At 49.1% G+C, this 57,671-nt stretch carries 43 protein-coding genes and 5 tRNA genes (2 of these 48 running past the window's edge); 37 read left to right on the plus strand and 11 right to left on the minus strand.

Features of this window, described 5'->3' with window-relative positions:
- The 7 genes in view from C7120_RS05850 to C7120_RS05880 are tightly spaced (at most 58 nt apart) and all read left to right on the plus strand, a layout consistent with a single transcriptional unit that may run on beyond the window.
- On the plus strand, positions 1 to 795 hold the 3' portion of the coding sequence (locus C7120_RS05850; protein ID WP_107620742.1) for a FecR family protein. The gene continues 369 nt to the left of window position 1, outside the view; 795 of the gene's 1,164 nt are visible here — the last part of the coding sequence; its start codon lies off the left edge, out of view; its stop codon occupies positions 793 to 795.
- Between the two features lie 58 nt (positions 796 to 853).
- The gene (locus C7120_RS05855) at positions 854 to 4,201 is read left to right on the plus strand and encodes a SusC/RagA family TonB-linked outer membrane protein (protein ID WP_233247033.1); all 3,348 of its coding nucleotides are present in this window, start codon (positions 854 to 856) and stop codon (positions 4,199 to 4,201) included.
- 2 nt (positions 4,202 to 4,203) lie between these two features.
- Positions 4,204 to 5,667: a RagB/SusD family nutrient uptake outer membrane protein gene (locus C7120_RS05860; RefSeq protein ID WP_107620743.1), complete on the plus strand. Its 1,464-nt coding sequence runs from the start codon at positions 4,204 to 4,206 to the stop codon at positions 5,665 to 5,667.
- 11 nt (positions 5,668 to 5,678) lie between these two features.
- Positions 5,679 to 6,362, plus strand: coding sequence for a DUF4843 domain-containing protein (locus C7120_RS05865; protein ID WP_107620744.1), 684 nt, complete (start codon positions 5,679 to 5,681; stop codon positions 6,360 to 6,362).
- A 24-nt stretch (positions 6,363 to 6,386) separates the two neighbouring features.
- The gene (locus C7120_RS05870; RefSeq protein WP_107620745.1) at positions 6,387 to 7,895 is read left to right on the plus strand and encodes a PKD-like family lipoprotein; all 1,509 of its coding nucleotides are present in this window, start codon (positions 6,387 to 6,389) and stop codon (positions 7,893 to 7,895) included.
- A gap of 4 nt (positions 7,896 to 7,899) precedes the next feature.
- Entirely contained in the window at positions 7,900 to 9,243 is a 1,344-nt protein-coding gene (locus C7120_RS05875) for a TlpA disulfide reductase family protein (protein WP_158267352.1), read from the plus strand.
- Between the two features lie 26 nt (positions 9,244 to 9,269).
- On the plus strand, positions 9,270 to 9,551 hold the full coding sequence (locus tag C7120_RS05880) for a hypothetical protein (RefSeq protein ID WP_107620747.1): 282 nt from the start codon (positions 9,270 to 9,272) through the stop codon (positions 9,549 to 9,551).
- 136 nt (positions 9,552 to 9,687) lie between these two features.
- Here C7120_RS05880 and C7120_RS05885 read toward each other — a convergent pair whose 3' ends face one another.
- Genes C7120_RS05885 through C7120_RS05895 form a run of 3 tightly spaced genes read right to left on the minus strand, consistent with a single transcriptional unit; the run spans position 9,688 to position 10,974 of the window.
- Complete coding sequence (locus C7120_RS05885) at positions 9,688 to 10,080, minus strand: DUF6249 domain-containing protein (protein ID WP_107620748.1); 393 nt, start codon at positions 10,078 to 10,080, stop codon at positions 9,688 to 9,690.
- A gap of 59 nt (positions 10,081 to 10,139) precedes the next feature.
- Positions 10,140 to 10,454, minus strand: coding sequence for a cysteine protease (locus C7120_RS05890; RefSeq protein ID WP_107620749.1), 315 nt, complete (start codon positions 10,452 to 10,454; stop codon positions 10,140 to 10,142).
- Positions 10,441 to 10,974 (minus strand): RNA polymerase sigma factor, encoded by a 534-nt coding sequence (locus C7120_RS05895; RefSeq protein WP_107620750.1) that lies wholly within the window; start codon positions 10,972 to 10,974, stop codon positions 10,441 to 10,443. The genes C7120_RS05890 and C7120_RS05895 overlap by 14 nt, the downstream gene beginning before the upstream one ends.
- Positions 10,975 to 11,389: 415 nt before the next feature.
- On the opposite strand from C7120_RS05895, the gene C7120_RS13890 reads away from it, so the two are divergent.
- The 3 genes from C7120_RS13890 to priA all read left to right on the plus strand — a co-directional run bounded on the left by C7120_RS13890 (position 11,390) and on the right by priA (position 15,850).
- Positions 11,390 to 11,554 (plus strand): hypothetical protein, encoded by a 165-nt coding sequence (locus tag C7120_RS13890; RefSeq protein WP_158267353.1) that lies wholly within the window; start codon positions 11,390 to 11,392, stop codon positions 11,552 to 11,554.
- 350 nt (positions 11,555 to 11,904) lie between these two features.
- Positions 11,905 to 13,311: a S41 family peptidase gene (locus C7120_RS05910; protein WP_107620753.1), complete on the plus strand. Its 1,407-nt coding sequence runs from the start codon at positions 11,905 to 11,907 to the stop codon at positions 13,309 to 13,311.
- Positions 13,312 to 13,576: 265 nt separating this feature from the next.
- Positions 13,577 to 15,850, plus strand: coding sequence for a primosomal protein N' (gene priA / locus C7120_RS05915; protein WP_107620754.1), 2,274 nt, complete (start codon positions 13,577 to 13,579; stop codon positions 15,848 to 15,850).
- 211 nt (positions 15,851 to 16,061) lie between these two features.
- On the opposite strand, the gene C7120_RS05920 is transcribed toward priA, so the two are convergent.
- Entirely contained in the window at positions 16,062 to 17,579 is a 1,518-nt protein-coding gene (locus tag C7120_RS05920; protein ID WP_107620755.1) for an OmpP1/FadL family transporter, read from the minus strand.
- Between the two features lie 142 nt (positions 17,580 to 17,721).
- The gene (locus C7120_RS05925; RefSeq protein ID WP_107620756.1) at positions 17,722 to 19,833 is read right to left on the minus strand and encodes an HD family phosphohydrolase; all 2,112 of its coding nucleotides are present in this window, start codon (positions 19,831 to 19,833) and stop codon (positions 17,722 to 17,724) included.
- Between the two features lie 106 nt (positions 19,834 to 19,939).
- Here C7120_RS05925 and gltX point away from each other — a divergent pair, with 106 nt between their 5' ends.
- Both gltX and C7120_RS05935 read left to right on the plus strand, forming a co-directional pair.
- The gene (gene gltX / locus C7120_RS05930; protein WP_107620757.1) at positions 19,940 to 21,457 is read left to right on the plus strand and encodes a glutamate--tRNA ligase; all 1,518 of its coding nucleotides are present in this window, start codon (positions 19,940 to 19,942) and stop codon (positions 21,455 to 21,457) included.
- Positions 21,458 to 21,505: 48 nt separating this feature from the next.
- The gene (locus tag C7120_RS05935; RefSeq protein ID WP_107620758.1) at positions 21,506 to 22,768 is read left to right on the plus strand and encodes a 3-deoxy-D-manno-octulosonic acid transferase; all 1,263 of its coding nucleotides are present in this window, start codon (positions 21,506 to 21,508) and stop codon (positions 22,766 to 22,768) included.
- A gap of 315 nt (positions 22,769 to 23,083) precedes the next feature.
- Here C7120_RS05935 and C7120_RS05940 read toward each other — a convergent pair whose 3' ends face one another.
- Complete coding sequence (locus tag C7120_RS05940) at positions 23,084 to 23,392, minus strand: hypothetical protein (RefSeq protein ID WP_107620759.1); 309 nt, start codon at positions 23,390 to 23,392, stop codon at positions 23,084 to 23,086.
- Between the two features lie 229 nt (positions 23,393 to 23,621).
- On the opposite strand from C7120_RS05940, the gene C7120_RS05950 reads away from it, so the two are divergent.
- Positions 23,622 to 25,901: a family 20 glycosylhydrolase gene (locus C7120_RS05950; RefSeq protein ID WP_107620761.1), complete on the plus strand. Its 2,280-nt coding sequence runs from the start codon at positions 23,622 to 23,624 to the stop codon at positions 25,899 to 25,901.
- A gap of 21 nt (positions 25,902 to 25,922) precedes the next feature.
- Here C7120_RS05950 and C7120_RS05955 read toward each other — a convergent pair whose 3' ends face one another.
- From C7120_RS05955 to C7120_RS05965, 3 genes are read right to left on the minus strand one after another with little or no spacing between them, the layout of a single operon-like run.
- Entirely contained in the window at positions 25,923 to 26,678 is a 756-nt protein-coding gene (locus C7120_RS05955; RefSeq protein WP_107620762.1) for a copper homeostasis protein CutC, read from the minus strand.
- Positions 26,679 to 26,697: 19 nt separating this feature from the next.
- Positions 26,698 to 27,873, minus strand: a complete 1,176-nt coding sequence (locus C7120_RS05960) for a MalY/PatB family protein (RefSeq protein ID WP_107620763.1) — start codon at positions 27,871 to 27,873, stop codon at positions 26,698 to 26,700.
- Complete coding sequence (locus C7120_RS05965; RefSeq protein ID WP_107620764.1) at positions 27,874 to 28,716, minus strand: DUF3737 family protein; 843 nt, start codon at positions 28,714 to 28,716, stop codon at positions 27,874 to 27,876.
- Between the two features lie 454 nt (positions 28,717 to 29,170).
- Between C7120_RS05965 and C7120_RS05970 the strand changes: the two genes are divergently transcribed.
- Genes C7120_RS05970 through C7120_RS05985 form a run of 4 tightly spaced genes read left to right on the plus strand, consistent with a single transcriptional unit; the run spans position 29,171 to position 33,752 of the window.
- Complete coding sequence (locus C7120_RS05970; protein WP_107620765.1) at positions 29,171 to 29,809, plus strand: hypothetical protein; 639 nt, start codon at positions 29,171 to 29,173, stop codon at positions 29,807 to 29,809.
- A 26-nt stretch (positions 29,810 to 29,835) separates the two neighbouring features.
- Positions 29,836 to 30,393, plus strand: a complete 558-nt coding sequence (locus tag C7120_RS05975) for an RNA polymerase sigma-70 factor (RefSeq protein ID WP_107620766.1) — start codon at positions 29,836 to 29,838, stop codon at positions 30,391 to 30,393.
- Positions 30,378 to 31,319, plus strand: coding sequence for a FecR family protein (locus C7120_RS05980; RefSeq protein ID WP_107620767.1), 942 nt, complete (start codon positions 30,378 to 30,380; stop codon positions 31,317 to 31,319). Before C7120_RS05975 ends, C7120_RS05980 begins: the two co-directional genes overlap by 16 nt.
- 24 nt (positions 31,320 to 31,343) lie before the next feature.
- Positions 31,344 to 33,752, plus strand: coding sequence for a TonB-dependent receptor domain-containing protein (locus C7120_RS05985; RefSeq protein ID WP_199220674.1), 2,409 nt, complete (start codon positions 31,344 to 31,346; stop codon positions 33,750 to 33,752).
- Positions 33,753 to 33,856: 104 nt separating this feature from the next.
- Here the strand turns inward: C7120_RS05985 and C7120_RS05990 are convergent, their stop codons facing one another.
- The gene (locus tag C7120_RS05990; protein WP_107620768.1) at positions 33,857 to 34,849 is read right to left on the minus strand and encodes a malate dehydrogenase; all 993 of its coding nucleotides are present in this window, start codon (positions 34,847 to 34,849) and stop codon (positions 33,857 to 33,859) included.
- Positions 34,850 to 35,054: 205 nt separating this feature from the next.
- On the opposite strand from C7120_RS05990, the gene C7120_RS05995 reads away from it, so the two are divergent.
- Entirely contained in the window at positions 35,055 to 36,845 is a 1,791-nt protein-coding gene (locus C7120_RS05995; protein ID WP_107620769.1) for an aminopeptidase P family protein, read from the plus strand.
- A 501-nt stretch (positions 36,846 to 37,346) separates the two neighbouring features.
- On the opposite strand, the gene C7120_RS06000 is transcribed toward C7120_RS05995, so the two are convergent.
- Complete coding sequence (locus tag C7120_RS06000) at positions 37,347 to 39,869, minus strand: TonB-dependent receptor domain-containing protein (RefSeq protein ID WP_107620770.1); 2,523 nt, start codon at positions 39,867 to 39,869, stop codon at positions 37,347 to 37,349.
- A 265-nt stretch (positions 39,870 to 40,134) separates the two neighbouring features.
- Here C7120_RS06000 and C7120_RS06005 point away from each other — a divergent pair, with 265 nt between their 5' ends.
- From C7120_RS06005 to guaB, 19 genes are all read left to right on the plus strand, one after another.
- Complete coding sequence (locus C7120_RS06005) at positions 40,135 to 40,539, plus strand: hypothetical protein (RefSeq protein WP_107620771.1); 405 nt, start codon at positions 40,135 to 40,137, stop codon at positions 40,537 to 40,539.
- Positions 40,540 to 40,708: 169 nt separating this feature from the next.
- Positions 40,709 to 40,900 (plus strand): 30S ribosomal protein S21, encoded by a 192-nt coding sequence (gene rpsU / locus C7120_RS06010; protein WP_092114175.1) that lies wholly within the window; start codon positions 40,709 to 40,711, stop codon positions 40,898 to 40,900.
- A gap of 84 nt (positions 40,901 to 40,984) precedes the next feature.
- A complete protein-coding gene (locus C7120_RS06015) occupies positions 40,985 to 41,860 on the plus strand; it encodes a tyrosine-type recombinase/integrase (RefSeq protein WP_107620772.1) in 876 nt (291 codons plus the stop codon).
- Between the two features lie 29 nt (positions 41,861 to 41,889).
- Positions 41,890 to 42,189, plus strand: a complete 300-nt coding sequence (gene hpf, locus C7120_RS06020; protein WP_107620773.1) for a ribosome hibernation-promoting factor, HPF/YfiA family — start codon at positions 41,890 to 41,892, stop codon at positions 42,187 to 42,189.
- A gap of 102 nt (positions 42,190 to 42,291) precedes the next feature.
- Positions 42,292 to 42,365, plus strand: a tRNA-Thr gene (locus tag C7120_RS06025).
- A 33-nt stretch (positions 42,366 to 42,398) separates the two neighbouring features.
- A tRNA-Tyr gene (locus C7120_RS06030) sits at positions 42,399 to 42,480 on the plus strand.
- A 16-nt stretch (positions 42,481 to 42,496) separates the two neighbouring features.
- Positions 42,497 to 42,569, plus strand: a tRNA-Gly gene (locus C7120_RS06035).
- Positions 42,570 to 42,579: 10 nt separating this feature from the next.
- Positions 42,580 to 42,651 (plus strand) — tRNA-Thr (locus C7120_RS06040).
- A 94-nt stretch (positions 42,652 to 42,745) separates the two neighbouring features.
- Positions 42,746 to 43,942, plus strand: coding sequence for an elongation factor Tu (gene tuf / locus C7120_RS06045; RefSeq protein WP_107620774.1), 1,197 nt, complete (start codon positions 42,746 to 42,748; stop codon positions 43,940 to 43,942).
- Positions 43,943 to 44,001: 59 nt separating this feature from the next.
- Positions 44,002 to 44,074 (plus strand) — tRNA-Trp (locus C7120_RS06050).
- A gap of 30 nt (positions 44,075 to 44,104) precedes the next feature.
- The gene (secE, locus tag C7120_RS06055; protein WP_199220690.1) at positions 44,105 to 44,296 is read left to right on the plus strand and encodes a preprotein translocase subunit SecE; all 192 of its coding nucleotides are present in this window, start codon (positions 44,105 to 44,107) and stop codon (positions 44,294 to 44,296) included.
- A gap of 13 nt (positions 44,297 to 44,309) precedes the next feature.
- Entirely contained in the window at positions 44,310 to 44,855 is a 546-nt protein-coding gene (gene nusG / locus C7120_RS06060; protein ID WP_107620775.1) for a transcription termination/antitermination protein NusG, read from the plus strand.
- A gap of 99 nt (positions 44,856 to 44,954) precedes the next feature.
- Entirely contained in the window at positions 44,955 to 45,395 is a 441-nt protein-coding gene (gene rplK, locus C7120_RS06065; protein ID WP_107620776.1) for a 50S ribosomal protein L11, read from the plus strand.
- Positions 45,396 to 45,415: 20 nt separating this feature from the next.
- Entirely contained in the window at positions 45,416 to 46,108 is a 693-nt protein-coding gene (gene rplA, locus C7120_RS06070; RefSeq protein WP_107620777.1) for a 50S ribosomal protein L1, read from the plus strand.
- Positions 46,109 to 46,126: 18 nt separating this feature from the next.
- Positions 46,127 to 46,645 carry a 50S ribosomal protein L10 gene (rplJ, locus tag C7120_RS06075; protein WP_107620778.1) on the plus strand — a complete coding sequence of 173 codons (519 nt, stop codon included), beginning with the start codon at positions 46,127 to 46,129 and terminating at the stop codon, positions 46,643 to 46,645.
- A 55-nt stretch (positions 46,646 to 46,700) separates the two neighbouring features.
- Entirely contained in the window at positions 46,701 to 47,090 is a 390-nt protein-coding gene (gene rplL / locus C7120_RS06080) for a 50S ribosomal protein L7/L12 (RefSeq protein WP_107620779.1), read from the plus strand.
- 132 nt (positions 47,091 to 47,222) lie between these two features.
- A complete protein-coding gene (gene rpoB / locus C7120_RS06085; RefSeq protein ID WP_107621410.1) occupies positions 47,223 to 51,035 on the plus strand; it encodes a DNA-directed RNA polymerase subunit beta in 3,813 nt (1,270 codons plus the stop codon).
- 30 nt (positions 51,036 to 51,065) lie between these two features.
- Positions 51,066 to 55,412 carry a DNA-directed RNA polymerase subunit beta' gene (gene rpoC / locus C7120_RS06090; protein ID WP_107620780.1) on the plus strand — a complete coding sequence of 1,449 codons (4,347 nt, stop codon included), beginning with the start codon at positions 51,066 to 51,068 and terminating at the stop codon, positions 55,410 to 55,412.
- A gap of 921 nt (positions 55,413 to 56,333) precedes the next feature.
- On the plus strand, positions 56,334 to 57,671 hold the 5' portion of the coding sequence (gene guaB, locus C7120_RS06095; protein ID WP_107620781.1) for an IMP dehydrogenase. It continues 147 nt past the right edge of the window; only the first 1,338 of its 1,485 coding nucleotides appear in the window; its start codon is at positions 56,334 to 56,336; its stop codon lies off the right edge, out of view.

Raw genomic sequence — 57,671 nt, forward strand, 5'->3', positions numbered from 1 at the left:
TTTATTGCAGAAGATAGCCCGCAAGAAGTACTTTTAGGTAAGAATGGAGGGCTAATGGAGGATATAATACATGCTAATAATGATCATGGTGTGGTGATTGGCAAGGGAATAGCTGATTTCTCTCATGCAGGAATAGCTGCCAGTGGGGTTCGTTTATTATCAACTCCACGCGGTAAAGCCTATAAGCTAATTCTTTCTGATGGTACAGAGGTAATACTTAATGCAGAAAGTAAGTTGGAATTTCCTGTCCGTTTTACCGGTAATAATAGAAAAGTGTATCTTACGGGAGAAGCCTATTTTAAGGTGAGTAAAGATTCTAAGCATCCATTTATAGTAGAAACAGAAAAACTGTCGACGACGGTTTTAGGTACAGAATTCAATTTAAAGGCATATCCTGAATCTGATAGTCATGTAACCTTAATATCTGGTTCTGTGTCAGTCAGAAGTTTTAAAAACAAAGAAGTTGTTTTAAAGCCAGGAGAGGATGTAGCTTTAGGCAGTGGTAATGTTTTTAATATTACTTGTGTGGATACTGAATATTATATGCAGTGGAAAGAAGGATTCTTCTATTTTGACAATCTTCCTTTGATTGACATATTAAAAGAAATTGGTAGATGGTATAATGTAGACATTGAAATCTGTGATAACAGCTTGATAAGTTATCGTTTACATTTTGTTGCTGACCGCAATGCCAGTATAGAGCAAGTGGTGAATAATCTGAATGCTTTCAACTATATAGATGCGGAATTGAAAGGGAATAAAATAACTCTTTGTAAAAAGAAGCAAGAAAAATAATACCCGAAATCAAGACAGAGTCGTTATATCTATAAGTGATACCTTAAAATAATCATTTATGGAATATAACTTCAGAAAACCGCAAATACGCAGTAGGCTTATTTGCAAAATTGTGGCAGTATTGTTCGTGTTTATAGGGGGCAATAGCATTATTTATGCTCAGTCCATGAACAAAAGAATTACAGTAGAATGTTACGCTGAGTCTTTGTCAAATGCCCTTAAAAAGGTAGAAAAAGCATCGGGGTTCAAGGTCTTATTTACTTATGATGAGGTGCAGGCCTATAGGGTGAGTGTCCAGATTAAGAATAAGACAGTAGATAAAGCCCTTTCTATTTTGCTGCAAGGTAAGCCTTTCAAATATGTTGTAAATGGAAAGTTTATTAATGTTACGCAAATATATGATAATTCTCAATACAGAAATGTTATCCCTTCGGGTTCAGAAATGCGTACGCTTACAGGTTCTGTTACGGATGGTAATGGAGAGCCCCTTCTTGGTGCAAATATTCAAGTAAAAGGTACAACCATACGCTCTATTTGCGATGTGCAAGGTCGGTATCATATTCAGATACCTCAGAGCCAGTGTGTGGTTCTTTATTCTTATGTTGGTATGCAAAGCCAGGAATTATTATTTAATGAAGGTGAAAATAATATTGAAAGATCTGTTGTCATGACAGAGAATAATACCATAGGAGAAGTGGTTGTTAATGGTATATTCGAAAGAAAGACAGAAAGTTTCACGGCCTCTACTTCTGTTATAAGAAAAGAAGAACTGATGCGAAATGGTAGCCAGAATTTGTTACAGAACATCCGTAATATAGACCCTTCTTTTAAAATCATAGAAAATATGGAGATGGGCTCTGATCCCAACAAGATGCCCGATATCCAGATGAGAGGTCAACAATCCATGCCCGATGTCAAGAATACATATAAAGGTAATCCCAATCAGCCTCTTTTTATATTAGATGGATTTGAGACAGATCTCACAACGATCTATGATTTAGACATGAATAGGGTTGAGACGGTAGTTCTTTTAAAAGATGCAACCGCTAAAGCTATTTATGGAGCTCGTGCCGCTAATGGTGTTGTAGTAATAGAAACCAGAAAGCCTGTGGCAGGAAAGTTCAGGATTAGTTATAAAGGGGACTTAAACCTTACAATTCCCGATTTGACAGGATATAACTTATGTAATGCCCATGAAAAATACGAAGTAGAAAAAGCTCATCCAACGGTACAAGATCCTTGGTATAGAGAACAGTATTTGAATAGCCTTTTAGCGGAAATTGCAAAGGGAGTAAATACCGATTGGTTATCTCAACCTCTGCATACAGGGGTAGGGCATCGTCATTCTCTTTATTTAGAAGGTGGTGATGAGCGAATTAGATATGGGGTAGACCTTTTGTATAATGATATAAGTGGAGTTATGAGGAAGTCTAGCAGAAAGACTTTTACAGGAGGCTTTACCTTATCATATAGATATAAAAAGTTGTTATTTAAGAATCAGTTTAATGTCTCATTAAATACATCTAATGAATCCCCGTATGGAACCTTTAGCGAGTATGCTAGTTTAAATCCTTATTGGACACCTTTTGATACCGAAGGAAAAATTACAAAAATAGCAGGTGTTATCGGTGGAGGAGGCCTTAAACAATATAAAATAGGAAATCCTATGTGGAACGCTCAGATAGGTATGAAGAATTTTTCAAAGTATACTTCCCTGACTAATAATTTTTATACAGAATGGCAAGCATTGGAAAATTTAAAAGTCGTAGGGCGTTTAGGATTGAGTAAGAAAGAAACTGGTCATGAGGAGTTTTATCCTGCTTCACATACAAAATTCATAAATTATACGGAGGAACAATTCTTCAAGCGTGGTTCCTATACCAAAGATGATGGAGAGTTTATGACTGTGAGAATGGATATTACGGCAAATTATAATTTTGCAATAGCAAATCAACAGTTCTATTTTAATGCGGGTTTTAATTTAGCCCAGGAAGAAGCGGAGAATGTATCGTTTACTGTTGTGGGATTTCCAAATGAAAGGCTCAGCTTTATTGGCTCAGGAAGGGAATTCTTGGCAGATTCCCGTCCTCTTGGATATAAGACACTTAGTCGTGAGCTTGGTTTCTTGTCCGCATTGAACTATTCATACGAAGATAGATATTTGGCAGATTTGAGCTATAGGACAAGTGCTTCCTCTAAATTTGGAAAGGATAATAGGTGGGGAAATTTCTGGTCTGCAGGAATTGGTTGGAATCTACATAAAGAGCACTTCATGAAAGAAGCAAAGTGGTTAAGACAATTTAAACTGCGAGGGTCTACGGGTTATACAGGTGCTCAAAATTTCTCACCGTTCCAATCTTTGGCAACATTTGGATATTATCAGACACAAGCATATGATAATTGGGTGGGCTCTTACTTATATGCGCTTCCCAATGATAATCTTAAATGGCAAAAGACCCATGATTATAATTTTGGGTGCGACATAAACTTATTTGGAAGAATTAATATGCGTTATGATTATTATGTGCAGAATACAAAGGATCAAGTGCTTGCCCTAACCATTCCTCCTTCTATGGGCTTCACAAGTTATATGGAGAATTTAGGAAGTACTCAAAATAAAGGGATGGAATTCAAACTTAATGCACATCTTCTAATGGATGTAGAAAGAGATAGATATTTGAGTGCTTTCTTCACTATTGCCAATAATAGAAATAAGCTGAAGAAATTATCAAATGCACTTAAAAGTTATAATGATGAGGTTGACAAGGATATTGTAGATGGTAAGGTCAATCGTCCACAGCTGCATTTTATAGAGGGGCAGTCAATGAATAGCATTTGGGCTGTAAGATCGTTGGGAATTGATCCTGCAACAGGTCATGAGGTGTTCTTGGATAGAAATGGGAATAAAACTACAAGATGGAGTGCTATAGACCAAGTCGTATGTGGCGATGCCATGCCGAAGTGTACTGGAACTTTTGGATTAAATATAGATATTAAGGGTATTTTTTTAAATGCAGCTTTTTATTATCAGTTAGGGGGCCAAATATATAATCAGACTTTGGTGGACAGGGTAGAAAATGCTAATATTTTTTTTAATGTAGATAAACGAATTTATGATGCGGTATGGAAACAACCAGGAGATCGGGTTTCTTTCTCGTATAACCCATATGTGATGACCAGACCGAGTTCTAGATTTATTCAAAATTTAAATGAGTTGCGCTTATCTTCTCTGAATATTGGGTATGATTTTAAGAACAACTCATTCTTGAAAAAAATAAAATTAGAACAACTGAAAATGAGTTTTTACATGAATGATGTCTTTAGGGCGTCTACAGTGAAGACAGAACGGGGCTTAACCTATCCTTTTGCAAGGAGTTATTCTTTTAGTATTCAAACAACTTTTTAATAATGAAGATTATGTATAATAGCAAGATTCCATGCACGCTAAAAATGATTTTAGGTTTTTCATTCCTATTGCTTATGTTTAGTTCTTGTGAGAACTGGCTTGCTGTAAGCCCTGAATCAGAGGTGAAATATGATGATCTTTATTCTAATAAAAATGGATTTAAAGACCAACTTACTGGAATTTATACCAGTATGTGTAGCGAAGAATTATATGGAGCTCATTTGACTTATGGCATGATGGATGCCCTTGGGCAGCAATATACATGGAAAATACAGGCGGGTAATTATTATTATTTGCATCGTTTTGAATATGACAATCCTCTTAGTGTTTCCATTATACATAGTGTTTGGAGCCAAATGTATAATTCGATAGCCAATATAAATATCTTGTTAAAAGCTATAGACGAGTATGGTGATATTCTTTCTCCTGCAGAAAAAGACATATATAAAGGAGAAGCACTGGCCTTGCGGGCTTATTTACATTTCGATATATTAAGGATGTTCGGTAAGAGTTATAAGGTGGGTGAGAATTCTGTGTCTATTCCTTATGTCAAGTCTATTTCTAAGAAAGTAACATCGCCGTCTACAGTTTCAGAAGTTCTTGAGTTCGCAAAACAAGATCTTGAGACCGCAAAGCGCTTGTTACAGGTTGATCCTATACTAACAGGAGATGTTTCTACGGAATTTCTAGGGAATCGTTCTTACCATCTTAATTACTATGCGGTTTGTGCAGAACTGGCAAGGGTTTGCTTGTATAAGAATGATAGTAAAGAGGCTTTGGAAAATGCGGTTACGGTTATAGAATCTGGTAAATTCCCATGGGTAACACGCGATAAAGTAAGTACATCTACTCGTGAAGAGCGAGATGGGGTCTTTGTTTCTGAAGGGATTTTTATTTTGAATAATATGAGATTAAAAACCCTCACTAATAAATATCTGAGGGAGGGGCAGTCTGACAATCAATTTAATGTGCTAATTAGTAAACCTGAAGTTATAGACGAAATATTTGAGTCTTCTTTATATGGAGGATTTGATTGGAGATATGTTTATTTTTTCGAGAACATAGCTGGAACTTATAAAGCTAACACAAAGCTATGGCAGATGGATATGATGCCGGATACTTATCGAAACAAGCAACCACTTCTGAAGATAAGCGAAATGTATCTTATTGCGGCAGAGTGTGAACCGGAAAAAGAAAAAGCTATCGCATATTTGAACAAGCTAAGACAGAACCGGGGAATTAGCCAAGATTATGATCTAAAGAACGATATATCTGTAGAAATGTTTAAACAGGCTATCGAAAAAGAATATCGTAAGGAGTTTGTTAGCGAGGGACAGTGGTTCTTTTATTGCAAGCGCAATGACAAGGAAGAATTGCCCAATGTGTCAGTGCCTTTCAGTAAATCGTATTATGTGTTGCCGATACCCCAGCAAGAAGAGGAATATGGTAATCACAAAAATCAATAGGAGATAGGAATATGAAAGTGAGATTTATAATAATGATTGTTGGTTACATTGCATTATCAACCATAATATCCGGATGTACAGCTGATTACTTGGAATATAATCAGGCTATAGCGGCACTGAGATTTGAGTATAAAGACGGAAAAGACAGTGTCGTCTACTCTTTTACCCTTCATCCTGATAAAGAGGAGGATATAGTTGAAGTCCCTTACCAATTAATGGGATATGCCATGTCTGCTGATAGGGTTGTCGGGATAGAGATCGATAAGGCGATGACGACAGCTGTAGAGGGACAAGATTTTTCTATAGAGAAAACCATTTTGGCTTCCGAAATGATTTCCGGGAGAATCCCAGTTACGGTAAGGAAGTCTACAGCTTTAGAGCAGAAAAATCTTGTAATAGTTCTTAGGTTATGCAAGAATGAAAGTTTTTCAGAGCCCCCTATTAATGAAGCGATATTCCGGATTGTAATCACCAATCAGTTAACTAAGCCGGACAAATGGCCTTTTAAAGAATATAGTCAAGTAAAACACGAATTCGTCATTAAGGTAACCGGGGTGGGCACCGACTACGATAAATGGAGCGGACAAGAGTTGGTTTACTGGACGGGGGTATTGACAAAAGCTCTCTATGAATATAATAAAAACCATCCAGGTAATCCCCTTAAGGATGAGAATGGACTATTGGTAACATTCTAAACGAACAATTAAAAACGAGCAATTATGAAAAGGTTTATATATATAGCATTTTGCATAGGACTTTTGGGCGTATGTAATTCTTGCTATAAAGACGAGGGTAATTATGAATACCATGCTCTGCCAGATATAAAAATCAAGGTCGAACATCAAATTTATGCGAAGCAATTTGATGAGTTGAAATTACCAGTAGAAATTGATTTCGGCGGAACAGATTCTGGCAATTATGATTTTACATGGAGAATCTGGCCAAATACGGTGTTGGGCACCTCTAACCAGAAAGAAATCTCAAAAGAGAAGAATCTTAATTATAAGGTAACCGAGGCACCAGGGTCTTATATCTTGGCACTTACTTGTCATGATAAAACAACGGGTGTGAATGTATATAAAGAAATAATATTAGCCGTACATGGCGTGATAACGGAGGGATGGATGGTACTTCAGGAAAAAGAAGGGGTGTCAGACTTCTCTATGATTATGTCTCCTTATTTCTCCAAGAGAGTAGAAAATGATCTGGTTATTGATAATATGTATGAGTCTGTAAACGGTGAAAAACTAGAAGGCCGTGGAGTAAAGATAGGAGGCTATTTTGCTTTGGGGAGATACCAGTATGTAACAGTATTGACAGATAAAGGTGGGGTAAGGTTAGACGGTGTAACCATGCAAAAGACTTACGACATCGCAACGCTGATGCTTGACAAGAAGCCCTTAAAGCCTCAAAACTACTATTACTTTAATTATAAATGGTGTTTGGGCAGAGGCTTTGAGGTTATTGTTTCTGATGGCAGGTTTTACGAGAATGCTCTTTTGGGAAATGGATATACAGAGCCTATTGCCAGAGATGGTGAAAGCTATAAGGCTTCTCCTTATGGTGCAAAGTGGATTTGGACTTTTGCGGGTATTTTATACGATGAATTAAAGGGAAGATTCCTTGCAGTTGACCGTTATCAAAACTTAGGGCCGTTACCTGAAGCCATCGGCCGTAAGTTTGATTGGAATAATCTTCATGGCACATTGCGGTATATGGATACAGGATTTAACCATTACGAGTATGCTCTTATACAAGATTGGGACACTAAAAAGTCAAAGTTGTATGTCATGAACTTTGATGTAAAGAAAGACTTCGACATTGCCGTATATGATGCGGCAAACTGCCCTGAAATCGAACAGGCAACTTTCTTTGCAATAGGTGATAGGGGAAATGTCTTCTTCTTTGCAAACTCGAGGGATATCTATCAGTATGATTATGCAGGATCCAATACTTCTAAGAAAGTGTATAGCCTGACTAATTCCGAAGAGAAGATTACCGGGATGAAGATTTTCAAGCCGTGTGTAGATAAGTTTATCCCCAACCATCCATATAATAATAAGATACTTATCTTGTCCGCATATAATGAAACGACCAAAGAGGGTAAAGTTTATATGTATAATATCAATGAGAGTAATGGGGTGATTGACAAGACGACAGAGAAGGTTTTTGGTGGTTTTGGCGAGATTCTTGATATGGAGTATAATTATCCTAAATATGGTTCATGACTTTATGAATGGCAAGAAGATATGGAAAATAATAGGGTGTGGTTTCCTTTTGTTGGAAACCCTCCCTATGTTTTCACAAATATCGGTTAGACTTCCCTCCGAATTCTCGGGACAGGAAATTGACATGAAGTTCCACGGAAAGCATTATAAGGCTCCGGTAAACGAGGCGGGAATATCCTTGTTGAGGTTGCCCGAAACTTTGCATTATGGTTATGCTTTCCTATCAGGACCATTAGGCAACCTTACCGTTTGTATTGACTCCAAGGCTCCCCAGACTATAGTTTGGGAGGGCAGGAACAGCTATCGTTTTCTGGGGAATAATCAAGCGATTAATGAATACCTCAATGATGGTTTTCTATATAGGCATTCTCTTAACTATCTTGATAACGATACAGTCTTTATAGAGCAGTGGTCTCGGCTGTATGAAACCTTTTCTCGCCATTTGGAAGAAGCAAGTTTGCCAGAATTCTTTTCTTCTAAGGAGCGCGTTAGACTCTATTATGTAGCCTGCAATTTATTGCTGGTATACCCTATTCGGCATTCTTTAGCATGCAGGTTAGAGAACTATGTTCCCTCCTTATTATATTATGAGACCTTGCGCAAGGCGATGGTGGAAAATCCTGAAGGTAATATTTTCTGGGAGTACCGGCAAGCTTTTAGAGATTGGATAAGTCAAGAAACGGATTACTTTCATCCTCGTCCTACGAATATAGAAAAACTGGAGGTGTTGATGGACTATGTGCAGCAGCATGTCTCCGATTCATTATTAGCATCTTATCTTGTGGACAATTACCTAACTTGGCATGTGCGCCATTTCGGCATCGATGGTGTTGCTTGTCATCTTCCTTATTATGATCGGAAAGTGAAAGATTTACAGACCCGGCAGGAATTTTATGCTCTTTACAAGCAATACGGACAAATTGCCAAAGGATGTTCGGCTCCGGAATTTTGTTTGCCCGATACGAGTGGCAATTCCGTTTGCCTGAATTCTTTTCGTGGAAAATATGTTTATATTGATGTCTGGGCTACATGGTGTGTGCCATGTTGTAAGGAATTCTCTTATTTGCGACAGTTAGAAGAACAACTCAAAGGGGCCGATATTGTATTTGTCGGTATTTCCATAGACAGCAATCGAAAGTCTTGGAAAGAAAAGATAGCCAAGGAGCATTTGACGGGAATACAGCTTTATTCTGGTAAGGAGGGTAGCTTCTTCCATGATTACAAAATTGGGTTAGTGCCTCGTTTTATATTGATTGACCCGCAAGGAAATATTCTAAATGCCAATATGACCCGCCCTTCAGCACCCTCAACCTTACAAGTCTTGCGGTCGCTAACGACCCCAAAATAACTTTTCAACAATGTATATCCTGCCGGATGGGAATCGGAAAAGCTGGAGACTCTTGTTGCCGAAGGAGTGATGCCTTTGAGAATCATGTAGAATTACTTTCTCAGCGTGAAACGGCTGTCAGTGGATGGGAACCAGCAAAGAGACAGAAGATGGGAGATAAGGTAACGGTCCGCATCACGATGGATACCGAGTGCGACCTCGACTTCGTGCAGGTGTATGATAAACCGTCGGCCTGTTTAGATCCTATCTCTCAATTGATCGGATACGACTATACGCTGCGCTACTATTGTGCGACATGCTGGAGATAGGGGTGAAATAGAGTTCGGAGAACAAGAACTTATCCTCTGGCAATCCTCCTTATGAACGGCTGCACAAAAAAGATCCGCTGGAATCACTTCCAACGGGTCTTGGTTTCAGAGAGAAATTTTATTTTGGGTATAAAGATTACTCTTTTTCCTCGGTCTTGTCCTTGTCCTCCAGTTTTGATTTAATGAGGAAGTAGGCGAGAAGACCGATGCCTACACCCACGGCGAGGGTGATGAAATAGTCAAGGCTTCCTTCACGCAAGTCTAACAGGATGTCGATCCCCCAGCCGAGTCCCAGGCCAAGCAGGGAGCATCCCCACATCAGGGAATCGTATTTGCTGTTCTTGTTTTTAGTGGGTTTTACCAATAGTTTGGCCATTTCAGCATCTACATGGTTCTCGATAATCGACTGCCGGATCATGCGCTCGTTCTTCTTCTTGTGGTATGTAACGAGAAAAGAACCGATAATTGCTACGATTCCACACAAGATGCCCATAGTTGAGATGATGGCTCCAGCTTCAAAATTATTCATAATCTAATATTTTAATTTGGTTAAACTTCTACTTAAAAGACAGGTCGATCGCCGGATTATTACACTGTTTGGGCGGAAAAGTTCTCTATCATCTGATATCCGGCGCCGATAATCGAGAAGGCGAATACCAGCATGGAAAAAACAACAGGTAGGGAAAATCCCGATTGTACGATGCCCTTGTAGGCGCAATAGAGCATGAGTATGACGAACAGAGGCAACCCGAAGCAAAATGCCAAGAGGCGCAGCCACTTGCGGACGCGCTCCCTGCGATATTCCTGCCGTATGTTCAGCATGATGTTTTGGTTGATGTCTTCGAGTTGTTCCTGTCGCTCGAGAGCCTGTGTTATCAGTTTGTTTAATTCATGATCGGTCATGGCTTTGCGCTTTAATGGTTTGCTTCAAGTGTTCACGGATTCGATGCAGGCGTACCAATACATTCGATTGCGAGAGATTGAGCTGGTCGGCGATGTCGCTGGTCTTGATCCCTTTATAGTAATGGAGATGTATCAGCAGGCGGTCTTGCTCGGGCAGGGCATTGATGGCTGTCTCCATCTGCAGCAGTTTTTCCTCATGTTCGTCCGAGTATGGGTTGTCGGGAAAGTCGCGCTCCAGCGCTTGTGTCCGCCGTCGCCGTGCCTTGTCCAGATAGTTCAGTGCAAGGCGCATGGCGATGGTCATGATCCATGGACCTAATGCGCCCTTTCCGTTCCAGCTGGAAAGATGGGTGTAGGCCTTGATGAAAGTCTGCTGTGAGATTTCCTTTGCCAGCTCCTCGCTCTTGACAATACCGAGTGCTTTAGAGAAGACCATTCCGGAATATTTCCGCACAATCTCCTCAAAACTGCTCATGCGATGGTGCACGAGGACCTGCTTTACCATTTCAGAATCTTCCATATATCGTGATCTGTTACTTTTAAGATTATCGACGGGGCGGATTATTACACTATTCAGAAGATTTTTCAGTGCAAAGATATAAATAATTTCGGGAATGAGTTTTGTGGCTTCTGATTTATTGGCGACAGAGGTCCTTTCCCATGAAGGAGCGCCAAGAGCGGAATGGGCGGGAAGAAATAATCCCGGAAAGTATCCGGGATTGAATCGCAAACCATTGTCGTCATCTCGGCGATATGGTTTCCTTTTAAAAACAAGTAATTTCTTACTTAAACCTAACTTAAATGATTATATGCTTAAAATGCAAAAGAGTTTCACAACTCTACATATACTACACTTTAGAGGTGGGAATTACTTACTCTGACAATATGTTTAGTATAATTTAAGAAATCGAGTGCAGAGGTGTCTGGAGCAGCGGATGCCAGTATTACAGAAGGTTTACTTCGTGGCAGCGACCATCGGTCTGGCGCTCGGCCGCCTCTATGATTTTGGAGAGGGATTTCTTTCCCCGATGGGCTTTGGGGGTAGCATATCCGTCTCCATGAGCATGTTCTTTTCGGTTGAAGGAATGAAAATTGCCTGATACGATGTTAATTTCTAAGGATTCTTTCTCTTGTTGCGGGAATATCACTATCTTTGTAACTCAATGGTAAGAAAACGATTTTTAAGTCTGTCGAAGCATGCTTCCGCGTACATTATATATATTTGTTTTCATGCTCTTCACCATCACCGGATGGGCACAAGGCAAGGATGAACACTATCTTTCTGTTGAGGAATGGCGGCAGGGGGAAGCCCATGAGGCCGCCATTCGATTAGGGCAGCTTTCCAATCTTGCAGTATTTATTGAAGGCCTGTCAATGGCATATAGTCTCTTTCCCTTGTCTGATTGCCCCCATAATACCGTAATATAAATTTGCAAAAACCGTATAAGTCATGAAAAAGAAGATTCTGCTGTCGTCCTTTTTGTCGCTCCTGTCCATTTTATGCACAATGAACGCACAGGCTCAAGATGAAAATCCATATTCTATTGATAGCCTTTCGCCCGAGTTGCGGAAGCATTCCGGGAACTTGTTGTCAAAGAGACAGGCCATCTTCGATATAGAATCGCTGGTTTACAATCTCAGCGAGATACATCCGAATCTGTTTTCTGTTTGCGGGCAAGGAGTCTTTCTGCAAATGCGAAACCAGATAGAAGCCAGCTTACCGGATTCATTGTCTACCCTGCAATTATTCGAAGCCATACAGCCACTTGTGGTAAAGATCGGCGACGGGCACACCTCATTACATTTCCCATACAATGATGTCTTCAAGAAAGACACCCCTCGGATACCGCTTTCTTTTGAAGTCGGGCCAGACAATACCGTTACGGTCTCATTCAGTCTGGGCAATAAGATTCCCGAAAGTGCGCGAATCCTGAAGATAAATGATGTTACAACCCGGCAAATGCTGGAGAAAATGTTGTGTTATGAGAGTGGAGAATCTCTGGCTTTCAGGATGCAGAGGGTGCGCAACGACTTCCCCGCGCTCTTCTTCATGCTCTATTCCGCGGATTCATACAGAATAGAATACAGAGATCCCGACGGTGGGAAGTTCCGCCAGATTACGCTTGCTCCCTGTCCCAATCACGAGCTCTTCGCGTTGAAAAGGCAGAGACAGAAGCCGACCGTGGCCGCAGAAGAGAGTTATAGTTTTCGTTTGCTTCCAAAAGACAAGGTGGCAATCATGGACTTTAAAAGATTTAATGACCCTGATGGAATGAAGGCTTTTGCCGACTCTATGTTTACCACATTGCGCGAAAAGAAAATTCACAGCCTGATTATAGACATCACGGAGAATGGTGGGGGAAACTCAGGGGTCGGGGATATTTTACTCCGTTATATCTCTCCCAGGCCTTTCAATCAGTATGGAAGGTATCTCGCAAGGGTTACGCCCACCACTCAAAAGCTGATGCGCAGGAAGCAGGAGCTCGGCTGGTATTATGCGGAGGTTCGGGATAGTGATATGATTATGCCCCTGACAGAGGAAGAGGGACATTTCAAAGGTAAGGTCTATTTGCTGACCAGCAACCGCACCTTCTCTTCCGCGAGCTCGTTTGCATGGGCTTTCAAAATGTTTGATATGGGGAAAATCATCGGAGAGGAAACAGGAGGGATGAATGTGTGCTATGGCGATGTGCTTGCATATAAGCTTCCGGTGTCCGGCCTGAATGCCTCCATTTCCTATAAGCGGTTTTGGCAATATGGCGCCGATGAAGACGATATACACGGCACTTTGCCGGATTACGAAGTGCCAAAGGGAGAGGCACTGGCCAAGGCAATCGCGATTGCGGAGAAGCATTAGGCAGGGTATTCGGCTTCCTGGTCATTGTCCGCGAGTCATACAGAGGATGGAATCCGTTTCTATGGCACACGGCGCGAAGCGCTGATGGAGATGGCGGGTTCCGCCCTCAAAACCATATGAAGCGGAAGCCCGCCTTATGGAATTCTGCCTTTCGCAATTCTCTCTGTCGGGATTTTTTCTCACGAGAAATGCCGTGTTCTCCGTCCGGGGAAAATAAAGCAGGATTTGTTTTGCGTTCTGCTCGGTTTGGTGTACCTTTGCCGATATGAAGTTTGTCGATGTCATTCTGCCCTTGCCGTTGGAAGGGGTGTTCACCTATGCCGTTCCCGATGGGATGGAGGCTCTGGTGAAACCGGGCGTGCGCCTGCTGGTACCCCTCGGGAAGAGCAAGACTTATACCGGCATAGCCAACGCGGTGCACGACCATGAGCCGCGGTTTGAGGTGCGCGATGTGATCGCCGTGCTCGACGAGGGGCAACCAATGCTCCTTTCCCGGCAGTTGAGGCTCTGGCAATGGATAGCCGACTATTACATGGCTCCTATCGGCGAGGTCTATAAGGCGGCGTTCCCCTCGGGGCTGAAGGCCGAGGACGGCTATCGCCCTAAGACCGAGACCTTTGTCGCGCTGTCGCCGAAATACCGGCACGAGGAGGCTTTGCGCATCGCTCTCAGCATGTTTGGGCGCGCCCAGAAGCAGCGGAAGGTGTTTCTCGATTATCTCGCCCTCTCTCACTGGGATATCCTCGAGGGTACTGAACCTCAGGAGGAGGTCCGCGAAATATCGTCCGAGGAGCTCATGAATGTGAGCCATTCCACCTCGGCCAACCTGAAATCGCTCGTTGACCGGGGCCTCCTCACGACCTATGAACGGGAGGTGGGGCGGCTGAACCTGAACACTGAACCCGACTTCGGCAACATCAAGTCCCTCAGCGGGCCGCAGCAGGATGCCTACAACCGCATTCTGATGCAGATGATGAAACATCGTGTGGTCTTGCTGCACGGAGTTACCTCCAGCGGAAAGACCGAAATCTATATCCATCTCATCCATCAGGCGTTGCGGCAACACCAGCAGGTGCTCTACCTGCTGCCCGAAATTGCGCTCACCGTCCAGATCATGGAGCGACTCCAGAAGGTGTTCGGCAACCGGCTTGGCATCTACCATTCCAAGTATAGCGATGCCGAACGGGTGGAAATCTGGCGGAAGCAGCTCTCGCAAAATCCCTATGACATCATCCTTGGAGCCCGCAGCGCGGTGTTCCTGCCGTTCCAGCGGCTCGGGCTCGTCATCATCGACGAGGAACACGAGGCCAGCTTCAAGCAGCAGGAGCCGGCGCCCCGCTACCATGCGCGGTCGACCGCCATCATGCTTGCCGGCATGTATGGGGCCAAGACCTTGCTGGGAACGGCAACCCCGTCGGTGGAGAGTTACTATAACGCAAGCCAGGGGAAGTATGGGCTCGTGGAGCTGAAGACACGCTATAAGGGTATGGAACTGCCTGAAATCAAGGTGGTTGATGTGAAAGACTTCCGCCGTCGTAAAATGATGAAGGGCCCCTTCTCGCCACAGCTTCTCACTGCCGTTCGTGAGGCGCTGGCTCTGGGCCGGCAGGTGATATTGTTCCAGAACCGGCGCGGATTCGCCCCGATGATAGAGTGCAGGGTGTGCGGGTGGGTGCCGAAGTGCTCGAACTGTGATGTCTCGCTCACCCTCCACAAGAATACCAACCTGCTCACCTGCCATTATTGCGGGTTCACCTATCAGGTGCCGGCGGTCTGCCCGAATTGTGAGAGCACCGAAATCCGTGGGCGGGGATATGGCACGGAGAAGATTGAAGACCAGATCAGAGAACTCTTTCCCGAGGCCCGGGTGGCCCGCATGGACCTTGACACCACCCGTACGCGTACTGCCTACGAGCGCATCATCGACGATTTCTCGAGAGGCAAGTCGGATATCCTCGTGGGAACGCAAATGGTCAGCAAGGGGCTTGACTTCGACCGCGTGAGCGTGGTGGGCATTCTCGATGCCGACTCCATGCTCAACTATCCCGATTTCCGTGCCTACGAACAGGCCTTCATGATGATGGCGCAGGTGAGTGGGAGGGCCGGCCGAAAGGGCCGGCGCGGTCTCGTGCTGTTGCAGACGAAAAATGCCAGCCTGCCCGTGATATCGCAGGTGGTGAGGAACGACTACGGGGGCTTCTATGCCGACCTGCTGGAAGAACGCCGTCTTTTCCGCTATCCGCCTTTCTGTCGCCTCGTCTATGTCTACCTGAAACATGCCAAGGCTGAGGTGGCCGACACGGCGGGCATTGAGCTGGGCAGCCGTCTGCGTCAGTGGTTTGGGGAACGGGTGCTCGGGCCGGACAGGCCCGCCGTGGCGCGCGTCAAGTCCCTGCACATCCGTAAGTTGATCATCAAGCTCGAAAACGGCATCAGCCTGGAACGGGCACGCGAGTATCTGCGGCTCGCCCAGCGGCAGATGATGCAGGACAAGCATTATGCCACACTCCAGATATATTATGATGTAGACCCCCTTTGAGCGCAGGCTTCTTAGGGAAAGGAGACTGCCGACTTTCTTTTCAGCCGCTTTCCGCCCGACAAAATCGGCGAGATTGAACGACGAAATCGCCGATTTTGTCCTACGATTTCGCCGATTTTGTCAATCAGGAGGTAACAGACGAAAAAGGTTGGAGGCATCACCGATGCTTCCAACCTTTGTTTTCAATGGGTTTCTCAATATGTGGTCTTGCTCAGAAATTCACTTCCACGCCGAGGCCGAGTACTTTGTTGGTGCGGGTGAAGGAGTTCTGTATCCCCGCCGTAGACGATGCCGTGTGATAGTCGCCGTAGTTGGTCTGGAAATAGGCTGCGTTGACGGCCACCTTGTCGGATACCTGATATTTGGCGCCGAGGCCGAACGACCAGGAGTTGACGACGAACGAGAGATCGCTCATGTAGTTGTCGGTGAGGCCGTATCGGGTAATCTGGAATCCACCGCTCACGGTGAACTTCTCCACGGGGTCCCACTCCGCGCCACCGAGATACTCGTTGCTGCCGCCGGCGAGGAGTTTCTGCTTGTCGCCGTATTTCTTCGAATCGGTATCGTAGAAGTGGTGATAGCCGGCATTGACGCGCACATTGGGTAGCACGCTCCACTGTGCTCCGAGGGCCAGCAGGGCAGGGCTGTCTTCACGGACGGAGGTTCCGTCGCGGAACTGGTTTACTGCCTCGATGGCCATCACCTCGTTGACGGTAGACTTATTTTTCATCGACATGCGTGTGCGGAACTCATATTTAGCGGCAAAGTTGAGATTTCCGGTCCGGTAGTCTACGCCGATGATGGGCGCGATGCCGAAGCCTGTCTGGTCGGATTGGAGGTTTACGCCCTCTCGATAGACCTCAAGCTGGGTGAGCGAGGCCCGTGCCTGGGTGAGCTGTTCCTGGGTGGCGAGGAGGGTTTTATACTGCGTGCGGTATTGTTCGGGAGCGTTGTCGCCCAGGGCGTCGATGATCGGCTTCAATTGATTCAGCCCTGCTTGCACCTGGGCGAGGTTGCCGGCCAGATAGGTATTGGTCTGGTCAAGATAGGTACCGAACGGTATGAGGCCATTGGCAGTGTTGACGCGTATGTCGGAAATCTTCGCCTTGTAGGTGGCTATGCCGTACAGGGCGCGCAGACCGCCGTAGACGGAAAGATGCTCGTTTACCTTGTATGCGGCGCCGAGGGTGAACCCGAAGTAGAACTGCTTGCCCTGCATATAGCTGTTCTGGTCGTATCCCGTCGCTCCTAAAGGCTTCAGGGAGTTGGCTATCTGGCCGACAGCCCCTTCGAAGGAACCGAGCCCCTGCTTGAACTCGCACTTGCCTCCGCCACCCGTAACGGCGGCATTGAACTGAAACGACCACTTGCCTTTATTGTAGGCTCCTTGAAAAGAAGGCAGGAAGGGAGCCTCTGCGCGTCCCTTGTAGGTCTTGCTCGTGGCGGCATCGTTGTGCACTCCTAAGGCGAAGAGGGGATTCGTAGTGGTTATGGTGCGTGTCTGCCATACTGACTGCCAGTTGAAGGCAATGTGGAAGCCTTCATTCATAAAGGCCACTCCGGCAGGATTTGAGTAGACGCCGTCGATGCCGATGGCACCGTCGCGGGCAGGGTTTCGAAGAAAAGCAATACTTTGATTGGTATTTGTCAGGATGCCGCCAGCTCTCATGGTGGGCGTGCCTGCCGTCAAGAAAACAATCGCTAAGCAGGCCAATTTTAATTGAATCATTCTAAAAAAGTTATAAAAATTTGTCCGCAAAGTTACGAATTGTGTTCTATAATACGCCTTTTCGTTTTGCTATTTTTATAAATGTTAACTATAAACGACCTCGTTTATGCACAAATTTAGCAATCTGTGCATAAATAAAGGGTTATTTCCGGCTCTTTTCCTGATAGTAATGTTCTTTCCGGGGAGTCTCTTTTCCGGCTTCGTTTTTTTTCTTCAGTTCGGGATATTGGATGCGCGTGTGATAGATAGACATGAGTCGCTCGATGAGCACTTTCTTGCTTTGGTCGATATCAAGGAAAGTGATGGGACACTCCTTGTAGTATCCGTCGGTTACTTGACCGTCTATGAGCTTGTTGACAAGGTTGCTGATGCTCTCCTCGGTGTAGTCGGGCAGCGAGCGAGAGGCCGCTTCCACGGTGTCGGCCATCATGAGGATGGCCTGTTCGCGGGTAAATGGATTAGGGCCGGGATACATGAAAGGCGTCTTGTCTATGATCTCGTTGGGATGCTCGTTCTGCTCTTTCACATAGAAATACTTGGCAAGTCCGCGCCCGTGATGCGTGAGAATGAAGTTCTTGATGACCGTGGGGAGATTGTTCTTCTCGGCTATCTTCACGCCTTCCATGACATGTCCGATGATGATGCGGGCGCTTTCGAGCGAGGTGAGCGCTTCGTGCGGGTTCACGCCTGCTTGGTTTTCGGTAAAGAAGACGGGGTTGGCCATCTTCCCGATGTCATGATATAATGCACCCGTACGCACGAGAAGACTGTTTGCCCCAATCTTGTTGGCAATCTCGGCAGCCAGGTTTCCCACGGTGATGGAATGCTGGAAGGTGCCCGGGGCGACCTCGCTCAGGTCTCTGAGCACACCTTTGTTGGTGTTAGAAAGCTCAAAGAGCGTAACATTGGAGGTGAATCCGAACAGTTTCTCGATAAGGTACATCAGTGGGTAGGCCAGCAAAAGCAACACCCCATTCACGACGAAATGATAGTACATGCTATGGTCGAGCTTGGTTATGTCATTGCTCTGCATCAACTGGAGGGCAAAGTAGATAGAGCAGCTTGCCAGCGTTACGAAGAGTGCCGTCTTGATAACCTGAGCCCTTTGAGAAAGTTCGCGGAGGGAATAGATGGCCACGAGGCCTGCTACGATTTGCACGATGATGAACTCGTATTGGTATTTGACGGCGGCCGCACAGATGAGTATCATCGTAACATGCGTGATGAATGCCGTCCGGGAGTCCATGAAGACTCGGGCGAAGATGGGCACCATCGCAAACGGCAGGATGTAGACGCTGAAGAAATTGTGCGACATCATGATCGAGACGATGATGGGAAATATCGTTATCATCGCATAAAGCATGGTGATACTGCGAGGTTTGTTGAAGTAATCTCTGCGGAAAAGCCAAAGATAGAACGAGAAAAGCAGCACCATGATGGCCACATAGAGGAGCTGTCCGATAACGGTGGAGGTGATTTCTGTGGTTGCGGCATTCCGTCTTTGCAACTCCCTTTCGAAGGAAGAGAGCACCCGATAGGTGTGTTCGTCTACGATTTCGCCTCGGTCGATGATTTTCTGTCCGCTGAGCACCATGCCGCTTGCGGGCGAGATGCCGCTGAGCAAGTCGTTAAGCTCCGTCTCACTGCGCTCTTTGTCATACAGCAGGTTGGGCTCGATGTATTCGTTGAGGTTGAATTTCTGTAGTACCGCTTTTAGGGGCGACAGTCGCTCGTCGTCGAAAAGCATGTTGTAGGCAGTCAGTGTGGAGTAGGCAAACTTGATTTGCAGGCTCTGCGCCTCCTTCCCATTGACCACCCGAATCATGTTGGAGGAATCTTTCGCGAGTGCTCCATATTCCGGAGCGCTCATGATTCCGGCCTGATAGAGGCGATGCAAACGAGTGATGACCAGCGAGACATATTCCTTGGGGAGTCCCGGAAACCCCTCCTTGAAGTCTTGGCGGAGCTTGTTCAGCTGCTCGGTCTCCACTTTAAGGTCATAGTTGTAATACGGTTGGAAGGCCTTCAGCAGGGAGTCTTGCTGAGCTTTGATGGTCTCGTCGGTCTTATAGATGGGGAAATCGAACTTCGCAATGAATGATCCGTACATCCAAGGCTTATTGATATCGTAGCGGAAGCTTGGTCCCTCGTTGCGTGGAAGAAACCATACGATGAGTAGGATGGTCAGTACGACCAGCGCTATTCGCGTGAGTAGATTGCGCCAGTAATGATTATCGGATGCCTTGAATTTCATATTTAGGATATATTGTTTCCTCTGCGAAAATACGAAAAAAATACGCAATACTCGAAAAAAAATAGTAATTTTGCACAAAAAATACAACTTACCTTCATATTTCAGAATGTCAGAAAGAAAAGTTCGGGTGCGTTTTGCGCCAAGTCCCACAGGGCCTCTGCACATCGGAGGCGTGCGTACTGCCCTTTTTAATTACCTCTTTGCCAAGCAGCACGGGGGCGATTTTGTGTTCAGAATAGAAGATACCGACTCCCATCGCTTCGTTCCGGGAGCCGAGGAATATATCATCGAAGCCTTCCGCTGGCTGGGAATCAAATTCGACGAGGGTGTCAGTTTCGGAGGCCATCACGGCCCTTACCGCCAGAGCGAGCGGCGGGAAATCTACAAGGAATATGTCAGCCGGCTTCTTGACGAGGGCAAGGCCTACTATGCCTTCGACACTCCGGAGGAGCTGGAGGCCAAGCGCGGCGAGGTTCAGAACTTTCAGTATGACGCCCGCACCCGCATGCAGATGCGCAATTCGCTGACGCTGCAACCTGCGGAGTGGGAGAGCCTGATTGCCGACGGCCAGCAATATACCGTCCGTTTCAAGGTGGAACCCGGACAGGAGATTGTCGTGGACGACCTGATTCGCGGCGAAGTGCATGTGAAAAGCGACATCCTGGACGACAAGGTGCTCTACAAGAGTGCCGACGAACTGCCCACTTATCACCTTGCGAACATAGTGGACGACCACCTCATGGAAATCACCCATGTGATTCGCGGCGAGGAGTGGCTGCCTTCCGCGCCCCTGCATGTGTTGCTCTACAGGGCCTTTGGATGGGAGGATACCATGCCCCGGTTTGCCCATCTGCCCCTGCTGCTCAAGCCGGAGGGCAAGGGCAAGCTCTCCAAGCGCGACGGCGACCGTCTCGGATTCCCCGTATTCCCCTTGGAATGGCACGACCCCAAGAGCGGAGAAGTCTCCTCCGGGTATCGGGAGAGCGGATATTTCCCCGAGGCCGTGGTCAATTTTCTTGCCCTTCTGGGCTGGAACCCGGGCACCGAGCAGGAGCTGTTCTCCCTCGACGAGCTGGTCGGGGCCTTCGACATCACCAAGTGTTCCAAGAGCGGCGCGAAGTTCGACTATCAGAAAGGAATATGGTTCAACCATGAGTATATCCTCCGCAAGACGGACGACGAGATAGCCGGCCTCTTTGCCCCCATCGTGGCCAACAACGGGATTGACGAGAGCATGGAGCGCATTACGGCAGTGGTGCACCTGATGAAAGACCGTGTGAGCTTCGTCAGGGAGCTCTGGCCGTTGTGCTCTTTCTTCTTCATCGCCCCGACGGAGTATGACGAAAAGACCGTCAGGAAACGCTGGAAGGAGTATTCCGCCCGGCAGATGGCTGAGCTCATGGCCGTCCTTGAGGGCATCGGCGACTTCAGCATAGAGGGTCAGGAACCCGTTGTCCTGAAGTGGGTGGAGGACAAGGGCTACAAGCTGGGAGATGTGATGAACGCCTTTCGGCTTGCCCTCGTGGGTGAGGGCAAGGGTCCCGGCATGTTCGACATATCGGCTTTCCTCGGCAAGCAGGAAACCCTCCGTCGCCTGAGGAAGGCCATCGAAGTATTGAAATAACCCCATTAACCATCCTTCCTCATCGGAAGATAGCGTCAGGTTGTAGATATGTATAATATATTAATGTATTTGATGCAGTTCGGTTTTGTCGTGGCGAGCCTTTTTTCCGAGAAGGTGAGGAAGATGTGGCGAGGCCAGCGCGAGGCCGTGGGAGTGCTCCGCGAGAAGGTGGATCCTGATGCCAAGTACATCTGGTTTCATGCCGCGTCGCTCGGGGAGTTCGAGCAAGGGCGTCCTTTGATGGAGCAGATTCGTAAGGAACATTCGCAGTATAAGATCCTCCTCACCTTCTTCTCGCCCTCGGGCTACGAGGTGCGCAAGGACTATCAGGGAGCGGACATCATCTGTTACCTGCCCGTCGACACCATTGGCAATGCCCGCGGGTTCCTGCGCACGGTGCGCCCCGTGATGGCATTCTTCATCAAATACGAGTTCTGGTACAACTATCTGCACATCATGAAGTATCGCGGCATACCCACCTATAGTGTGAGCAGCATCTTCCGCCGCGACCAGATTTTCTTCAAGTGGTATGGCGCGGCCTACGGGCGTGTGCTCCGTTGCTTCTCGCATTTCTATGTGCAGAACCGCATCAGCAGGTCTCTGCTCCACACCATCGGCATCGACTGCGTTTCCGTCGTCGGCGACACCCGTTTCGACCGGGTGCTCCAGATAAAGTCGGCGGCCAGGCAGTTGCCTCTCGTAGAGGCCTTCGTCGGAGGCTCCGCCTCGTCTCTCCCAGCGGGGGAAGGGGCTGTAGAGGCTCCCGCCCGCGTCTTCGTGGCCGGCTCGTCATGGCCTCCCGACGAGGAGATTTTCATCGACTACCTGAATGCCCACAAGGAGTGGAAGCTCATCATTGCGCCCCATGTGATCGGGGAAGACCACCTGAGGCAGATTCTCGACCGCCTCGACCGCAAGACCGTGCGCTATACGCAGGCCACGGAGGAGAGCGCGAGGGAGGCCGACTGTCTCGTCATCGACTGCTTCGGACTGCTCTCCAGCATCTATCACTACGGCAGCGTGGCGTATGTGGGAGGCGGATTCGGCGCCGGCATACACAATGTGCTCGAGGCGGCGGTATGGGACATGCCCGTCATCTTCGGTCCCAACAACAAGAAGTTTCAGGAGGCACAAGGTCTGCTTGCGGCCGGTGGCGGCTTCGAGATTCAGGATTCCGCGAGCTTCGGGGAACTGATGGGCCGCCTGACGACGGATGCCGGTTTCCTGAGCGAGAGCGGCGAGGCGGCCGGAAAGTTCGTGGAGCGTATGACGGGAGCCACCCGCAAGATTCTCTCGGATGTGCCGCTTTAATCCTGCCGATAAGATACTCGGGAGTCGGAGACGGCTCCCTTTTTTGTTCCCTATCGCTTTGGAAATGCCAAGGGATGGACAGCTGTCTGCTAAAAGGTCGCTGCCTTGTTGACAATCTCGGCGATTTTGTCCGACGAAATCGCCGAAATTGTCCGACGAAATCGCCGATTTTGTCAGGCTCCTGACGGCTGTCCGGAATCAGAGGAGAGACTTTCCAGTCGGTCTTCTGTGGCCATTCCGAAAAAAGCGGACCGCCACTCCTGCCGTCTCATGATGTCTTTGGGAGGCGAGCCGGCCGTTCACCCGCTTCCTTGACTACTGCTTGAGCCGGGTCTCCAGCCGCTCGATTTCCGGCGCCAGGATAGGGTGTCCGGCCTTTATCAGCGCATAGACATCGGCAAGAGACTTGACGCTTCCTCCCGTGCGCTTGCCGATTCGTCGGATGAAGGCATCGTCGAAAATGGCCGGCTCTATGTGCGGGATGGTGAACTTGCTGACGGAATGGAGGAAGACGATGCCGTCCATCCGGTCTTTCAGGGTCTCCGTCTCCCTGAAGGGGCTGCCGTTGGTGGTGCTCAGCATCTGCCCTGTGTATGCGAAATGGAAGAAGTCGCTGACCTTCATGTCGGCGAACGGACTGCCGTCAGCGACAGGCAGCAGAAGAGGGATAACAGTATTTTTCTCATCTCTGACATGGATCTGTGGATTAAGAATAAGGCAAAGTTACGAAAAAAGCAGTATATACTGGCCCGTAAGTGCTTGTTTCTGGAAGTGTTTTTTTACCTTTTAACGGTTTTGCATATAGGAATTGAAGTTTTTTCATTAACTTTGTGCAAATCAAAAAACCGAGATTATGAAGTATACTAAGCTTATTGTTTCGCTGTGCCTCTTGCTCCTCGTTCTGACGGCAACGGCCCAGAGGCCTGCGTTGATACCCCAACCCGTCAAGGTGGAGTGGGGAACGGGAGAGTTCGTATTGACGAAAAATGCGACCATCAGCTGCGAGAGTGCGCAGCTTCGTCCTGCAGCAACCTACCTGGGCGAGATGCTCGGCAAGGCTACGGGATATAAGATGGGGCAGAAAAAAACGAAGGGAACCATCCGGCTGGCACTCTCCGCCGCAGGCAAGGAGGGCTCTTACACCCTGCGTGTGCATAAGGACGGAGTGCGAATAGAGAGTAATACCTATCGGGGAGTCATCAACGGCATCGCCACGCTCCGCCAGCTGTTTGCCCAGGAGATAGAGTCTTCGGCGATCGTTGCGGACAAGCGGTGGGTCTTGCCCTATGTGTCCATTGCCGACGAGCCGCGCTTCGACTGGCGGGGCATGGAGCTCGACTGTTCCCGCCACTTCTTTACCAAAGAGGAGGTGATGTCCCTGCTCGATGTGCTGGCACTCTATAAGATCGACAAATTCCACTGGCATCTCACCGACGACCAAGGTTGGCGCATCGAGATAAAGAAGTATCCGCTGCTCACGGACAACGGGGCGTGGCGCACCTTCAACAATCAGGACTCCGTCTGCATGGCTCGCGCCAAAGCCGAGGACAACCCGGAGTTGGAGATTCAGCCGTCGAAAATCCGGAGAAACGCTGCCGGACAGGAGCAGTATGGCGGCTATTACACCCAGCAAGACATACGCGAGGTGGTGGCTTATGCCGCCGTGCGGGGCATCGAGGTCATTCCCGAGATCGACATGCCGGGGCATAGTCTGGCGGCCATAGCCAATTATGCCGGGCTCTCCTGCTTCAGGCAGACGGGCTGGGGCAAACTCTTCACCACGCCGATGTGCCCGGGCAAGGACACGATGCTCGAGTTCTGCAAGGATGTATGGCGGGAGGTCTTCGCGCTGTTTCCGTCGAAGTATGTGCATATCGGCGGCGACGAGGTGGACATGAAGAACTGGAAGGCGTGTCCAGACTGCCAGAAACGCATGAAGGAAAACGGCCTGACGGCCGAACCGCAGTTGCAGGCGTGGTTTAATCACTATATGGAACGGTTCTTCAATGCCAACGGCAAGGAGATGCTGGCATGGGATGAAGTCATCGAAGGGGGCCTTACGCCCCATACCACCATTATGTGGTGGCGCAGCTGGAAACCACAGGCTCCCAAGCAGGCGACCTCGCATGGCAACCGCTTCATCTGTACGCCCAATAACGAATTCTATATTGACTACCAGGAAGACGAGAACTCCATCCCGAAGATTTATGCCTTCAATCCCTTGGCCGGAGGACTTACCGACGCGGAGAAAGCCCTTGTCCTCGGAGTCCAGGGCAATCTCTGGACGGAGTGGGTGCCCTCCTTCGACCGCATGTGGTATCAGGCTTTCCCGCGGATGATAGCCATCGCGGAGCTGGGATGGAGCGATCCGTCGGTGATGAACCTGCAAGATTTCCAGCGTCGACTTGTCGCGCATTACGCCCGACTGCGTCTTTTAGGGGTAAAGTATCGTATTCCGGACCTCACGGGGTTCTATCATACCAATGTGTTTACCGACAAGGGCGAGGTGAGCCTGCAGTGTCAGGATCCGTCGGCTGTTGTCCGTTATACCACCGACGGCAGCATTCCGCAAGCCGACTCGAAGCTCTATGCCGGACCGTTTGCGGTTACCGAGACCACCGACTTTACCTTCCGCACCTTCACTCAAGAAGGGCGCAAGGGCGATTTGGTAAGGGCCAGCTGGATTCGCGAGGATTTCGCGCCGGCCGTGAGTCTGCCGTCCGTGAAGCCGGGACTAAGAGTTGCATGGTATGACTACGGCGGCGCCAACTGCGCAGGGATAGACAAGGTAAAGCTCAACGGGCGTTATGAGGTGGCGGAAGTGGCCATTCCCGAGGGGGTAAGCGGCAATATCGGTCTGATTATAACAGGTTATGTCGAGGTTCCGGCCGATGGCATCTATACCTTTGCCCTGCTTTCTGACGACGGGAGCTATCTGAAGATCGACGGCAAGATGGTCGTAGACAACGACGGGGAGCATTCTCCGTGTGAGATGACAGGGCAGCATGCCGTGAGGCAAGGGCTGCATCCGCTCTATGTGCGCTATTTCGACCACAACGGCGGGCGGCTGCGCTTGAGAGTCCTGGATAAGGAAGGAAAAGAGCTGAAGGTTCGCTACTTCATGGAAAAATAGCTTATGATAATAGCCGCGGGCTCAATCGAGCAACGCGGCTATTGTTTTTCTGACCCGTGCGGCCGTGGTGTAGTCGAGCGATTCCTCGTCGGCGCCCTTGGCGCCCATATACACTTCCGGGTTGGAATACTGCATCAGGCTCTTCCGCCTCTCGCGGGCGGAGAAGTGAAACTCATGCACGCCGGTCTGTACCTGCAGCTTCTTGATGTTTTTCTCGTTGACCCCGCAGCCCGCGAGAATCGTGATTCGTCCGGCAGCTTGCTCGTTGAGGCGCTGCAGGAGGTCGGTTCCTTCGGCGGCGGTAGGTCTTTGTCCGGAGGTGAGAACTCTGTTGAAGCCGAGTTCTATGAGCTGTTCCAAGGCCTTTTCAGGGTCGTTGCAACGGTCGAAGGCACGATGGAAGGTGGCGTTCAGCCCCTTTGCGTGCTCCAATAAGTGGCGATTGGCCTCTATATCGATGCTTCCGTCAGCTTTCAGACACCCGAAAACGACGCCGTCGGCCCCAAGTTCGCGGGCAATGTCGATGTCTTCCTCCATGCGCTGAAGCTCCAGCCCGGAGTAGAGGAAGTCTCCTCCGCGTGGGCGGATGATGACATGCAGGAGCGTGTTTTTCAGCACTTTGCGGGCAATCTTGATCTCGCCATACGATGGGGTGGTGCCTCCCTCAGGGATGCCGGCACACAGTTCCACGCGGTCGGCACCGCCTTCCTGTGCGGCGACGCAGCTCTCCACGCCGTTGGCGCATATCTCGAAACGAAAGTCTTTACGGTTGAGCATGGTGATAATTCCTTGTTTTTTATTCCTTCGTGTTGTTTGAAAGCACGGCGGCGATGCGCTCCAGGCCCTCCAGCATGCGGCTTCTGGGGCATGCGATGTTGATTCTGATATAGCCTTCGCCCGCCTTTTTGCCATACATCGTGCCGCTGTTGACGAGCACCTTGCCCTCCTTGAGCAGCCTTTCCGTCAGCTCGTCGGACCGGAGGCCGATGCTCTTGGTGTCTACCCAGACCAGATAAGTGCCCTCAAGGCGCATGACCTCGAGCTGTGGCAGACGGTCTTCGAAGAACTTCCTAAGGGTGAGGTAGTTCTGATAAAGATATTGGTTGAGTTCCTCGAGCCACTCCTCGCCCCCGTTATAGGCCGCTTCGAGTGCGATGGGGCCAAAGGGATTGACATCGCAGACCTCATTGATGTTGAGGGCGCGGTTGATTCTTCGTCGGGTTTCAGCATCGTTGCAGACGATGTTGGCCATCTGAAGTCCGGCTGTGTTGAAGCTCTTCGAGGGAGAAGAGAGCGCGATGGAGTTGTTCTGGCAGTCGTCGGAGACGGCGGCAAAAGGCGTATATCGACAGCCCGGCATGACCAACTCGCAGTGTATCTCATCGCTGACGACGCGCACGCCATGCCTCCTGCAAATGTCGTTCATGTGCCGCAGCTCGGCTTTCGACCACACCCGACAGGCCGGATTGTGAGGGTTGCAGAGCAGGAAAAGCGTGGTTTTCTCGTCGGCGCACTTCCGCTCGAAGTCTTCGAAGTCGATCTCGTAAGTGTCGCCCGTGCGCCGCAGCTCGCTTTCTGCCACCTGACAGCCGTTGTTGAGGATGCTCGAGAAAAAGCAGTTGTATACCGGCGTCTGCACGAGCACTTTCTCGCCGGGCATGCAGAGCGCCTTGATGACGCTGCTCATGGCGGGTACGACCCCAGAGGTGTACAGTATCCAGTCGCGCTGGATGTCCCATCCGTGTCGGCGGGAGAACCAGCGGATGACGGCCTCATAGTAGCTTTCCGGCACCAGGGTGTAGCCGAAGATGCCATGGGCAACGCGTTTCTCGAGGGCTTCGGTGATGCAGGGTGCCACCTCGAAGTCCATGTCGGCCACCCACATAGGCAGCACACCGTCTTCCTTCGGCATATCCCATTTATAGGAGTTGCTGCCTCGACGGATGGTTTCTTTGTCGAAATTGTATTTCATCTATCTTGTTTCAATCACACAGTCATGTCCTTTTGCAAAACGGGTATAGGTAACCTTGCCCACTTCGTCTGCCACGATGTGGCCGTCGATGGGGTTCTTGATCTCGGTGATGGCTCCCTTGATTTCCGCATGGATGTTGCGGCTGTCCTCAAAGGTGCGGTCGCAGGCGGCGTCGAAGGTACAGTCTTCAAGCGTGATGCCGTCCAGATAGCACAAAGGCTGTTCGCCGCTGATGTGGCAGCGCACGAGCTTTACATTCTTGGAATGCCATGCCAGGTATTCGCCGTTGAGGTTGGAATCGTAGACGGCAACATGCTCACACTCCCAGAAAGAGTCTTTCGTGAGGATGTCGGCATGGTGGATTTCCACATTCCTGCAATACTGGAATACATATTTCGCGTCGCTTTTGAGCCCGTCGACATAGATGTTGCTCGAGAACATGAAGGGATATGTGCCCTCGTGAAGCTGCACATTCTTCAGCTTCAGGCCGTCTATTTTCCAGAAAGTCTCGTCGGCATCGTTGATCTTTACATTCTCCAGCTCGAGGTTCTGCATCTCACGGAAGAACTTCGGGCCGTCTATCACGCAGTCTTTCATCCGCATGTTGTCGGAATACCAGATGGCGCTGCGGCTCTCGGGGGCGAAATAGCAGTTGGTGATGAGCGACCCGTCTACATGCCACCAGGGATATTTCCCGTAGAACTTAGAGTTGTCGCACTCCAGATTTCGGCAGCATTTGATGCCCGACTCGCCGTCGGTGATCACGATATTTTCTAATTTTGTATCCTGAATACCGAACAGGGGACGCTCTCCTCCGTAGCTTTTATCCTTGATGATTTCCATTTTCTTTTTATCTTTTCCTTTTTGTTTATCCTGCAAAGATACGCATAAACTGCGGAATAGGATGGAGAAACGCGTTTAAAAAAGGTGAAAAAGGGAAGATTTGCCCGAACTGGCGCGGTTGAAGGAGACTATGGCTCGGAGGACGGGAGGCACGGTCTTGCAATGTTGATGGACGCCTGCCGGCTGACAAAATCGGCGAGATTGAAGGACAAAATCGCCGAATTTGTAGGACGAATTCGCCGATTTTGTCAGCCGGGAAGCCCTCTTTTACTTTTCAGGAATCGGCTGCTTGGCCGACAGGGGGTAAGCGGGCGAAGGCAGTCTTGCCTTTTCCGTTTTTAGTAAAAACCCGTTTTCTGGATAGGGGTTTTTGCTTTGATGAGAGTTATTAAAGCGAAACATTCCGAAAAAAAGGAGTTTCTGAAGGAATAACTCAAATTTAAAATAAAAAGCAATGAAAATTAAGATTTTTGCACTATCTTTGTGCTTGTTGGCAAGTTTAGGTCAAGCGTCTGCCCAGTCAGATTGCAAGTATGGTTCGGCGAACCGCAATGAGTTCAGGCTCGGGTATAGCGACGGTCTCACGCTCGGTACCGCAAGTTTCTGGGGCATGGGCCTGGGTGATGCCTTGACGGGAACGCAGCGTACGGACGAGCGGTCAAGCGGCGTGTTCGGACTGGGTTATAGATATCATATCAACCGCTTCCGCCTGGGTCTGGACTTAGGGTTCGCTTCCGTATCCAGCAAGGTGAGCTATGCCGCCGGCAAGGGCGCGGAGGCGACAAAGGATGTGAAGGAAACACAGCAGAACTTCCTCGTGATGCCCGTAGCCGAAATGGTATACTACAAGAGAGGCATTATAGAGCTCTATGGCTCGGCTGCTGCCGGTGTAGACTTCACTCGTATCAAGGAGAAAGGGCTGACGGAAGTAGGCAAGACCAAGGCTCAGGCCAAGACTCAGACATCTACGGACTTTGCCTTTCAGGTAAATCCCATCGCCCTCCGTGTCGGCAACGATCGTATCGGTGGCTTCGTAGAGGCCGGCTTGGGCTATAAGGGATTCCTGACAGCAGGCGTAAGCCTGAAGTTCTAAGGCGGGAAGGAATATGGAAAACTCTCATGGAGACAGACAGGAAGGAACATTTTAAAGCGCAATTCGAGAAATATTATCCGGTGCTATGTCGTATAGCACACGGATATGTTTCCGACCCTGATGACTGTGAGGACATCGTGCAGGACTTGTTCGTAAGCGTGTGGAATCACGCAAAAGACGAACTCCCCGACGAAGAACTGGGTGCTTATCTGAAGACTGCGGTCAGGAACAACTGCATCAGTTTCCTGCGTCAGCGCCAGCGGATGGGGGTTGTTTCCATCGACGATAAGTGCATCGCCGTGTCCGGAAAGTCATCGGATGAGGAGCCCGTAACCGACTATGAGTCGCTGCTCGAACATGTGCTTGCGGCCATGCCGCCGAAGTGCCGTGATGTTTTCATGATGAGCAAACTGCAGAAAATGAGATATAAGGAGATTGCCGAGACGCTCGGCATTTCGGAGAAAACGGTGGAGAATCATATCGGCAAGGCTTTCAAGATTATCCGGAACTATTCTGCCAAGCATCCGTTCACCATCATATTGTTGCCACAATTAATTAAAACCGGCTTATGGATACTGCAATAAACATAGATGAAATACTGGCACGCCACTTCTCGGACGAGCCTTTGACGCTCGAAGAACAGAAGGAACTCGATGCCTATAGGGCAGATAATGGTGAGGAGTATCAGCGTTTGAACCAGCTGGTGGGCAAGTTGTCTTCCGACGGCAGGGAGCTGAAGGTAGACATTGCGGCAGCATGGCGCAAGGTGGAGGCCCGCTTGGGAGATACCCGGCGCAAGCCCCTCGTGCGCAGTCTGTATCCTGTGCTTGCCATAGCGGCATCGCTGCTGTTGCTGTTAGGTGTCTTCACCTATCGCGATCTCTTCTCCGGCCACGGGCAGCTCTATGCCAATGATACTTCCGTGAAGCAGGAACTGACCTTGCCCGATGGGTCTACGGTGATGCTCTCACCTGCCGCCTCGGTGGAATATACCGAGAAGGGGGAGAAGGCGGAGCGGCATGTAACGCTGAAGGGGAAGGCCTTCTTCGATGTGAGCCATAACGGGCGGCCGTTCTCCGTGCATGCGGGCCGTCTGCGGGTTGATGTCCTGGGTACCTCTTTTACCATTGACGCGAAGGCCTCGGGCAAAGAGCAGGTAACGGTAAGCACGGGTCGCGTGCAGGTCTCGCTCGGCCGCCAGGCCGTGATACTCACAGAGGGAGAGCAGGTTTCCGTGAACGATGATAGCCTGGGCTATAAGGTTCGGCTGACCCCGGAGAAAGCCATCCACACCTTTGTCTTTGAGAATACGCCCATTCGGGAGGCTGTCAGTCGGATAGAAAGAGAGATGGATGTCCATATCGAAGTGGATGCCGCTCTTATCGGCGACAATGCGATTACCACGAAAATGGCTATACGGGAGCCCATGGATGCGGTCAGGGAACTTGCCCTGCTCTGCAACTGTCGCTACGATTCCATCTCCCCGCTTCACTATAAGATATATAAGTAAGGTATGGTTTAAGGAGTACGAAATTTGTATAAGATACTGTTGACAATTCTATTGGCATTTGCCGTCTTGGGCGCAAATGGCCAGAGTTCGGTGGCAGAGGAGGCTATACAGGTGGATGCCTCCCCTGCCACCGTGCGTATGTGGTTCGACAGAATAGAGCGCGAGGGAAAGGTCGTGCTCTCCTATAATGCTTCGCTGATCGAGATGGATAGGCCCGTGGCCTGCAAGATGTCGGGATCCGTCAAGATAAGCGAGCTGCTCAATAGGGTCTTGAAAGACTATGAGTACCGACTGATGCCCATGCCGGGGCGGAAAATCCTGATTCAGATCCTCGGAATCAAGCTCCTTGATCTGATGGGCATTGTACGCGAGAAAGGCACGGGGGAAAGACTCTTCGGCGCAACGGTCATCGTTACCGATCATGGAGGCAAGAAGGCCTTTTCCGTAACAGACCGCAACGGGATGTTTAATGTGGGCGTCAGGCGGGGCAGTTGCAAGGTAGCTGTGAGCTATGTGGGCTATGCTCCTTCTGAATTCATCACGGATGTGGAAGACAACGGCCGCCTGATGAATATATCGCTGGCGTCCATTCCATTTGAAATAAAGACCGTTCAGGTGAATCGTCGTAAGAGTATGGAGGAAATGGAAGAAGGTACACCGTCTAATATGGTGTCGTTCAGCAATGCAGACCTTTTCTCCCAGATACGCATCTTGCCGGGCGTGTCGGCAACTTCTGCCAACATGAATATCTCTGTCTCTGGCGGGGCTACCGATGAAAACCTGTTCTTGCTTGAGGGATTCCCGATCTATGACCCCGGGCATCTCAACTCAATGTTGACCCTCTTTAATGGAGATGCGCTGAAAAGCGTGTCGTTTTATAACGGTTTCATCCCTACGCAGTATGACGGAAGACTGTCTTCCGTAACGGATGTACAGCTGCGCGACGGCAACAAACAGGATTTTGTCAATACGCTTTCGCTGGATATGCCTTCGGCATCAGCGGTGTTTGAGGGACCTATCATCAAGAATCGGCTCTCCTATCTGGTAAGTGGCAGGCATAGTTGGCTTGACTTTTTTGATGGTCTTGTTTCCGAGGAAGACCGCATGAATCACTCTTTCCACGACTTCAACCTTAAGTTTTCCTACGATTTAGACTCCGTAACCTCGCTCCGGATGTCGGTCTATAATTCCTCGGACGACTATCATGTGCCCGAAAATGGCCGCAAACAGTCAATTCTCCATTGGGGAAACCAGCTCTATGCCTTACACTTTAATACCCAGATAAGCCCTAAGATTGCCAACTCCACCTCGTTGGCTTATTCGCTTCATACCATCCGGGCCTATGCGGACGAATATCTTGCCGACAGCGTGGGGAATATCCGGAATGGCATCAGGAGCCTTTATGTCAATACATTGTTTACCTATCGGCCGGGAAACTTATATACGATGCATTGGGGAATGAAGGGTATCTTAGAGAAGTATGAGCTTACGGCCTTTGGCCTGGGGCTTGCCAACAGGTGGCAACTCACGAAGCAATTTTCCTTCTTCTATGACAACCACATCCGCATAACGCCGCATTTCCTGGCATTCGTCGGCATCCACTATGTACACTATATTCCCCGGAACTATCGGCATATCAATAGTATTCAGCCACGAATATCGTTGAAATGGGCCTTGGGAAACAACGACTTGCTGTATGTGAATATGTCGCGCATGGAGCAATTCTTCCATCATATCCGGGTAACCGAGGTTACTACGCCCTTTGATTTTATCATGCCGAGCATAGAAGGGTTCAAGCCCAGGACGGCTACTCACTTCGAAATGGGATGGAAACACTATACGCCGAAAGGCATTCTCGAACTCTCCGCATACTATAAGCGCCGCGTCAATGTGCTGGCCTTGCGTCCTTCCGTCTACATAGAGGACAGCAACTGGTCGAAATATATCATGTCGGGCACAGGCGATAGCCATGGGGTAAGCCTGTATTATTACGATGCCTGGCAGCGGTTCAACTGGCAGTTCTCTTACACGCTGTCCAAGAGCCGTGAGTGGTTTGGTGAACTGAAGGAGCGAGGCAAGATGCCGTCGGCCTATGATATACCCCATATCCTGAACGGGGCATTGTCTTATAGCATAGGGAAATCCTCGCTCGTTACCTTGGGCGGAAACCTTCGCTCAGGATTGATTCTCTATGATTCTTCCGATGGCGACAACCCTTCTTTGGAAACATTCCGTACAGCCCGTGATCCGTTTCGCTATCGCATAGATGCCAGCTATTCTTTCCGTAAGGAGTTCCGGCGTTCGAAACTGCTGCTGCGGTTCGGTCTTTACAATATTGTAGGAAATCCGTCAGAGGAAGATGTGGCGTCGTTGTTCTCCGTGCAGTTTAAGAACCATTGCATGCCCTATGGTACGTTAACCTTCAAGTTTTAGCGTTTTCTGAGCTTTGCTGCCCGTGTCGGCGTGAGCCATGTCCTTGCGAAAAGGGCAGAACCCTCGTGGATTCTGCCCCTTGTGATATCGGTCGATAGCTCCGGTTATAGGTTCGGATTGTCGTTCTTCCACTTTTCCACGGCGGGAACGATGCCGAGGTCTACGATTTCGTTGCGCATCTTGCAGAGATGCTCGTATGACTTCTGGAGCTCCGCGAGCTCTTCGGGAGTGCCCTGGGGCTCCACGAAGTGAACGCCCGTAGCGTCGATGGTGGTAGGCATGGCCATCATCACATTCTTGAATCCGAGCTTGTCGTCGTTTACATAGCAGCCGGCCGGCAAGGTAAACTTCTCTCCGCCCATGGCGGCCTCAATCATCTTGACGGCATTGTAGGCCGGGCTCTGGAACGAACTGCGGCCGCGAAGCTTGATGATGTTGGAGCCTCCCTGTACGGTGTGGTGCTTGATTTCCTCCCAGCGCTCCTCTGAAAGGCCCATCTCTGCCAAGGGCTTACCGTCTATCTTCACCTGTGAAGCGAATACGGCCATCTGTTCGCCGTGCCCGCCGAAGGTGTGCGCGCCGGTAACCTTATCCTGCCGGATGCCGAATTCGAGGGCGAGAGCCTGCTGTAGGCGGGTAGAGTCGAGGGCTGCGAGCGATGTCAGCTGGCTGGGTTTCAGGCCGGAATGGATGAGGGCGGTGAGCGCCGTAACATCAGCCGGATTGAAGATGACCACCACATGGCATACCTCGGGGCAGTATTTCTTGATGTTCTCGCCGAATTCAGCCGCGATCTTGCAGTTGCCCTTGAGGAGATCTTCGCGGGTCATGCCTTCCTTTCGGGGAGCTCCTCCCGACGAAATGATATACTTCGCGCCCTTGAAAGCCACCTCGGGATCCACCGTGTAGGTTACATTGGCACCCGGGAAGGCGCACTGCTGGATTTCGTCGAACACGCCGTGAACGCCTGGCTCATAGATGTCATACAGGCATACATTGGGAGTCAGGCCGAGCATCAAGGCGCTCTGGACCATGTTGGAACCGATCATACCGCCGGCTCCGACGATAAGGAGTTTGTCGTTTGTTAGATAATTCATGACTGTTGCTATTTAAAAAAATGATTTTCCGCAATTCAGGCCCGCCGCGAAAGCCATGCCGTGAGCTGTCGCTGCCGACGGGTATCCGAGTTTTTCACCCACAAAATTAACAAAAAAAGTTTGATGTCAAACATTTATTCGGCATTAAATTTGTGATAAATTCTTAAAATCCTTATCTTTGTAAAGTCCATTTAGCAAAACAATCATGAAAGAAGAGATTTATCGCCGGCTCGAGGCCTTGCGCGAGGTGATGAGAGTGGAGAAGCTCGATGCCTTCATCTTTCCCGGCACCGATGCTCACCAGAGTGAATATGTGGCCGACCACTGGAAGGGCCGCGAGTGGATTTCGGGCTTCAACGGCAGTGCCGGGACAGCGGTGGTAACGATGCGAAGTGCCGCCCTGTGGACCGACTCCCGCTATTTCCTCGCGGCCGAGGAGCAGTTGGCGGGCACGGAGTTCCGGCTGATGAGGCTGAAGATGGAGGGCACGCCTTCGATAGCGGAATGGCTGGGAGAGCAACTCGCCGATGTCAACGGAGCCATCGTGGGCTTGGACGGGAGCGTGAATTCCTACGCGGCGGTGCAGAGGCTGACCGCAGACCTTCGTGCCCGGGGCGGCATCAACCTCCGCGTGAACTTCGATCCGCTGGCACGGATATGGCCCGACCGACCGCCGATACCCCGCGACGAGGTGGAGCCGCAGCCGCTGGAGTATGCCGGCGAGACCACGGGGAGCAAGCTCGCACGCATTCGCCGGGAACTTCGCGAGGCCCATTGCGACGGCATGCTGCTGTCGGCGCTCGACGACATAGCCTGGACGCTCAACCTCCGGGGCACGGATGTGCACTGCGTGCCGGTGTTCGTGGCCTGGCTGCTCATTGCCTCCGACAAGGCCACCCTCTATATTAATAAGGAGAAAGTGCCGGCGGAGGTGGCTCGCCATCTTGCCTCGGAGGGTGTCGCCCTCGACGAATACGAGCATGTAGGGCAGGGACTGGAAGACTATTTCGAGTACAACATCCTGATGGATCCCGACGAGACGAGCGCCCTGCTGCCGCGGTTCGTGCCCGCGCGGACGCGAATCGTGTTCTCGGAATCTCCCGTCCCGCGCCTGAAGGCGGTGAAGAACGCTGCCGAGATAGCGGGGTTCCGCCGGGCCATGACCCGCGACGGAGTGGCCATGGTGAAGTTTCTGCGCTGGCTCAGGCCCGTCGTGGCCGTCGGCGGAGAGACCGAGCGGAGCGTCGACGGCAAGCTCACGGAGCTGCGGAGCGGCCAGCCCCTCTTCCGGGGAGCCAGCTTCGACACGATTGCGGCTTATCAGGAGCATGGCGCCATCGTGCACTACGAGGCCACGGCGACATCCGACAAGCCGCTGAAGGCCGAGGGACTGCTCCTCTTGGACAGCGGCGCGCAGTATCAGGACGGCACCACCGATATTACCCGTACCATTGCCCTCGGTCCCGTGAGCGATGAACAGCGGCATGTCTACACGCTCGTGCTGAAAGGATTCCTCCGTTTACAGGCTCTCCACTTTCCCGACGGGGCTTGCGGCACGCAGCTCGACGCCGTGGCGCGGGCGCCGATGTGGAGGGAGGGCTATAATTTCCTGCACGGCACGGGGCACGGCGTGGGCTCCTATCTGAGTGTCCACGAGGGGCCTCACCAGATACGCATGGAGTATGTGGCGGCACCCCTGCGGGCAGGCATGACCGTTACCGACGAGCCGGGCATCTATCTGGCCGACCGTTTCGGGGTGCGCATCGAGAACACCCTACTGACGAGGGAGGCCGTGAAGGGCGAGTTCGGCACCTTCCTTGAGTTTGAACCGCTGACGCTTTGTCCCATCGACCTGGCACCCGTCGACCTCTCGATGCTCACCGAAGAGGAAAGAGAATGGCTGAACGAGTATCACAGACTAGTCTTCGACCGCCTCTCCCCGTATCTTGACGAGGAGGAAAAGGCATGGCTGGCAGGAGCCACCAAAGCACTTTGAGAGGACAGGCATCCTCGGCGAACACTTCTTTTTGTAAAAATAAAATCCAAGAATCACACTCTTGGAAAAAGCCCGAATCAGATTGGGAAATAGCCCTGAAAGATACTTATGAATACCTTTTTCAGGGCAAACAGCAACCTTCGGCAGGGTAAAAGACGGCTTTCTGCACGCCTGAGGACGGCTGAAAGGAGTGTCGGAAGCTGTTGGAAGCGGAGTAAAAAGCGGTTAAAAGCAAAGTAAAAGACGGCTAAAAGCTTTTCGAAAAGTGCTCGCGAAATGGGTTTTGTGCGATAAGAGGCTGTAAATCAGATAATTGTGAATCTTTTAAAAATAAGCCTGTTTTTCAACCCGAAGTCGTGTCCGGACGCAAAACAGGCCTTATTTTAGAGTACTTTGTAAAATAAATTCCTTTTGTAAATATATGGGAGAACGAGACCGGGGTTCATTACCGCTATACTGCACGGCAATGGCTTGCCGCGCCCATCCCGATTCGCGAGACTGCTACTGTTCCTCTCGCTTCAGGTCGTCGTTATTAATTCCGCGGGTTACCCTGCGCGTCTTCGACAGTCCGAGGTTGCCGAGGCGATAGCTCACGCTGATGCCAAAGACCTGTCGGCTGTATCGCTGATGGTTCACATTGCGGAAGTTTGTCCCCTCGGTAACAATGTCTCGCCTAACCCACTTGCGGAAAGGGTCGGTCGTGCCGATGCCTATAGTCAGCCTTTTCTCTTTCAGGAATCCCCGGGAAAGCGAGAAGCTGTGGCTCCAGAAGCTGTTGGAGCTGCCTTGGAGCGTGATGTTGCGCGTGTTGGCTCCAATCCTTGCGGAGAACGAGATATCGGCCGGCAACCGTCCGGAGAGGTTGAGATACTCACTTGCCATCCATCCATTGTTGCGCAGCCGGTGTGCGGGGTCTTCAATATCGAGGTAGGCCACGCTGCCGTTGAGCGTGCAGCTTAGTTTCGGCAGGATGTTCCAGCGCAGGTAATAGTTGAATGCCGTGCGCTGCGTGTGTCCTATGTTCTGGAAGGTGGAATACATGGCACCGGGCGAGGCGAAGTGCTTCCGGTCATCGAAATACTCCCCGCCGCTGCCCACGGTGTGGCTCACGCGCTCAATGCCGTCGTTGAGGAAGGTGTAGGACAGCGACAGGTTGAGGTTGAGCTTGCGGGTGAACTTGCCGAAGGTGGCGGTCAGTGATTGGCTCCGCTCGGCCTCCAGGTTGCTGTTTCCCTGGCTGATGTTCTGCGGATTGATGTCGTTGAAGTAGGGGTTGAGGTAATAGATGCTCGGCCGGGAGAGGCGCATGCCGTACTCCAGCCTTAACGTTTCGGTCTTTCCGAGCGTGAAACTGAGCTTCAGCGAGGGTACGAGGTTGGCGTAATGGCCGTCGTAGTTGGCCTCGGAGCCGATGGCTCCCGCCAGGTATTCTATGCTCTGATAGGTGTATTCATAGCGCAGCCCGGGCATGACGGAGAACACCTTGCCTCGGAAAACATAGCTTAGGTAGGCGCCGAAGATGTCGTTGCGATTCTTATAGTGGCTGCTGCGTGAGGCATTGAGCACATAGTTGCCAGTCATAGCCTTGGCATCGAACACATCGTTGGTGCTCTCGTTGTTGCGTAGGATATACTTCATGCCTGCTTCAAAGGTCTGTCGGCTGCCGACGGGCGTGGTGAAGTCGTATTGGAGGGTGTGCTCTGTGTTGCGATTATGGCTGTTGGTGCGGTTGTCGTAGAGCCGCATCTCCTCTGTGATATCCTGCGGGGTGTTGTTCACGAGGTCGCTGTAGAGCGTGGTGGCCCTGTCGTGCGACGGCGAGGTGTAGAGCTGATAGGACAGCGTATGCACGCGCTGCTTGTTCCTGCGGCTCGTGCGCTGATAGTCAAGGCCCAGGGTGCCGTTGACGACAGAGTTCTTGGGGGTGGAGTTTCTTGTGTATGAATAGGCCGCCATCGAGCGGTCGGCGTTGAGCATCTCGGTCGTTCCCCATGAGGGCATGTGCCGCTGGACGGCCATTCCGGACAAGGAAAGAGTAACGAGGCGGAGCGTGTCGATCTCGTAACTGGCGTTGATGTTGGCGAACTCCGTGCGGTCTTTCAGTTTCTGAGCGTTGGTGCTGTTGAGCCATTTCTGCTGCTCCGACCCGTAGTTCTCACGCAGGGTGTTGTCTTCTCCTGTGGGGTTCGTGATGCGGTTATACGATAGCGAGCCGTCGAGGGCGAACCTTCCTATCTTGGTGGTAGAGTATGCGTGGGCATTGTATCCCAGCGTATTGAGCGCCGCGCCGATAGTGGTGAGATGCCCCTCGTACTTTGGCTGCATCACGATGTTGATGATTCCGCCGATGCCCTCGGCGTCGTATTTCGCCCCGGGAGTGGTTATCACCTCAATGTTCTTTACGAGATGGGCCGGAAGACTGCGCAAAACCTCTCTTGGATTGCGGGTGACGGACGACCTCCGGCCGTTCTGCAGGATGAGAAACTTCGTCGTTCCGCTCATCTTGATGTTGCCGTCGGCGTCGACATCCACGAGCGGCACCTTGCGCAAAATCTCGGAAATGTTGGAAATCCTGGCGTCGGGGTCGGCGGTAACATCATACGAGAGCTTGTCTACATCCATCTTCACGAGAGGCTTCTGGGCCACGATGTTCACGCCGCTAAGCGTCTTCACATCATCGAAGAGCTCTATGGTATCCACCTTCTTCTCGCTCTCGCCACCCTCAAGGCTGAATGTCAGCGGGTCGGCTTTCTTCCCCAGGTACGACGCCATGAGTGTATAGCTGCCCTTCACGGCGGGGATGCTCACCGAGAAACTCCCGTCCTTGCCGGTTATACACTTAGCGATTGCCTTGCCGATATCCGAGCCGGCCATGATGCTGACGGTTACAAACTCTTCCCCCTCGCCGCTTTCTCCGCTCACCACGATTCCTGTAATCTTGCATGCGGGAGGTGTTGTCTGGGCCTCCGCGAAACCGAATGGCAACAATATGATAAGAATCAAAGTCGCAAAAAATTGTTTCATGGCCTCTTGAATATTTATGAGGGGGCGTGAGCGAGAGCGTCGTCCCACGCCCCCCGACGGTCTTATATTGATAATCTCTACCCTGAGTGCATCGACGGCAGCGGCAAATCAACTTGCGTGTGTGGTATAACCTGCCACCAACCCTTACTCCGCAAATATACGATAAATTATTAATACTGCAAGCCGAAATGACTTTTTTTGTTATTTTTTTCGTATATTTGCCCAAAAAATAGAAGTTAATCTTTTACCATAAAGAGGGCGGAAGTTGAGGACTGACTATTACATCAACCCGTTGCCTGAGGCCGTTCCACAAGTCAGTGGCGGCACGGGCACGGCCGGGGACGCCGACTTAAGGCATACCTGGACGGAGTACTGCGGCAACTTCGTCTACGAGAACGACACCCTGCGGCAGACGCTCATAGAGGGAGGATATATCTCGTATGCGTATCCACAAGCGTCAAATCCGGCAAACCAAGCGACGGATATCTCCCAACTCACGCCGACCTATCACTTCTATGTGCGGGATCATCTGGGCAACAACCGGTTGGTAGTGAACGAGAACGGAACGATTGAGCAGGTGAGCCACTACTATCCCTTCGGCGGGCTGATGGGCGAGAGCCGGGATATTGCACCCAAGGTACGACGGAAAGAAGTTTTACCATCAGAATAGTCTCCTTATACTTGTCGGTTGACTCTTTGTATATTTTTCTTCATTTTAAATTAAAAAATGAATGGAAAAGTTGGAAGTTTCAGAAATAAGATGTAACTTTGCATCCGCAATTATGGCACCCTGTGCCGAAAAGCATAAGTTTAACAGGTAAAATATTAAAAAGCAAAACATGATTATTGTACCAGTAAAGGATGGTGAGAACATCGAAAGAGCTCTCAAGAAGTTCAAGAGAAAATTCGAAAAGACAGGTGTTGTTAAGGAGCTGCGTGCTCGTCAGCAGTATGACAAGCCTTCTGTTTTGAAGCGTCTCAAGATGGAACACGCCATCTATGTACAGAAGCTGCGTCAGGAGGAGGAATAAAAACTTCCCCGAAAATTTGGTAGTTTGAATTAAATTCCGTATATTCGTTGCCGAAAGTACATCGTAAAGTAAGCAGCGCCGGATATGATAGAAGAATTTTTGAACTACTTGCAGTTTGAGAAGAATCGCTCGCAGCTGACAGTAAAAAGTTACGCCGATGATCTGGGAAGCTTTGAGGCGTACTTCAGGAATTTGAATAATCAGCTCTCTTGGGAGTCGGTAGACTCAGATATTATCCGTGATTGGATGGAGAGTATGATGGATAAAGGAAACAATGCTACTTCAATCAATAGGAGATTGAGTGCTTTGCGTTCCCTTTTCCGTTTTGCCCTTGCTCATAAGATGATAGAGGCGGATCCGTCGCGGATGGTGAAAGGCCCGAAAAGAGGAAGACCCTTACCGCAGTTTCTCAAGGAAGCGGAAATCGATCGACTGGTCGATCAGGAGTGGGGAGATACATATAAAGATGTTCGCGCGAGAACCCTTGTATTGACTTTCTATTCTATAGGGATTCGTCTTGCGGAGCTAATTGGATTGGACGACGATGCGATAGACTTTGCTAATCACCAGGTTAAAGTGATCGGAAAACGCAATAAAGAGCGCATCATTCCTTTTGGGATGGAACTTGAGAAAGCCTTGCTTGAATATATCAAGCTTCGTAACTGTGCGGTAGAACGACATTCCGGGGCCCTATTCCTTACGGAGAAGGGTGAGCGAATGAATCGTAATCAAGTGAGATACGAGGTGAGAAAGAATCTTTCACGGGTGTGCACCCTTAAGGAGCGTACGCCGCATGTGCTCCGCCATACTTTTGCGACTGCTATGCTGAACCACGATGCCGAGCTTGAGAGTGTGAAGAAGCTGCTTGGGCATGAAAGTCTGTCGACTACGGAGATTTATACTCACACGACATTCGAGCAGCTCAAGAAAGTTTATAAGAATGCCCATCCGCGGGCTTAACCTTAGTTTTTAAAGAATAGGAGGTAACTATGGAAATTAAGATGAAGTCGATCCATTTCGACGCTACCGAGAGTTTACAGGCGTTTATTGAGAAGAAAGTCGCCAAGTTGGAAAAATCTTATGAAGATGTACAGAAAGCGGAGGTGCAGCTAAAGGTGGTAAAACCTGCTACGGTATTGAACAAACAGGCCAGTATCGAGGTTACTGTTCCAGGCTCGAAACTTTATGTGGAAAAGATTTGCGATACATTTGAGGAGAGTGTGGATCAGTGCGTGGATTCAATGAAGGTCCAGCTTACCAAATTCAAGGAAAAAATGCGTAACCGCTAAAAAAAACCGAAAAAAGTTTTGGAAATTAGAAAATAAGTCGTATCTTTGCAGCCGTTTTACAACATGTCCGAAATACAAGTCGCTCAGCGGCTGCAAAGAACTGCCTCTTTAGCTCAGTTGGCCAGAGCACGTGATTTGTAATCTCGGGGTCGTTGGTTCGAATCCGACAAGAGGCTCAGGATATTCGGAAGCGATGAGTTGTTAAACAAGGGTGGTTACCAGAGTGGCCAAATGGGGCAGACTGTAAATCTGCTGGCGATGCCTTCGGTGGTTCGAATCCATCACCACCCACTTCAGTAGGAGTTTTGCGGAAATAGCTCAGTTGATAGAGCACTAGCCTTCCAAGCTGGGGGTCGCGGGTTTGAGTCCCGTTTTCCGCTCTAACGGCATGCTGTAATAGCTCAGTGGTAGAGCACTTCCTTGGTAAGGAAGAGGTCCTGAGTTCAACTCTCAGTTACAGCTCTACTTCTTGTTCTATTTTATAGACTAGAAGAAAAACAAGATGAATTTGCAAGAGTTCGATTATTCGTTTATATAAATAATAAAATTAAAAGCTATGGCTAAAGAAGAATTCGTACGTACGAAACCGCATGTAAACATCGGTACAATTGGTCATGTTGACCATGGTAAGACTACTCTTACAGCTGCCATCTCAAAGACTCTTCACGATAGAGGACTTGGTAGTGAGGATGTGAAGTCTTTTGATCAGATTGATAACGCTCCCGAGGAGAAAGAGCGTGGTATTACCATCAACTCTTCCCATATTGAGTATGAAACCGCAAACCGCCACTATGCGCATGTAGATTGCCCAGGACACGCTGACTATGTGAAGAACATGGTAACGGGTGCTGCCCAGATGGACGGTGCTATCTTGGTAGTTGCTGCAACTGACGGTCCTATGCCACAGACCCGTGAGCATGTATTGCTCGCTCGTCAGGTAAATGTGCCTCGTCTGGTAGTATTCCTGAACAAGTGTGATATGGTTGACGATGAGGAGATGCTTGAGCTTGTTGAAATGGAAGTCCGTGAGATTCTTGAGCAGTATGGCTATGAAGAGGACACCCCAATCGTTCGTGGTTCTGCTCTCGGTGCTCTGAATGGAGTTGAGAAATGGAGCGACAAGGTAATGGAATTGATGGATACGGTTGACACCTGGATTCAGGAGCCGACTCGTGAGATTGATAAGCCTTTCTTGATGCCTGTTGAAGATGTGTTCTCAATTACAGGTCGTGGTACCGTTGCTACAGGTCGTATTGAGACTGGTATCTGTAAGATCGGTGATGAGGTTCAGCTGCTCGGTCTTGGTGAGGACAAGAAGTCGGTTATTACCGGTGTTGAGATGTTCCGTAAGACTCTTCCCACCGGTGAGGCTGGCGATAATGTAGGTCTGCTCCTTCGTGGTGTTGATAAGGATGAGATCAAGCGTGGTATGGTAGTTGTACACCCGGGAGCTATTACTCCTCATGATCACTTCAAGGCATCTATCTATGTATTGAAGAAAGAAGAGGGTGGTCGTCATACTCCGTTCGGAAATAAGTATCGTCCACAGTTCTACCTCCGCACAATGGACTGCACCGGTGAAATCAAATTGCCGGAAGGCGTTGAGATGGTTATGCCTGGTGATAATGTTGAGATTGAGGTAGAATTGATCTACAAGGTTGCTTTGAACGAGGGTCTGCGTTTTGCTATCCGAGAGGGTGGTCGTACCGTTGGCTCTGGCCAGATTACAGCAATCCTTGATGATGTCAAGTAATTGAAATCAATCAATAACTCTATAAAAACTTCTGTCGCTGCGGTGGTGGAAGTTTATTTACGGGTTTAGCTCAGTTGGTAGAGCACTGGTCTCCAAAACCAGGTGTCGAGAGTTCGAATCTTTCAACCCGTGCAAAAAACAAAGGACGGTATGTTTAAGAAGATATTCAAGACAATAGTAGACAATATCAAGGCGAGTTACAATGAACTTGTTCACAAAACTACATGGCCAACCTACAAGCAACTGACTCACAGCGCAGTAGTTGTATTGTCCGCTTCCCTTGTCATTGCATTGATAGTGTTTGCTATGGACAGTGTGTTTAGGACTTTGATGACTGCGATCTATCCAAATTAATAATAAGGAAAAGATGGCTGATACAGGAAAGAACTGGTATGTACTTCGCTCTGTTAGTGGAAAAGAGGCTAAGTTGAAGGAATACATCGAGGCTGAGATGAAACACAACACGCTACTCAGCTCCAATGTTTTTCAGGTGTTGATACCTACAGAGAAACAGGCTTCTTTGCGTAATGGGAAACGAGTGGAGAAAGAGAAAATGCGTCTCCCGGGGTATGTCTTTATCGAGGCTCATCTTATAGGCGATGTTGCACATACACTTCGTTTTATGCCTAACTGCTTGGGCTTTCTTGGAGGCCTTGACAATCCATCACCAGTACCTCAGGCGGATATCAACCGAATGCTCGGTGCTGCTGAAGAAGCAGAACTGACGAATGAATATACTACTCCATTTGAAGTTAATGCGACCGTTAAGGTTACTGACGGACCTTTCAGTGGTTTCAGTGGTGTTATCGAAGAGGTTAACACCGAGAAGCGTAAATTGAAAGTGATGGTGAAAATTTTTGGTCGAAAGACTCCTTTGGAGTTAGGCTTTATGCAAGTAGAAAAAGAAGGATAGCGCGCAAATTGTTACGGTGTGTCTATTCTTATATATAGTCGCGGGAGGCTTCCACTCTTACGGCTTATAGCAAATCAAATTAATTATTAACAAAGAAAAATGGCTAAAGAAGTTGCTGGATTAATCAAATTACAGATTAAAGGTGGCGCTGCGAATCCTTCTCCTCCAGTAGGACCTGCACTTGGTTCTAAGGGTATTAACATTATGGGATTCTGCAAAGAATTCAACGCCCGCACCCAGGATAAGGCAGGGAAAGTTCTTCCTGTTGTTATCACTTACTATACCGACAAGTCTTTCAGCTTCATTATCAAGACTCCTCCGGCAGCAGTTCAGTTGCTTGAGGCAGCCAAGGTAAAGACGGGTTCCGGTCAGCCTAACCGAAAGAAGATTGCTTCAGTTACCTGGGAACAGGTAAGGGCAATCGCTGAGGACAAGATGCCTGACTTGAATTGCTTCACGGTTGAAAGTGCTATGCACCTTATTGCTGGTACAGCAAGGAGCATGGGTATTACTGTAAAAGGGGACTTCCCTGGTAAATAATTTATAACTTCAATTTGGAAATGAGTAAACTGACAAAAAATCAAAAATCAGTAGCTGATAAGGTTGAAGCAGGGAAGGCATACACTTTGGAGGAAGCTTCAAAGTTGGTTAAAGATATTACCACGACCAAGTTTGATGCTTCTGTTGATATTGATGTACGCTTAGGAGTCGATCCTCGTAAGGCTAATCAGATGGTTCGTGGTGTAGTTTCACTGCCCAATGGAACCGGTAAGGCCACACGAGTTCTGGCTCTCTGTACTCCTGATCAGGAAGCTGCTGCTAAAGAGGCAGGTGCTGATTATGTTGGTCTTGACGAGTATGTCGAAAAGATCAAAGGCGGATGGACAGATATTGATGTTATCATCACTATGCCGTCTTGTATGGGAAAGATAGGTCCATTGGGTCGAGTACTCGGTCCTCGCGGTCTTATGCCAAACCCTAAGAGCGGTACTGTAACCATGGATGTTGCTAAGGCAGTAAAGGAAGTTAAGCAGGGTAAAATCGACTTCAAGGTTGATAAGGCTGGTATTATACATACATCAATCGGAAAAATCAATATGACATCCGAGCAGATCTTTGGTAATGCCAAGGAGTTTATCTCTACAGTCATCAAGCTGAAGCCTGCTGCTGCAAAAGGTACATATATCAAGAGTATCTTTATTTCTAGCACAATGAGTAAGGGTATTAAGGTTGATCCAAAATCAGTTGAATAACTCTAAAAGTTTTGTAAAATGAAAAAGGAAGTAAAAGATACTATTATTGCTGAGCTTGGGCAGAAGCTGAAGGAATTCCCACATTTTTATCTGGTAGATGTTACCGGTTTAAATGCAGAGGATACTAGCGCGCTCCGTCGCAATTGCTTCAAGAAGGAAATTAAGATGGTCGTTGTAAAGAATAATCTTCTTCACAAGGCTTTTGAGGCTTCTGATATTGATTTTGAACCTTTGTATACTGCATTGAAAGGTACTACTGCTGTGATGTTCACACAGACAGCGAATGTTCCTGCAAAGTTGCTGAAAGATTATAAGAAAGTAGGTATTCCTGCCCTTAAGGCTGCTTATGCCGAGGAAAGTATCTTTGTAGGTGCTGATAAACTCGATGAACTTGCAGCTCTCAAGAGCAAGAACGAACTTATCGCAGATGTTGTGGCATTGCTGCAATCTCCGGCAAAGAATGTTGTTTCTGCTCTTCAGTCAGGCGCAAACACTATCCACGGTGTGCTCAAGACTTTAGGCGAGCGTCCTGAATAACAAACATCAATTAAAGTCAATAACTTAGTAAAAATAAAATTAAATTTAGAATAAAATGGCAGATATTAAAGCTATTGCTGAGGAGTTGGTAAACCTCACAGTTAAGGAAGTTAATGAGTTGGCAACAGTCCTGAAGGACGAGTATGGTATTGAGCCTGCTGCTGCAGCTGTTGCTGTAGCTGCTGGTCCTGCTGCTGGCGGCGCAGCTGAGGCAGCAGAGGAGAAATCTTCTTTCGATGTGGTCCTCACCGAGGTTGGTGCTACAAAGCTCCAGGTTGTGAAGGCTGTAAGAGAGGCTTGCGGTCTTGGCTTGAAAGAAGCTAAGGATCTCGTAGACGGCGTGGAGCATGCTCCTGTAGCAGTTAAGGAAGGTCTCTCTAAGGAAGAGGCTGAGAACTTGAAAAAGGCTATCGAGGAAGCTGGTGCTAAAGTAGAGCTCAAGTAATACGACTCTAATTACTCTAAAATACGGTTAGGATATGCCCAGTCGGTGTGTCCTAACCTTTTTGTGTCTTTTTAAGGACCAAAGCTTTTGCAAGCCGGAGAGGCTAATCAAACTGAATATTATAACTATTATATGGCTACAAAAATTGTTGATAACAGAGTAAATTTTGCCAGCGTGCATAATCCGTATCCATATCCGGATTTTCTCGATGTGCAGTTGAAGTCTTTCAAGGACTTCCTACAGTTGGATACTCCGCCAGAGGAACGCAAGAACGACGGGCTATATAGGGTGTTCGCGGAGAACTTTCCTATTACCGATACTCGTAATAATTTCGTCCTTGAGTTCTTGGATTACTATGTTGATCCTCCGCGCTATACCATTGACGAGTGTCTTGAGCGTGGTCTGACATATAGTGTACCTTTGAAGGCCAGGATGAAGCTTTACTGCACGGACCCGGATCATGAGGCTTTTGCACCTGTAACTCAGGATGTGTTCTTGGGAACCATTCCGTATATGACGGCAAATGGCACCTTTATTATTAATGGAGCAGAGCGTGTAGTCGTTGCTCAGTTGCACCGTTCTCCGGGCGTGTTTTTCAGCAGTACATTGCATGCGAATGGCACTCCGCTTTATAGCGCTCGTATCATTCCGTTCAAGGGCTCATGGATAGAGTTCTCTATTGACATCAACAATGTGATGTATGCCTATATAGATCGCAAGAAGAAGTTGCCTATCACGACCCTTCTCCGCGCTATCGGCTATGAAAGCGACAAGGATATTCTTCAGATATTTGACCTTTGTGAAGAGGTGAAAGTAAACAAGAAGAACATGAAAGCCGCTATCGGTCGCAAGCTTGCTGCCCGTGTGCTGAAGAGCTGGAACGAAGACTTTGTTGATGAGGATACGGGTGAGGTTGTTTCTATTGAGCGTAACGAAGTAATTCTCGATCGTGAGACAGAAATTACAGCCGAGAGTGTAGAAGAAATTCTTGATAGTGGGGCTTCGACAATCCTGCTTCATAAGGATCAGGAGGCAGCTCAGAAGTATTCTCTCATTTTCAATACTCTGCAGAAAGATCCTTCTAACTCCGAGAAAGAGGCCGTGCTCTATATCTATCGTCAGTTGCGTAATGCGGACCCTGCTGATGATGCCAGTGCTCGTGAAGTTTTTACCAATCTGTTCTTCTCTGATAAGCGTTATGATCTTGGTGAGGTCGGTCGTTATCGAATCAACAAGAAACTGGGTCTTAATATAGATTCAGATATTCGTGTCTTGACCAAAGAAGATATTATAGAGATTATCAAATATCTGATTAATCTGATCAACTCCAATGCCGCACTTGATGATATCGATCACCTGAGTAATCGCCGTGTTCGCACGGTCGGCGAGCAGTTGGCAAATCAGTTCTCTATAGGTTTGGCTCGTGTTAGTCGCACTATCCGTGAGCGTATGAATGTACGCGACAACGAGGTGTTTACCCCGACAGATTTGATTAATGCCAAGACAATCTCCAGCGTAATCAATTCTTTCTTCGGAACGAATCCCCTTAGCCAGTTCATGGACCAGACCAATCCATTGGCGGAAGTTACGCATAAGCGCCGCCTTTCAGCCCTTGGCCCTGGCGGCCTTACCCGTGAGCGTGCAGGATTTGAGGTTCGTGATGTACACTATACTCACTATGGACGCCTTTGTCCGATTGAGTCGCCTGAAGGACCAAACATCGGGCTGATTTCTTCGCTCTGTTTATATGCGAAAATTAATGATCTTGGCTTCATCGTAACCCCTTACCGCAAGATCGTGAATTCTGTTGTGGATATGGACAACGATCATGTTGCCTATCTTACTGCCGAGGAAGAAGAAGACCGGATTATTGGTCAGGGCAATGCTCCTCTCAATGCAGATGGAAGTTTCGTTCGTAAGATGGTTAAATGCCGTCAGGATGCTGACTATCCGGTAGTGCCGCCTTCTCAGGTAGACTATATGGATGTATCTCCACAGCAGATTGCTTCCCTGTCTGCAGGTCTGATTCCTTTCTTGGAACATGATGACGGGCATCGTGCCTTGATGGGATGTAATATGATGCGCCAAGCAGTCCCCCTGCTTCATAACGACGCACCCATCGTAGGTACAGGTTTGGAGAAAAAGGCCTGCGAGGATTCACGCACGATGATAACTGCTGAAGGTGATGGTGTCATAGAATATGTTGACGCAACGACGATTCGCATTCTCTATGACCGTACAGAGGAGGAGGAGTTTGTAAGTTTCGAGCCTGCCTTGAAAGAATATAGAATTCCCAAGTTCCGTCGGACAAACCAGAACATGACCATCGACCTTCGTCCTATTTGCGACAAGGGCCAGCGTGTTAAGAAAGGTGATATCCTGACAGAAGGGTATGCTACTGAAAATGGAGAACTTGCATTGGGCCGTAACCTTCTCGTCGCTTATATTCCTTGGAAAGGTTATAACTACGAGGACGCCGTCGTGATTTCGGAGCGTATGGTTCGCGAGGATGTATTAACCTCCGTCCATGTTGATGAATATTCTTTAGATGTTCGTGAGACCAAGCGTGGTTATGAGGAATTTACATCCGATATTCCCAATGTATCGGAGGAGGCGACGAAGGATCTTGATGCTAATGGTATCATCCGTGTCGGTGCTCGTGTGGAGCCAGGTGATATCCTGATTGGTAAGATATCTCCTAAGGGAGAGAGCGATCCATCTCCGGAAGAGAAACTGCTCCGTGCTATTTTTGGCGATAAGGCTGGTGATGTAAAGGATTCCTCGTTGAAGGCTAATCCGTCGCTGACGGGTGTCATCATAGATAAAAAGTTGTTTTCCCGCTCTATCAAGACTCGTGAGTCAAAGAAGCAAGACAAGGTTCTCTTGGCTAAGATTGACGAGGAATATGAGGCAAAGATAGACGATTTGAAGGATATTCTTGTAGATAAGTTGCTCGAGCTCACCAAGGGCTTGAAATCACAGGGCATCAAAGATTATACCGGTGCGGAGATTATTACGAAAGGTAGCAATTTTACGGTTGCGGTCTTGAAGAATATTGAATACGACGGTATTGAGAGCAATAACTGGACGAATGACGAGCATAAGAACAAGCTTATCTCTAAGCTTATTATGAATTATATGCGTAAGTATAAGCAGATGGATGCCGAGTTGAAGCGCCGTAAGTTTGCCATTACGATTGGCGACGAGCTTCCTTCTGGAGTGATCCAGATGGCAAAAGTCTATGTTGCTAAGAAGCGTAAGATTCAGGTAGGCGATAAGCTTGCTGGTCGTCATGGTAATAAGGGTATTGTTTCTAAAGTAGTCCGTATGGAGGACATGCCGTTCCTTGAGGACGGGCGCCCGGTAGATTTGGTACTCAACCCGATGGGCGTGCCTTCTCGTATGAACCTTGGCCAGATATTCGAGGCTATCCTCGGTGCTGCAGGTAAGAAACTCGGTGTTAAGTTCGCAACTCCAATTTTTGATGGAGCCAAGCTTGACGACCTGCAGAAATGGACTGACAAGGCAGGTCTCCCACGCTTATGCTCTACTCATATATATGATGGTGAGACTGGTGAGATGTTTGACCAGCCCGCAACAATTGGCATAACCTACTTCTTGAAACTTGGCCATATGGTTGAGGACAAGATGCATGCTCGCTCAATTGGTCCTTATAGTTTAATTACTCAGCAGCCTCTTGGAGGTAAGGCTCAGTTTGGAGGCCAGCGTTTCGGAGAGATGGAGGTTTGGGCACTCGAAGGTTTCGGTGCCGCTCATGTGCTTCAGGAGATTTTGACAATCAAGAGTGATGATGTTGTCGGTCGTTCGAAGGCTTATGAGGCCATAGTTAAGGGCGATCCTCTTCCAACCCCGGGTATCCCAGAATCGCTCAATGTGCTTCTCCACGAGCTTCGTGGACTGGGATTAAGTGTGAAACTTGATTAAACGAGAACCCTTTTAACAAATATAAGAAACATGGCTTTCAAAAAAGATACAAAGGTAAAGAATAATTTTACGAAGATTACCATCGGACTGGCTTCTCCTGAAGAAATCCTGGAAAATTCGTATGGTGAGGTTACCAAGCCTGAAACCATCAATTATCGTACATATAAGCCGGAGCGCGACGGCCTTTTCTGCGAGCGCATTTTTGGTCCGACCAAGGATTATGAGTGTGCCTGTGGTAAGTACAAGCGCATCCGCTATAAGGGTATTGTTTGCGACCGTTGCGGTGTTGAGGTTACCGAGAAGAAAGTGCGTCGTGAGCGTTCGGGTCATATCGAGCTCGTCGTTCCGGTTGCTCATATCTGGTATTTCCGTTCATTGCCGAATAAGATAGGCTACCTGTTGGGAATTCCCACAAAGAAGCTTGATTCTGTTATCTACTATGAGAAGTATATTGTTATCAAGCCTGGCAAACTCGAGGGAACTTCCGATGCAGAAGGGGTAGAGCTCAATGGCTCTCACAAATACGACCTCCTTTCCGAGGAAGAGTATCTTGATATCGTCGATAACCGTCTCGAACCTAATAACGATCTTTTGGATGATGCTGATCCTAACAAGTTTATTGCGAAGATGGGTGCCGAAGCAATCCAGAATCTTCTCGCAGAACTTAGTACAGAGGATGAAAATGGTCAGACAGGGCTCGATAAGATATCTTATGAATTGCGCGACCGTGCCAACAACGACTCTTCTGCGCAGCGTAAGACCGACGCCTTGAAACGCTTGCAGGTCGTTGAGGCTTTCCGTGGATCAAAGAATATCAATAGGCCAGAGTGGATGATTATGAAGATTATTCCGGTAACTCCACCAGAGCTTCGTCCTCTGATTCCGCTGGATGGTGGCCGTTTCGCCACATCCGATTTGAATGATCTCTATCGTCGTGTGATTATCCGTAACAATCGTCTGAAGCGATTGGTGGAAATCAAGGCTCCTGAGGTTATTCTCCGCAATGAGAAACGCATGTTGCAGGAGGCTGTCGACTCTTTGTTCGATAACTCCCGCAAGGCAAGCGCCGTCAAGAGCGAAAGTAATCGTCCTTTGAAGTCTCTTTCTGATTCTCTGAAAGGTAAGCAAGGGCGCTTCCGTCAGAACTTGCTCGGTAAGCGTGTTGACTATTCAGCTCGTTCCGTAATTGTTGTCGGTCCAGAGTTAAAGATGGGCGAGTGTGGTCTTCCTAAGTTGATGGCTGCAGAGCTCTACAAACCTTTCATTATCCGTAAGCTCATCGAACGGGGTATCGTGAAGACCGTGAAGAGTGCTAAGAAAATCGTAGATCGCCGCGAGCCGGTAATCTGGGATATCTTGGAGAATGTGATGAAAGGGCATCCCGTTCTCTTGAACCGTGCTCCTACGCTTCACAGGCTTGGAATTCAATCTTTCCAGCCAAAGATGATAGAGGGCAAGGCTATCCAGCTTCATCCGTTGGCCTGTACGGCGTTCAATGCCGACTTCGACGGCGACCAGATGGCTGTCCATCTTCCTTTGAGTAACGAGGCAGTCCTTGAAGCTCAGGTGTTGATGCTTCAGAGCCATAACATTCTCAATCCTGCAAATGGCGCTCCTATTACCGTTCCTTCTCAAGATATGGTATTGGGATTGTATTACATCACTAAGATACGCCCGGGAGCAAAGGGCGAAGGACTGACATTCTATGGTCCGGAGGAAGCTTTTGTCGCAAACAACGAAGGCCGTTGCGACCTGCATGCGCAGGTAAAGGTCATGGTCGATGATGTTGTTGATGGCAAGCCTGTCCGTCATTTGGTGGAGACTTCGGTAGGTAGGGTGATTGTCAATCAGATTATACCTGTAGAGATTGGTTACTTCAACGATGTAATTTCCAAGAAGACATTGCGTGGCATCATTGCCAATGCCATTAAGGCTGTAGGTATGGCTCGCGCTTGTGAATTTCTGGATGGCATCAAGAACTTGGGTTATCGTATGTCTTATGTGGCCGGCCTTTCTTTCAACCTTGACGACATCATTATTCCGAAGGAGAAAGTTTCCATTGTAGAGAAGGGGAACAAGGAAGTAGAGGAAATCACCAACAACTATAATATGGGTTTCATCACCGATACCGAGCGTTACAATCAGGTCATCGACGCGTGGACTCATGTCAACAACGAGCTTGGTGATGTCTTGATGAAGGAAATGACCGAGGCCGACCAAGGGTTCAATGCCGTCTTCATGATGTTGGATTCCGGTGCTCGTGGTTCTAAGGATCAGATTAAGCAGCTCTCTGGTATGCGAGGGTTGATGGCCAAGCCGCAGAAGGCTGGTGCTGACAGCCGTGGTACGATAGAGAATCCTATCCTTTCTAACTTTAAGGAAGGCATGTCTGTGCTGGAATATTTTATTTCCTCTCACGGTGCCCGTAAAGGTCTTGCCGATACGGCCATGAAGACTGCCGACGCCGGTTATCTGACCCGCCGTCTTGTGGATGTCAGCCACGATGTGATTATCACGGAAGACGACTGCGGTACATTGCGGGGTCTTGAATGCCGTGCGTTGAAGAATGGCGATGAAGTCATCGCTACTCTCGGTGAGCGCATCTTGGGTCGTGTGTCAGTTCATGATATCTTGGATCCTACGACAGGCGAGCTCATTTGTTCTGCCGGCGAGCAGATCACGGAGGATGCCGTTGCGAAGATAGAGGCTACTCCTATCGAAATGGTTGAAATCCGTTCCGTGCTCACTTGCGAGAGCAAGAAGGGCGTTTGTGCTAAGTGCTATGGTCGTAACCTTGCCACTGCCCGTATGGTACAGAAGGGCGAGGCTGTGGGTGTCATTGCGGCACAGGCCATTGGCGAGCCAGGTACGCAGCTTACACTGCGCACTTTCCATGCCGGCGGTGTGGCAGGTGGAGCGGCAGCGAATGCCTCTATCAAGGCAAAGAATGATTCTAAGATTGAGTTCGACGAGCTTCGTACCGTTGACTTTAAAGATGAGGAAGGCAAGGATTGCAAGATGGTGGTAAGCCGACTGGCTGAAATCCGTTTCGTGGATTCCAATACTAATATCGCGTTGAGTACGCTGAATGTGCCTTATGGTAGTTCACTCTATTTTGTCCATGGAGATACCGTTAAGAAAGGCGACCTTATCGCCAAGTGGGATCCGTTCAATGCCGTGATCGTAAGTGAATATGCTGGTACGCTGAAGTTCCACGATGTTGTCGAAGGTTCGACCTATAAGGCAGAGACCGATGAAACCACGGGCTTGACGGAGCGTATCGTCGTGGAGCCCAAGGAGCGCAACCTTGTTCCTTCATGCGATGTCATCGATAAGAACGGTAATATTGTTGCAACTTATAACTTCCCGATAGGAGGACACATTGCCGTTGAGGATGGCGAGACCATCGTAACCGGTAAGACGCTTGTCAAGATACCTCGTAATGTGGCAAGCGCAGGTGATATTACCGGTGGCCTTCCACGCGTGCAGGAACTTCTCGAGGCTCGTAATCCGTCTAATCCGGCTGTCGTATCTGAAATCGACGGTGAGGTGAGCATGGGTAAGATTAAGCGTGGTAGCCGTGAGATCGTCGTTACTTCCAAAACAGGCGACCAGAAGAAGTATCTTGTCAGCTTGAATCGTCAGATTCTCGTGCAGGAGCATGATGCCGTCCGTGCGGGCACTCCGCTTTCCGACGGCGTCGTAACCCCCGACGATATTCTTGCAATCCAGGGTCCTACTGCCGTGCAGGAGTACATTGTAAATGAGGTGCAGGATGTGTATCGGCTTCAGGGTGTGAAGATCAACGATAAGCATTTCGAGATTATCGTTCGTCAGATGATGCGTAAGGTACAGATTAACGATCCGGGCGACACCACTTTCCTTGAGCAAGAACTTGTTGATAAACTTGATTTTGCCGACGAGAACGATCGTATCTGGGGAAAGAAAGTGGTAGTGGATGCCGGCGACTCTGATATTATGCGGAAAGGACAGATCGTAACGGTGCGTAAGTTGCGTGATGAGAACTCAAGTCTGAAGCGCCGCGACCTTCGTCTTGTCCAGGTGCGTGAGGCCGTTCAGGCTACTGCCACACAGGTGCTTCAGGGCATTACCCGTGCAGCTCTTGGTACGAAGAGCTTCATGAGTGCCGCGTCATTCCAGGAGACAACCAAGGTTTTGAACGAGGCTGCCATTCGTGGTAAGGTAGATACGCTGGAAGGAATGAAGGAAAATGTCATCTGCGGGCACTTGATTCCGGCTGGCACAGGGCAGCGTTCTTTCGACAAGCTCATCGTTGGTAGCCGTGAGGACTACGAGCGTATGGAGGCCAATCGCAAGAACATACTCGACTTTGCTGATAATGTTGTGGCTGAATAATGTTCCGCTCTCTTTATAACAGGGGCTGCAGGCATTCATTTGCTTGCGGCCTCTTGTTTTTTAAAAATACTCTTGATAGAGCCATGCGATGCTTCATAGACGATTGTTTTTCCCTCGTTATAATAACTTTATCTATGGTCTGTCGTAATGCTGTTGATGAGACACGACCTTGTTTCTCTTAAACTTGAAGTCCTTGAATGATTTAATTAAACAGGTGTAAGGAGTGAAACTGTCTGTCTTGTTTGTATTGTAAAGCTTATTTTAAAACTTACTTTGTGTTAATGCTCTCTGATTCATTGAGATAAAATGTCAGAAAATCATCCACATCACAAGAGGCCAGGGCCAGAAGCCCCCACATCATTTAAATTGCCTTTTTCTTCATTGTTCCCCTTTTGCCGTTCGTGTAAATATGCGGCAAATATACCTTCCGGTTCTCTTATGAGCAAGCGAAAGTTGAGATTTTTATGCGCTTGCGGCCTTGGGAGAGCCACAATCGGGGATTCGGCTTATCAGGTCGAAGGGTATTGTCAGCCGTTGATAAGGCGGTTACACGCTGCTTGTAATCCCGTTACACACTGCTTGTAATCCTGTTACACGCTGCTTGTAACATTCCCGGAGGTGAATAGCCCGTTTGTCAGGGATGGCCGCCTTTCCGCCGATCTGATGCCGGGAAGTTTCCCATGTCTACCCGGCTTGCCTCTTTCCCGTCCCTGGGGCTTTGGAGAAAGACGGGATGAAGGTCGGCGGCAGACCTATCACGCCCCTTGCTTTCTTGACTTTCAGACGGCGGGAGGGCAGTGTATCGGTTATGTCGGAATCGTGCGTTAAATACCATTAAATGCGCGAGAAATTCATGGAAAGCGGTTCAAATGTGGATTTTTATTGTTAAATTTGCACGCAATAAATTTCTAAAATCACATTATGTCATCATTTGTTGCAGATAAGATTGTAATGGACGGGCTCACCTTCGACGATGTCCTGTTGATACCGGCTTATTCGGAGGTGCTGCCCAAAGGGGTAGAGTTGAGAACCAATTTCTCCCGACACATCGTGCTGAATGTGCCTTTCGTAACTGCCGCCATGGACACCGTCACCGAGTCGAGCATGGCCATCGCCATCGCGCGGGAAGGTGGTATCGGCGTGATCCACAAGAATATGCCCATCGAGGAGCAGGCCCGTCAGGTGGCCATCGTGAAGCGTGCCGAGAACGGAATGATCTACGATCCCGTTACCATCCGTCAGGGACGCGCCGTGAGGGATGCTCTGCAGATGATGCGCGACTATCATATCGGTGGCATTCCCGTGGTTGACGCAGAGAATCACTTGGTGGGAATCGTTACCAACCGCGACCTTCGCTTCGAGCGCAGGCTCGACAAGACCATCGACGAAGTGATGACCCGCGAGAATCTTGTTACCACTCATCAGCAGACCGACCTTGCCGCGGCGGCGCAGATACTGCAGGAAAACAAGATAGAGAAACTGCCCGTCGTGGATGGCAACAACCATCTGGTGGGCCTGATTACCTATAAGGATATTACCAAGGCCAAGGACAAGCCCATGGCCTGCAAGGACGAGAAAGGCCGGTTGCGTGTGGCTGCCGGCGTGGGGGTTACTGCCGATACGCTCGACCGCGCACGGGCGCTCGTCGAGGCCGGGGTGGATGCCATCGTCATCGACACCGCCCACGGGCACTCCAAGGGTGTGGTGGACAAGCTTGAGGAGGTGAAGGCCTCTTTCTCGGGCATCGATGTCGTGGTGGGCAATGTCGCTACGGGCGAGGCCGCACGCTATCTCGTAGAGCACGGGGCCGACGCCGTGAAAGTGGGCATCGGCCCGGGGTCCATCTGTACGACGCGTGTGGTGGCCGGCGTGGGCGTTCCCCAGTTGAGCGCGGTCTATGAAGTCTATTCCGCCCTGAAAGGAACGGGGGTGCCGTTGATTGCCGATGGCGGTCTGCGCTATTCCGGCGACATCGTCAAGGCGCTGGCTGCCGGCGGCAGCTGCGTGATGATCGGCTCGCTCGTTGCCGGTACGGAGGAGAGCCCGGGCGAGACCATTATCTATAACGGCCGTAAGTTCAAGTCCTATCGCGGCATGGGTTCCTTAGAGGCCATGGGGCAGAAGAACGGTTCCAAGGACCGCTATTTCCAGGGCGACACCATGGATGTGAAGAAGCTGGTGCCTGAAGGTATCGCCGGTCGAGTGCCCTACAAGGGAACGGTGCAGGAAGTGGTCTATCAGCTTATGGGCGGTCTGCGC

The sequence above is a fragment of the Prevotella sp. oral taxon 376 genome, from assembly GCF_003043945.1.
Classification (GTDB): Bacteria; Bacteroidota; Bacteroidia; order Bacteroidales; family Bacteroidaceae; genus Prevotella.

Coding starts and splice junctions, on each gene's coding strand:
- C7120_RS05855 (WP_233247033.1), top strand. CDS start 854: ATGGAATATAACTTCAGAAAACCGCAAATACGCAGTAGGCTTATTTGC.
- C7120_RS05860 (WP_107620743.1), top strand. CDS start 4,204: ATGAAGATTATGTATAATAGCAAGATTCCATGCACGCTAAAAATGATT.
- C7120_RS05865 (WP_107620744.1), top strand. CDS start 5,679: ATGAAAGTGAGATTTATAATAATGATTGTTGGTTACATTGCATTATCA.
- C7120_RS05870 (WP_107620745.1), top strand. CDS start 6,387: ATGAAAAGGTTTATATATATAGCATTTTGCATAGGACTTTTGGGCGTA.
- C7120_RS05875 (WP_158267352.1), top strand. CDS start 7,900: ATGAATGGCAAGAAGATATGGAAAATAATAGGGTGTGGTTTCCTTTTG.
- C7120_RS05880 (WP_107620747.1), top strand. CDS start 9,270: ATGGGAATCGGAAAAGCTGGAGACTCTTGTTGCCGAAGGAGTGATGCC.
- C7120_RS05885 (WP_107620748.1), bottom strand. CDS start 10,080: ATGAATAATTTTGAAGCTGGAGCCATCATCTCAACTATGGGCATCTTG.
- C7120_RS05890 (WP_107620749.1), bottom strand. CDS start 10,454: ATGACCGATCATGAATTAAACAAACTGATAACACAGGCTCTCGAGCGA.
- C7120_RS05895 (WP_107620750.1), bottom strand. CDS start 10,974: ATGGAAGATTCTGAAATGGTAAAGCAGGTCCTCGTGCACCATCGCATG.
- C7120_RS13890 (WP_158267353.1), top strand. CDS start 11,390: ATGCCAGTATTACAGAAGGTTTACTTCGTGGCAGCGACCATCGGTCTG.
- C7120_RS05910 (WP_107620753.1), top strand. CDS start 11,905: ATGAAAAAGAAGATTCTGCTGTCGTCCTTTTTGTCGCTCCTGTCCATT.
- priA (WP_107620754.1), top strand. CDS start 13,577: ATGAAGTTTGTCGATGTCATTCTGCCCTTGCCGTTGGAAGGGGTGTTC.
- C7120_RS05920 (WP_107620755.1), bottom strand. CDS start 17,579: ATGATTCAATTAAAATTGGCCTGCTTAGCGATTGTTTTCTTGACGGCA.
- C7120_RS05925 (WP_107620756.1), bottom strand. CDS start 19,833: ATGAAATTCAAGGCATCCGATAATCATTACTGGCGCAATCTACTCACG.
- gltX (WP_107620757.1), top strand. CDS start 19,940: ATGTCAGAAAGAAAAGTTCGGGTGCGTTTTGCGCCAAGTCCCACAGGG.
- C7120_RS05935 (WP_107620758.1), top strand. CDS start 21,506: ATGTATAATATATTAATGTATTTGATGCAGTTCGGTTTTGTCGTGGCG.
- C7120_RS05940 (WP_107620759.1), bottom strand. CDS start 23,392: ATGAAGGTCAGCGACTTCTTCCATTTCGCATACACAGGGCAGATGCTG.
- C7120_RS05950 (WP_107620761.1), top strand. CDS start 23,622: ATGAAGTATACTAAGCTTATTGTTTCGCTGTGCCTCTTGCTCCTCGTT.
- C7120_RS05955 (WP_107620762.1), bottom strand. CDS start 26,678: ATGCTCAACCGTAAAGACTTTCGTTTCGAGATATGCGCCAACGGCGTG.
- C7120_RS05960 (WP_107620763.1), bottom strand. CDS start 27,873: ATGAAATACAATTTCGACAAAGAAACCATCCGTCGAGGCAGCAACTCC.
- C7120_RS05965 (WP_107620764.1), bottom strand. CDS start 28,716: ATGGAAATCATCAAGGATAAAAGCTACGGAGGAGAGCGTCCCCTGTTC.
- C7120_RS05970 (WP_107620765.1), top strand. CDS start 29,171: ATGAAAATTAAGATTTTTGCACTATCTTTGTGCTTGTTGGCAAGTTTA.
- C7120_RS05975 (WP_107620766.1), top strand. CDS start 29,836: ATGGAGACAGACAGGAAGGAACATTTTAAAGCGCAATTCGAGAAATAT.
- C7120_RS05980 (WP_107620767.1), top strand. CDS start 30,378: ATGGATACTGCAATAAACATAGATGAAATACTGGCACGCCACTTCTCG.
- C7120_RS05990 (WP_107620768.1), bottom strand. CDS start 34,849: ATGAATTATCTAACAAACGACAAACTCCTTATCGTCGGAGCCGGCGGT.
- C7120_RS05995 (WP_107620769.1), top strand. CDS start 35,055: ATGAAAGAAGAGATTTATCGCCGGCTCGAGGCCTTGCGCGAGGTGATG.
- C7120_RS06000 (WP_107620770.1), bottom strand. CDS start 39,869: ATGAAACAATTTTTTGCGACTTTGATTCTTATCATATTGTTGCCATTC.
- rpsU (WP_092114175.1), top strand. CDS start 40,709: ATGATTATTGTACCAGTAAAGGATGGTGAGAACATCGAAAGAGCTCTC.
- C7120_RS06015 (WP_107620772.1), top strand. CDS start 40,985: ATGATAGAAGAATTTTTGAACTACTTGCAGTTTGAGAAGAATCGCTCG.
- hpf (WP_107620773.1), top strand. CDS start 41,890: ATGGAAATTAAGATGAAGTCGATCCATTTCGACGCTACCGAGAGTTTA.
- tuf (WP_107620774.1), top strand. CDS start 42,746: ATGGCTAAAGAAGAATTCGTACGTACGAAACCGCATGTAAACATCGGT.
- nusG (WP_107620775.1), top strand. CDS start 44,310: ATGGCTGATACAGGAAAGAACTGGTATGTACTTCGCTCTGTTAGTGGA.
- rplK (WP_107620776.1), top strand. CDS start 44,955: ATGGCTAAAGAAGTTGCTGGATTAATCAAATTACAGATTAAAGGTGGC.
- rplA (WP_107620777.1), top strand. CDS start 45,416: ATGAGTAAACTGACAAAAAATCAAAAATCAGTAGCTGATAAGGTTGAA.
- rplJ (WP_107620778.1), top strand. CDS start 46,127: ATGAAAAAGGAAGTAAAAGATACTATTATTGCTGAGCTTGGGCAGAAG.
- rplL (WP_107620779.1), top strand. CDS start 46,701: ATGGCAGATATTAAAGCTATTGCTGAGGAGTTGGTAAACCTCACAGTT.
- rpoB (WP_107621410.1), top strand. CDS start 47,223: ATGGCTACAAAAATTGTTGATAACAGAGTAAATTTTGCCAGCGTGCAT.
- rpoC (WP_107620780.1), top strand. CDS start 51,066: ATGGCTTTCAAAAAAGATACAAAGGTAAAGAATAATTTTACGAAGATT.